Origin of the sequence: Quadrisphaera sp. RL12-1S (assembly GCF_014270065.1) — a bacterium.
Taxonomy (GTDB): domain Bacteria; phylum Actinomycetota; class Actinomycetes; order Actinomycetales; family Quadrisphaeraceae; genus Quadrisphaera.
This window is the reverse complement of sequence record NZ_JACNME010000004.1, coordinates 284,663-340,553: the sequence shown is the minus strand read 5'-3', so window position 1 is coordinate 340,553 and position 55,891 is coordinate 284,663. Positions and strand designations below refer to the sequence as shown.

The following is a 55,891-nucleotide window of genomic DNA, read 5'->3' as shown; positions in this document are numbered from 1 at the left end:
GCGCGCCGTCGATCGCCGGGGTGTGGCGCACCGAGCAGGTGTGGATCGGCGGTGACACCTACGGGCCGCACGGCGCGGAGTTCGTCCCGCCGCACCACGAGGACGTGCCGGCGCTCATCGACGACCTGGTGGCGTTCAGCGCCCGCAGCGACGTGCAGGTGCTCGTGCACGCGGCGCTGGCGCACGCGCAGTTCGAGACCGTCCACCCCTTCGCGGACGGCAACGGCCGCACCGGACGGGCGCTGGTGCACGCGCTGCTGCGGCGGCGGGGGCTGGCGCGGCGGGTCACGGTGCCGGTGTCGGCGGGCCTGCTCACCGACGTGGGCGGGTACTTCGACGCGCTGACCGCCTACCGCAGCGGCGACGTCGACCCGATCGTCGAGGTGCTCGCGCACGGGGCGCTGGCGGCGGTGGTCAACGGGCGGCAGCTGGCAGTGGAGCTGCGCGCGGCGCGGGCGCGGTGGGACGAGGTGGTGGTGGCCCGCCGCGACTCCGCCGCGTGGCGCCTGGCGGACCTGCTGCTGCGCCAGCCGGTGGTCGACAGCGCCACCATCGCGCGCGAGCTGGGGCTCTCCCCCGCCAACGCCGCCCGCCCGCTGGCCCCGCTGGTGGAGGCGGGCGTGGTGCGGGAGACGACGGGCCGCGACCGCGGCCGGCTGTGGCAGGCCGACGAGGTGCTGGCCGCGCTGGACGCGTTCGCGGCGCGGGCCGGGCGGCGCTCGGCCCGCTGAGCGGCGGTGCGTCCCGCCCAGCAGGCAGAACTCGCCGATCCAGGCTCCAGGCCCCTCCCGGCGGACTCCTGCACGTCCGGCGGGACGCCGCAGTACCGGGTCAGCCGGCGACGGGCACCTGCACGCCGCTCCACACCTGCGAGCCGTCGCTGCCGCTGGGGCCGTCGTCGACGCGGCCGTTGACGTCCACCAGCGTCCGCTCACCCAGCGGCTGCCCCAGCTCCACCACCAGCGGCGCCAGCGGGTGGCCAGGGCAGCCCTGCGCCCCCTTGCGGATGTACGTCGACACCGCGATGCGGACCTCGGTGCTGGTCACCTCGACCACCGGCGGCGCCGTGTTGCCCGCCGCCCCCTGCCCGCCGGTGCAGCTCGGCTCGTCGACCAGCACCTCGACGCTGGTGGCCGCCGGGTCCGACGTGAAGCCCTCGGGCAGGAACCAGGTGGCGGGGTTCGTCGTCGTCGGGTCGCGGTCGTCGGCCTGGAGGTCGACCGACAGCGGCGCCGCCCACCCGAGCGCCCCCTGCGCCGCGGCGACGACGGCCTCCTCCGTGCGCGCGTCGGGGCGGCGCGACAGCAGGTCGGTGGAGTACTCGATGGTCACCACCCCGGTGGTCGCGTCGAAGCTCCCGCCGAGCACCACGCCGTGCTCGGGCGCCTGCAGGTCGGCGAGGAAGGCGTTCCAGGCCGCGTCGGTGACGAGGCCGTTGCGGTGGCTGGACACGAGCGCCCCGCCGCGCAGCTCGACGGGGAAGGGCAGCCGCTCGGCCATCGTGACGGCCTCCGGAGGGACCGTCCCGGTGAAGGCGACCCAGGGGCGCCCCTGCGACGACTCCTCCCCCGCGTGCGACGTGGCGAACGCGTCGCGGAACCGCTCGGCGACGTCGTAGGTGTAGACCCCCATGAGCTCCTGGTCCTGGACGATGCGCGCGCCCTCCTCCAGCGAGACGCCCCGCTCCTGCGCGATCTGGTCCTGCAGCGAGCCGGGGGTGGCCCACGTGAGGTCCAGCGGCGGGCGCTCGCCGCGCGGCGTCGTGACCACCGTCAGCGCGGGGTCGGGCCAGGTGAACGTCGCGCGCGGGCTGGGTGAGGAGGACGACGACGGCGACGCTCCCCCGCCGGCTGGTCCCGGCTGCGCCGCGCCCCCGCACCCGGCGAGCGCCGCTGCCAGCGCCGCAGCGCCCACGACCGCCAGCCCGACCGCCGCCGTCCTGCAGCGCTGCACGTCGCCTCCCCCACCGAGCCTGCGCCGCCGACAGCGACGATCACCAGCCAGACGCTCGCACCGCCCCGACCGTTGCAGGGCGCCGGCGCGCCGTCGTCGTCCTCATCCGGCAGACGGGACGACCACGCCGCCGCCGGGCGGCGCGTAGGTGTCGTCGACAGCGCCGTTGACGTCCACCAGCGTCCGGTCACCGAGCGGCTGGCCCAGCTCGACGGTCAGCGGCGCCATCGGGTGGCCGGGGCAGGTCTGCGGGCCCTTGACGATGTAGGTGGCCACGGCGATCCGCACCTGCGTCGAGGTGACCTCCACCTGCGGTGGCGCCATCCGGTCCGCCGCGCCCTTCCCGCTCGTGCAGCCCTGCGCCTCGACGAGCACCTGGACGCTCGTGGCGCCCGGGTCCGGGACGTACCCGGCGGGCAGGAACCACGTGGCCGGCTCGGTGGTCGTCGGGTCGCGGTCGTCGGGTTCGAGGACCACGCGGAACGGCGCGTCGCGTCCCAGCGCCTTCGTGGCTGCGGCGACGACGGCCGCGCGCACGTCGTCGCCGGGCTGCCACGCCTCGGCGGCGAAGCCGCCGTAGGTGAAGGTCGCGGTGGGAACGTCCAGGCCGCCGCCCCAGCCGACGCCCTCGGGCGTCAGGGCGCCGAACGCGTCGGTCCCGGCGCTGCGCACCCGGTCGGCCTCGGCCTCGGTGAGCAGTGCGCCGCCGCGGAGCTCCACCGGCAGGTAGAAGGCCTCCGCCGCCGCGACGAGCTCGGGCGGCACGTCGCCGGTGAAGCCGATCCACGCCGGCTGGCCCTCCATCTCGGGACGGGCCTCGGAGAAGCGGTCGCCGAGGATCGGCTTGACGGTCGCAGCGACCCAGTCGTGGAAGGCGGTGACGTCCTCCTGCTGCCGGACCACCGCCTCGACCGTCATCCCCTCCTGCTCTGCGAAGGTGGTGAGGTCCTCCAGCTCGGCCCCGTCCGGGGGCGGCGTGGAGGGACGCTGCCCCCGCGGCGTGATGACGACGGTGCGGGCCGGGTCGGGCCAGTGCTGGCCGGGATCGGTGTACGCCGCTGCAGACGACGACGGCGTGTCGCTCGCGTCCGTCCCCGGTGCCAGCGGCGTGCCGCCGCAGCCGGTGAGCAGCACCGCCGCCAGCGCCGCGCTCGCCGCCAGCCCGACCGTCCCCGCCCTGGAACGCCGCACCCGGACCCCCACCCTCCGCCGGTCGTCGCCCGCGGCGACGATCACCGGTCAGACGCTGCCGCAGGCGCGGGCGTTGCAGGGCGGCGGCGCGCCGTCGTCGTTGTCCTCACGGGGAAAGTGCGCGGGAGGTCCATGATCACGGGGGAAAGTGCACGGTAGGTCCATGATCACGGACGGGAGGGGTGGGGGTCAGCGGCGCTTCTCGGGGACGGTGGGGAGCACCGAGGTGGTGAGCGCCGGGTCGGGATCCTCGCGGAACCGGCGCTTGACGGCCTCGCGCTCCTCGGCCTCGAGCCGCTCGCGCTCCTCGCGGAGCATCCGCTCGACCCTGTCCGCCTGCTCGGACTCGCTGGGCCCGGCGAAGGCCCTCGACCGCTCGACGGCCGCCATCGACCCCGTGAACAGGGAGTCGTCGCGGCGGTCGGGCGCGGCCACGGGCGGCAGCACCGTGGTGGCCGGCGTCGGGACGCCCGCCACGCGGCGGGGCGCCGTCGGGTCGTGCTGGCCCTTGGCGGGCACGCGCTCCTCGGTGCCGGCGGCCAGCGCCGCCTGGGCGGCCTCCTCGACGCCGGCGCCCGCGACCCGCAGGCGCGGCAGGCCGTCGGGGTTGGACGCCACCAGCCAGCGGACCATCGCCTCGCGCACGTGGCAGCGCAGGTCGAAGATCGTCGGCCCGTCAGCCGCGGAGACGAGGATGCGCACCTGCACGAAGGTGTTGACGGCGTCGGTGACCTGCAGCACGGCCACGCGGCGGTCCCACAGCTCGTCGGCCTCGACCACGCGGTGCAGCTCCTCGCGCATGCCGTCGAGGTCGGTGCGCCAGTCGACCTCGAGCATCACCACGCCGAGCAGCTGGGAGTCCTTGCGGGTCCAGTGCTCGAAGGGGGTGGAGGTGAAGTAGGTGGACGGCAGCACGTAGCGGCGGTCGTCCCAGACGTGCACCACCACGTAGGTGAGGGTGATCTCCTCGATGCGGCCCCACAGGCCCTCGACCACGACGACGTCGTCCACGCGCAGCGCGTCGGTGAAGGCCAGCTGCAGCCCGGCGAAGACGTTGCTCAGCGAGCTCTGGGCGGCCAGGCCGGCGACCACGGACAGCAGGCCCGCGGAGGCGAAGATGCCGGTGCCGACCACACGGGCCTCGGGGAAGGTCCACAGCATCGCCCCGACGGTGAGCAGCGCGATGACCAGCAGCGCGATGCGCCGCAGGAAGATGATCTGGGTGCGGATGCGGCGCGCGTGGCGGTTGTCGGCCACGTCCACCCGGAACTTCTCGAGCAGCAGGTCCTCGACCACCAGCACGACCTTGGCCACCAGCCAGCCGACGCAGGCGATGACGGCCAGCAGCAGCACGGTGCGCACCGCTGCGAGCCAGCCGTCGGTGCCGCTGGAGGCGACGAACACCTGCTGCGCGGCCAGCGTCACGAGGATCCAGCGGAACGGTCCCTTGAGCCGCGCCGCGAGGGTGCGCGCGACCACGGACCTCCGCCCGATGCGCAGGACGACGGCGTGCACCACCATCCCCAGCAGCAGCGCGCCGAGCGCCGCGCCCACCGCGACCGCGACGAGCTGCAGCGCCTGCAGCCCGGTCAGGGGCGTGGTCGCAGCGGCGGCGTCGCCGGTGAAGAGGTCGACGAACGCGTTGAGGGCGTCGCGCATGGCGGGGAGAGGCCTCCGGGTGAGCGGCGTGGTGGAGCTGGCGGTGCTTCCACTGTCGCAGAAGATCCCGGGGTCGTGCACGCTCGCTGGGTGGCACCTCGGCGCCGGCTGGCGATCGCTCTGATGGCGCTCGTCGTCGTCCTCGTCGTGGCGGCCGGGGCGGTGCTGCTGCGCGGTCCGGGGTCGCCCGGCGGGCTCGGCGACGACGACGCGGGCGGGTCCGGCACGGCTGGCGCGCCGGCGGACCAGTACGCCCCCGGGACGGTGCTGCTGGTGCCCGGGTACGGCGGTGGCACGGGCGGCCTGCAGGTGCTGGCCGGGGCGCTGCAGCGCGCGGGCCGCCAGGTGGTGGTGGTGCCTGCGGCCGGGGACGGCACCGGCGACCTCGCGGAACAGGCAGTGGCGCTGCAGACCGCGGCCCGCGCCGCGCTGGAGGCCGGGGCGCCCTCGGTGGACGTGGTCGGCTACTCGGCGGGCGGGGTGGTGGCACGGCTGTGGCTGGCCGGGGACGGGGCCGGTGAGCCGGTGCGCCGGGTGGTGACGCTGGGCTCGCCCCACCAGGGCACGGACCTGGCGCGGTTCGCCGCGGTGAACGCCCCGCAGGACTGCCCCACCGCCTGCCAGCAGCTGGAGCCGGGCGGCAGCCTGCTGCGCACGCTGCCGGAGACCCCCGGGAACGGGGTGCGGTGGACCAGCGCGTGGTCGAGCACCGACCAGGTGGTGGTGCCGCCCGCGGACGCCTCGTCGCTGCGGGGCGCGGTGGACGTGGAGCTGCAGCAGGTCTGCTCGAGCGCGCAGGTCGACCACGGGGGCCTGGTCACGGACCCTCTGCCGGTGGGAGTGGTGGACGCCGCCCTGGACGGGCCCGTGCTGGCCTCGGCGCCCCCGGCCTCGCAGTGCGACGCCCTCACGCAGCGCGGCCGCGCCCTCCTCGCGGGGTAGCGCCACGTCGCGGACGTCAGCTGGTGACGTCGCGGGTGGTGAAGGACGCCCACGCCGCCGCGAGCAGCACGCCCGCCCACCCGAGCTGCACGAGCACGCCGCGGCGCACGTCCGTCCACAGGACCGGGTCGCGGAAGAGGTCCACCCACGCCAGCCAGTACCGGGTGGGCAGCAGGTCGTGGACGGCGGACGCGGCGTCCAGCCCCACCAGCACGGTGCTCGCCACGAGCAGCGCGAGCCCCCCGAGCGCGGCGACCAGCGGAGAGTCGACCAGCGTGGACAGCAGCAGCGCCAGGGCCGCCACCCCGAGCATCGACACCGACACGTAGGCCATCACCAGCAGCGTGCGGACCAGCAGCTCCTGCGGCGAGAGCGACGTCCCCGACAGCGAGGCGGTGGTGGTCCCGAGGGCGTCGGGCCGGGTGCCCAGCAGCTGCGTGCCCGCCACGAACGACACCAGCGCGACGGCGATGACCGAGCCGAACGTGAAGGCCAGCACCGCGAACAGCTTGGCCACGAGCAGCCGGGTCCGTCCCACGGGCCGCACGAGCAGGTAGCGCAGCGTGCCCGCCTGCGCCTCCCCCGCCACGGCGTCTCCCGCGACCACGCACACCGCCACCGGCAGGAAGATCGGGACGACGATGCCCAGCGCGGCCGCGGGGTAGAGCTGGCCGTTGCCGAGCACGGCCGAGAGGAACGCCGGGCCCTGCCCCGGCCGCGGCGCCAGCTCGCTGGTGGCGAGGAAGGCCGCGACGACGACGGGCAGCGCGCACAGCAGCCCCACAGACACCCACGTCCGGGGCCGCAGCGCCAGCTTGCGCAGCTCCACACCCGTCAGCGCCAGCAGCTTCACGCGCGCACCCCCGCGCTCGCCAGGCCCTCGCCGACGGCGGTGGTGCGGGACAGGACGACGTCGGTGAGCGTGCGCCGCTCCACCACGGCCTCGCGCACCGCGAGACCGCCGCGGACCAGGTCACCGACCACGTCTCCGGCGTCAGCGACCACGAGCCGCCGGCCGGCGGGCGGTTCGAGCAGCCGCCGCCCGAGCAGCGCAGCCGCCACTGGGCCGCAGCGCCCATCGTCGTCGTCCTCAGCACCACCGGCGAGCGTCACGAGCAGCCTGCCGGTGGGGGCTCGGAGGGCGTCCACGTGGTCCTGCACCACCAGGTGGCCCCGGTCCATGACGCCCACGCGCGTGCAGAGGTGCTCGACCTCGGAGAGCAGGTGGCTGGAGACGAGCAGCGTGGTGCCCTGCGCCGACAGGTCCAGCAGCAGGTCGGTGACCAGGGCGATGCCCTGCGGGTCCAGGCCGTTGGTCGGCTCGTCGAGGACGAGCAGGCGCGGGCGGCGCACCAGCGCGGACGCGATGCCGAGCCGCTGGCGCATGCCGAGGGAGTACGCGCGGACCGGCCGTCGCCCCACCTGCGCCAGCCCCAGGGCCTCCAGGGCCTCCTCCACGCGGCGGCGCCGGGTGCGCCGGCCGCCGGGGGTGGGCACGGCCGCGTCCAGCAGGCGCAGGTTGGCCCGCCCCGACAGGTGCCCGATGGCCGCCGGCCCCTCGACCATGGCGCCGACCTGCGGCAGCACGCGGGCGGCGTCCTGCGGCACCCGCCCGCCGAGCACCCGGACCCGACCGGCCGTGGGCAGGACCAGCCCGAGCAGCATGCGCACGGTGGTGGTCTTGCCCGAGCCGTTGGGCCCGAGGAAGCCGTAGCGGTCTCCCTCGGCGACGTGCAGGTCGACGTCGTCCACCGCGGTGACGCGGCCGAACCGCTTGGTGAGGCCCTCGGTGTGGACGGCCAGCTCGCTCATCGGTCGCTCATGGGCGGCGCTCCGGGGGGTCGGTGACCAACTGGGCGGCGGCGCGGGTCAGCAGCTCGGGCTGCACGGCGCCGGAGACGAGGTAGGCCCGGCCCTGCCGCTGCCCGGCGCCGCCGGGGACGACGACGACCGCGGCGCTCAGCGCCCCGGCGCGCACCAGCGCCGTGCGCCCGCTGCCGGTGCGGGCCTGGTCGAGGGGCTGCGCGCCGGCGGCCTCGGCGGCGAAGAGCGCCTGCCGGCCCTGGTCCGCGGGCAGCGACACCACCGCCAGGCGCAGCAGGCCGGTGCCGTAGGCGACCGCACCGGCGGTGCCCGGGTCCTGCAGGGCGGGCAGGCCGGCCAGCTGGCCGGGCAGCTCCCACGGGGCGGCGGTGGCGGCGCCGGCGGCCACGTCGACCTCAGCGCTGCGCACGGTGGCGCCGGGCGGGTCCGGGACGGCGAGGGCCGCTGGGTCGGGCGCGCCCAGGGTGACGGCGTCGAAGGCGGCGGACACGACGGGCCCCCCGACCACGTCCACGAGGTCGACGGCGAGCGGCAGGCCGCTGGCCCTGTCGACCCACAGGTCGGCGTGGTCGACGGTCGACAGGGCCGCCTCGGAGGTGGCCGGGCGCAGCCGGACGCCGTCGGCCAGGCGCCCGGCGACCACGCGCTCGCCCAGACCGGTGGTGCGCTGCTACTGCGCGGTCGCCTCCGCCGTGGCACCGGCCAGCAGCGAGCGGGCCAGGGCCGGTGGCAGCAGGTCGGAGGCGCGCGGCAGCCGGGCCCCGGACAGCGGGGCGCCGACGGTGAGGGCGTCCCGCTCGTAGTCCCAGCCGGTCAGCTGCCCGCCGGTGGCGTACTCGCCGCGCTCACCGGTGGCGGTGAGCACGTCGGTGCGCCAGGTCTGCTCGCCGGCCCACCACGTGCGGGTGCGGGTGCTCTCCCCCACCAGGGCGGCGACGTCGCCCAGGCGCGGCAGGTCCGGCAGGCCGAGGGCGCCGCTGCTCGTGGCGGTGCCGCTGAAGGAGACCGACGCCGAGGAGGCGGCGCGGGCTAGCACCTCGGTGACGGCCTCCTGCTCGCCGCTGCCGGCGGCGCTCCACGCGGGCCGTCCGACGAGGGCGGCGGTGACCAGCAGCGCCGTGCCCAGCACCACCGCGAGCCACCGCAGGCCGGCGGCCCGTCGGTGCGGGACGGCGGGCACCTCGTCACGGTACGTGCCGTGGCTGGGAGCCACCCCTCCACGGCGCCCCCACGCGGCGGCCCGCTGGGCCCCCGCCCGCCCCCGCCCGCCCTCGCCGTCGTCCGGTCCGGGGTCAGCGCTGCGCGACGCGCCGCCAGGAGTCGAGCGGCAGCACGCCCACGCCCGTCACGGCGTCCCACCCGCGCGTGGTCCGCAGGGAGGAGTCGCGGTCGAGGGTGACCAGCACGTTCGCCTGCCTGCCCGGCGAGTACGCCGCCAGCGCGAGGGTGCCGGCGGGGGCCTGCACGTCCCTGAACGCCGACGGCGCGATCCGGGCCAGCAGGTACAGGGCGGGGCTGGCGAAGCCCAGGCGCTGGCCGATGCGCCCCTGCACCACGGCGACCTGTGCCGCGACCACGGGCGAGGCCAGCGAGGTCCCCCCGGTGGCATCGGCCTCGTACGCGCCGGTGGCGGTGGACCCGTCGGCCAGGATCGGGCTGTAGCCCACCAGGAACCCCGTGTACGGGTCGGCGATGTTGGCGATGTCGGGCACGGCGCGGTGGCCGTTCGCGATCGCGTCGGGGACGACGCCGCGCTGCCAGTCGGGCTCGGGGTAGATGGTGCCGGTACCGCCGCCGGCTCCGGCGTAGAAGTCGCCGGGGGGCGCCGGGGTGAACGTCGAGCCGGCGATCACCGAGCGGGCGTCTCCCCAGCCGGTCTCGACGACGATCCGCCCCGAGGCGTCCACCCCCACCGACGTGCCGCCCACCGACGTCCAGAACGGGTTGCCGGAGGGGAAGTCCACCTGCTTCGGCAGCCCGTTGACGGTCTCGTCGCCGTCGTCGCCGCTGGAGGTGTACAGGCCGATCCCCTGGGCTGCGGCCTGCCAGCCGAGGGCGTCGTAGATGGCCAGGTCCGCCGGCAGGAGGTACTGCTCCTGCACCCCCCAGCTGTTGGAGACCAGGCTGGCGGCCTGGGTGTCGAGCACCCGGGAGACCGCGAGGTAGAGACCGGCGCCGCAGTTGCTGCCGGCGGAGTACAGGATGCGGGCCTTCGGGGCGACGGCGTGGACGGCCTGCACGTCGAGCGACTGCTCGCCCTGCCAGCCCTCCTCCCCGCCGCAGGCCTCCTGGTCGGTGAACGTCTTCCTGTCGACGCCGACCTGGGAGTACAGGCCGCTGACGCCGGGCTCGCCCTGGGCCGCGGAGAGGCGGTCGGAGTCGGCGACGATCGTCGGTGAGGCGTACGCGTCGACGATCGCCACGGTCTGCCCGGCGCCGTCGCCGGCAGCGGTGCCGGTCACCGCCCGCAGCTGCCGGGCGGTGTAGCCGCAGGTGTTGGTGGGGAAGGACGTCCGCCCGTAGGCCGGGGGCGTGGTGGAGGTGCGCTGGCCCCACGAGTCGGAGCAGGGCACCCGCTGCGCGGTCGGCGGAGCCGCGGTCCGGGCGGCCACGGACGGCCGCTCCCGCCCCGGTGCCAGGGCGCCCGGGCGGGCGGCCAGGGCGCCGCTGGACAGGCTCACCGCGCTGACGAGCGCGCCCGCGTCCGCGGGCAGCGACGGCGTGGTGGCCGGTGCGGTCACGGTGCCCCCGCCCACCTGGTACTGGCGCAGCGAGGTCGCGAACACCGCCCCGACCTGCTCCGGCGTGCCGCGGAAGACCACGTAGGTGCGGCTGGCCGGGACACCGGTGATGGTGAGGCCACCGGCGCGCAGGGTCTTGGTGACGACGTCGAGGGCCTTCGCCGTCGGAGCGTAGGTGGAGATCCACTGCCGCGCGGAGACGTACTGCCCGTAGCGGCCGGAGGTGGGCGTGGACACCGCCGTCGCCAGGGCCTTCGCGCCGGCGGGGTCGCGCAGCGGCAGGGCGACGTAGCCCTCCACCGTCTCCGTGGACGGCGGCGCGCCGGCGTCGGCGGCCGGCGTGGCCCACGACGGCCTCGCCGCGGGGAAGGGCGTCCGGTCGGGGGCCGGGGCGGCGCCCGCGGGGAGGCCGGCCAGGGCGCCGGTGGCGAGGGCGAGGGCGGCAGCGGCCGCCGCGCGGGCCGCCCACCTCCTCGAGGGCAGCCGCGTGGGCAGAACCGACGGTGCCACAGCACTCCTTCGGACGGTCCGGCGCAGCGGGAGGCAGCCGGACCGTCCGCACCCGCCACGAGAGATCGTCACCCTAGGCCACCAAGCGGTCCCTCCGCGCAGTCCCCTCCGGGGGACGCCGCGCCCGCGCGGTCAGCCGGTGTCAGCGGGTGTGCAGGGCCACGAGGGTGGCCAGGCGGTCGGCCTCGGCCACCCCGCGCTCGCCGTCGGCGCGCTGGACGCCCATGACCGCCAGGGTGTCGCCGTCGGAGAGGTCCAGCTGCACCCACGGGCGGCCGCCGCCGAAGGAGACGCCCACCACCTCGGCCCACTCCAGGCGCCGGCGGTGCACGAGGTTGCGAACGAACAGGCCGTGCTCGTCAGGCACGGCCACCACGCGCGCCTGCATCTCGGCGAACGCCATGACGGCCAGGCCCACCACCACGAAGCCGACCCGGTCCCACGCGGTCTGCCCGACCACGGTGGCGGCCAGCACCGAGAAGAGCACCACCGCTGCCACCCCGAGCACCCGGGCCACCCGCGGCCCGCGCAGCGGCCGGAACGGCGCGTGCAGGCGCGCGGCGTCGTCGTCGCGGGGTGACGAGGACGACGACCCCGACGACGACGGCGGCGGCGGCGTCACAGGCGACAGGCGTGGATGGTGGTGACGAGGATGGCGCGCGCGCCGAGGTCGTAGAGCTCGTCCATGACCTTGTTGGTGGTGGCGCGGGGCACCATGGCGCGCACCGCCGCCCAGGCCGGGTCAGCCAGGGGCGCCACGGTCGGGGACTCCAGGCCGGGGGTCAGCGCGCAGGCGTCGTCGAGGTGCTCGCGCGGGACGTCGTAGTCGACCATGACGTACTGGCGGGCCACGAGCACGCCCTGGATGCGCCGCAGCAGCACGTCCAGCCCGGCGGGGCGCACGGGCCCGTCCGCGCCGCGGCGGGTGATGACCACGGCCTCCGAGCGCAGGATCGGCTCGCCGAACACGGCCAGGCCGGCCGAGCGCAGCGTGGAGCCGGTCTCGACGACGTCGGCGATGGCGTCGGCCACGCCCAGCTGCACCGCGGTCTCCACCGCGCCGTCCAGCCGGACCACCTCGGCGCTGACGCCGGCGGCGGCGAGGTGGTCGGCCACGAGCCCCGCGTAGCTGGTCGCCACGCGCTGCCCGTCCAGACCGGCCACGTCCAGCCCGCAGCTGACCTGCGCGGCCGGCCCCGCGAAGCGGAACGTGGACGCGCCGAACCCCAGCTGCATGACCTCGTCGGCCTCCGCGCGGGAGTCCAGCAGCAGGTCTCGGCCGGTGATGCCGACGTCGAGGGTGCCCGAGCCGACGTACACGGCGATGTCGCGCGGGCGCAGGAAGAAGAACTCCGCGCCGTTCTCGGGGTCGGCGAGCACCAGCTCGCGGCCCTCGCGGCGGGTGGCGTACCCGGCCTCGCGCAGCAGCTGCGCCGCCGGCTCGGACAGCGACCCCTTGTTGGGGACGGCGATGCGCAGCGGCTGGGAGGTGTCAGCGGAGGCGGACGTGCTGGTCATCGGGCTGCTCACAGGTGGGTGTAGACGTCGTCGAGGGACAGGCCGCTGGCGATCATGAGCACCTGCGCGTGGTACAGCAGCTGGGAGATCTCCTCGGCGGCCCGCTCGGGCCCCTCGTGCTCGGCGGCCATCCACGACTCCGCGGCCTCCTCCACCAGCTTCTTGCCGATGGCGTGGACGCCGGCGTCGAGCTCGGCGACGGTCCGGGAGCCGGCGGGGCGCTCGGCGGCCTTGGCGGACAGCTCGGCGAAGAGCTGCTCGAACGACTTCACGAGCGTCCAGCCTAGGGGCGCTCGCCCGGGCGCCGTGCGCCCGGGCGGTCCGGACGGGTGGGCCAGACGGCGACGACGACCGCGAAGGGGTGACGACGAGGGCGGGGAGGGGCTCGTCCGAACGCCCGTGGTCGCCGTCGACGACGCTCGAGGGGACCCCGCGCGAGGCGAGTCCGCCCCGGGACGCAGACCGGGTGCGACGTTCGGGTGGCCTCGTGCCCACTGGGTGGGCTGGTGCCCGGGTGAGGGCCAGGAAGCCGGGCACGAGGCCACCCAGTGGGCAGCAGACCACCCACCGGCGCGGCGAGCGGGGCGCTGCGGGACCGGCCGTGCGCGGACGGCGCGACGGGTCAGGCCACCGAGGCGACGACGACGCCCGCCACGGCCAGCTGGAACGCCGCCGTCACCCACGCCGCCGGGTGCATCGCACCCGAGGGCTGGCGGGCGCAGACGAGGTCGCCCAGGCGGCCCGGTGTCAGCAGGTCCAGCAGCACCAGCGCCGCCGCCTGCAGGACGATGCCCACCAGCCCGAACACCACCGTCCACAGCAGCGCCGGGCCGAAGCCGGCGTCGGCGTTGCGCCAGATGGTGGTGAAGGTGATCAGGCCCACGCCCACGGCGCCGGCGGCGGTGACCAGCGCGGCGCCGGGCTCGGCGTCCCGGAAGACCCGCTGCGCGAGGCGCCCGGGGACGATGAGGTCGAGGGCGTAGAAGCCCACGAGCAGCAGTCCCAGGCCCACCGCCGTGTACACCGCGGCAGCACCGACCGCCGTGCCCAACCCGTCCACTGGCCCCTCCGTCCCTCGTCCCTCAGGTCGCCGGCTCGTGGAGCCACGCGGCCCGCTGCTGCGGGCTCGGCGCCGGCCCGTCGATGTGGTGCGGCACGAAGCGCGCGTAGTAGTCGGTGACGGGCGAGTCGCTCTCGCGGATGCCGCACCCGGCGGCCTTCCCGTCCACCACCCAGGAGCCGACCACGGCCTTGTTGCCGTCGAAGTCGGGCATGCGCACGTACTGCTGGTAGACGGAGCCCTCCTCGCCGTACTCGCCGGGCTGGACCAGCGACAGGTCGCGGGAGGAGACCTCGATGTTGTCGCCCTCCCGGCCGTGGAGGGGCTTCTTGACCCACTCGGCCATCCCGTCGGGCTCGAACGCGGCCGGCAGGAGGTTCTCGTGGCCGGGGAAGCACCGCCACAGCGCCACGAGCAGCGCCTTGTTGGACAGCACCACCTTCCACAGCGGCTCCAGCCACACCGTGGAGCCCTGCTCGAGGGTGGTCAGCGCGTGGGCGCCGAAGTCCTCCCAGAGCACGTCCTCCCAGGGGTAGAGCTTGAAGAGGACGTCGATGACGTCGTCGTCCAGCCCGATGAACCGCTGCACGTCGGGGTTCCAGCCCAGCTGCTCCACCTGCAGCTGCCGCGTGGACCAGCCGGCCTGGTCGGCGCAGTCGCGCAGGTACCCGACCGTCATCTCCTCCTCGCCGCTCTTCTCGGCGCCGAGGTGGGCCAGGTGCAGCACGCCGAGGCCCGTCCGCTCGCGGACGCCGCGCCAGGCCTCCACGAGCCGCTCGTGCAGGGAGTTCCACTGGTCGAGCTCGGGCGCGACGTCCTGCAGCCAGTACCACTGGGCGACGCTCGCCTCCACGAGCCCGGTGGGGGTGTCGGCGTTGTACTCGAGCACCTTGGCGGGCTGGCCGTCGCGGCCGTCGAAGCGGAGGTCGAACCTGCCGTAGAGCGACGGCGGGGCGGCGTCGAGACTGGCGCGGGCGGCCTCCAGCGAGCCGGGCGGCAGGCCGAGGTCACCGCACTCCCCGCTGCAGAGGTAGCGGGCGGCCTCCACGCACATCGCGTGGACGCGCTCGGTGACGCCCTCGAGGTGGTCGACCTCGTCGGAGGTGAGCACGTAGCAGGCCCGCTCGAACCAGTAGTCGTCCTCGCCCAGGCCCGAGCGCGAGGGCGTGGTCGGGTAGACGAGGCCCTGGGAGACCACCGTCTCGCGCCAGCCGGGACGCGGGGTGGTGCGGACGCGCCTCACCGCTCGGCTCCGGCGCTCACGTCAGCTGCCCGCCTTCGAGCCGCCGCCGAGCCCGCCCCGGACGGTGCTGCCGGACTCCCCCGAGCTCAGCACCCGGCCGCCGGAGGACGACGACGCCGAGCGCAGGGACTCGTCGCTGACGGTGCCTCCGGCCGCGGGCGCCCCTCCCGAGACGTACGTGGAACCGTCCGGCACGCTGCGGTCGAAGCCCGCGTACTGCCCGTTCTGCGTGCCCGACCCGCCGCCGGAGCCACCGCCGGCGGGCATGGGCGAGCCGATGGACGGGATGCGCGCGCCACGACCGCCGTAGTACCAGTAGTGGCCGCCCCCGGAGCCTCCGGTGCCGCCGTGGCCGTCGTCGTCACCGCAGTCGGAGTCCGGGGCGCGCTGGTTGGTCGCCTGGTCCACGCAGACGCCCTGGTACTCGGACTCCGAACCGTCGCTGCCGCTCGACCCGCTGCTGGTGCTCGACCCGGAGCACCCGGACAGGGCCAGCGCCAGCGACGACGTGATGACGAGCGGCACCGCTGCCGACTTCCTCACCCGTTCCCCCCGCACGATCGGAAGCGCCGAGGCTACGGCCATTCGTGACCGCCGTAGGAGCCGGGGATGCGGAGCAGGTCCCGCGCCGCGACGTTCTTGCGGTCGCTGCCCATGCCGATGCCGAGCTCCTCCAGAGCGCCGCAGGCCTTCAACGGCAGCAGGTCCTCGGGCTGCAGGTGGCTGAAGTCGACCATCCAGAGCTGCCGCAGGGCGGGAGCGGTGGCGAGGGAGGCGAGGTCGACCAGCCCCTTCATCGTCTCGAGGTGCACCCGCTCGAGAGCGGTGCACGCCGACAGGTCCGGGAGGGCGTGCACGTTGCGGAGCGCCTGGAGGAACAGGTGTTGCAGGTGGCACATGTCGGCGAGGAACTCCAGGTCGGTGAGACCGCGGACCAGCCACAGCTCGAGGTAGGTGATCTCGCCGATGTCGGGGACCGCGCTGAGGTCGGTGGTCCCTCCGAGGCGGATCTCCAGCGCGCGCAGCTGGGTCAGCGCCATCAGCGGAGACAGGTCGGCCGTGACGGACCGGAGCTTCAGGTGCTCGAGCTGGGTCAGACCAGCCAGCGGTTCGAGGTCCTTCACGGGACCCTCCAGGTGGAGCTCCCGTAGCGAGGCCAGCTGCGACAGCACCGGCGGCAGGCGGCGGTGGTGGGCCAGGCTCAGCCGTTGCAGGTGAGGGAGGTCCGCGAGCCTGTGCAGCGCGTTGCCACTGGTCCTGACCTCGAGGTGGAGCTCACGCAGGGTCAGCGGCAGGTGCTCGAGGTTCCGGGCGTCGAGCACCGGCGGCTCGTAGAAGCAGTTGAGGCTCAGGCCGGTGAGCCCGGGGTAGTGCCGCAAGAACGACAGGTCGTCCGAGGTCCCGAGTCCCTCCGCGTAGGCGCGCAGCGTGACACCCGGGTGCTTCTGGAACCACCGGCCGAGTCTGCGGTGGTCGCGATCGGTCAGCGGTTCGTCGAACTGGACCACGGTGACGTCGCGCGGCACGAGCGAGAGGACCCCGGGCACGATCGGGCTTGCGACATCGGCCAGGTCGTCCTCCCACAGCAGGGGGAGCCTCATGCGCGCACCTCGGCGCTGGTCCTCAGGCCTCGGTGTCGGCGGTGCTGCGGGTGGAGGTGGCGGCGTCGCCGCCGGCGCTGCGGCGCAGGAGGGCGCCGACGTCTACGCCGGTGGTGCGGCGCACCAGCTCGAGGGTCTCGGTGAGGTTGGTGGCCACGCCCTTGGAGAGGGCGCTCGCGCCGTCGGTGGAGATGACCGTGAGGTCGCTGATGGCGGCCATGGGAGCCGCGAGCTCGCGGGCCACCTTGGGCAGCGCCTCCACCACCATCTGCGTGGTGGCGGCCTGGCCGTAGCGCTCGAAGGCCTCCGCGCGCAGGCGCTGGGTCTCGGCCTCGGCCTCGCCCTTGGCGCGGATGGCGGCGGCCTCGGCCTCGCCCTCGGCGCGCACGGCGTTGGCGATGGCGGTGCGGCGGGCGAGCTCGGCCTCGCCCTCCAGGCGCACCTTCTCGGCGGCAGCCGCGGCGGCCACGCGGGCGGCGTCGGCGTCGGCCTTGGCGAAGGTGGTGGCGCGCTCGGCGTTGGCGGCGGTGGCCAGGCGGGTGCGCTCGGCCTCGGCCTGCGCCTCGGCGATGGCGGTGGCCTTGGCGCCCTCGGCCTGGAAGATCTCGGCGTTGCGGCGGCCCTGGGCCTCCTGCTCGGCCTGGTAGCGGGCGGCGTCGGCGGGCTTGCGGACCTGGGTGTCGAGCTGGCGCTCGGTCAGCGCCGCCTGCCGCTCGGCCACGCGCTCCTGGCTGGTGAGCACCTCCTGGTCGCGCTGGGCCTTGGCCAGGGACCCGGCCGCTTCGGCGTCGGCGGCGGCGCGGTCGGTGTCGGCCTTGAACGCGGAGCGGCGCAGGTCGAGGTCGCGCTGGCTCTCCGAGATGGCCTCGTCGGCCTTGGCCTGGGCCTGGCTGGCCTCGCGACGGGCGGCGGCCTCGGCGATGGCGGCGTTGCGGGCTGCGGCGGCGGCCTCCGGGCGGCCGAGGTCGCGCAGGTAGTTGGTGTCGTCGGAGACGTCCTGGATCTGGAAGGTGTCCAGCACCAGGCCCTGGTTGCTCAGCGAGGAGATGGACTCCTCGGCCACCTGCGCGGCGAACGCGGCGCGGTCGCGGATGATCTCGTCCACCGTCAGCGTGCCCACGATGGAGCGCAGCGAGCCCGCGAGGACCTCCTGCGTGAACGACTCGATCTCGTCCTGCTGGTGCAGGAAGCGCTGCGCGGCGGCGCGCACGTTGTCCTCGGTGCCGCCCACCTTGACGATGGCGACCGCGTCCAGGTTGAGGCGGATGCCCTGCTTGGACACCGCCCCGCCGATCTTCACCGAGATCCGGCGGCTGCTCAGGGACAGCACGTGCACGCGCTCGACGAGCGGCTTCACGAAGACGCCGCCGCCCATGACCACGCGCTGCCCGGACAGGTCGGTGGAGACCTGGCCCGTCTCGGGGTTGGTCACCGCCTTGCCCTTGCGGCCGGTGACGATGAACGCCTCCGACGGGCTCGCGATCTTGTAGCGCCGCGCGATGGAGAAGACCACCACCAGCACGACGACGACGATGACGCCGATCACGACGACGGGAACGAGCACCGGTGTCAGGTCCACGCGCTCGACCCTAGGGGCGGGCGTCGAGCGTCGTCGTCCTCCTCAGGGAGGGTTCACCCGCCGGCCAGCCCAGCGCTCACCCGCCGGCGAGCTGGCGCAGCTGCGCGATCGCGGCGGCCGGGTCGTCCGCGCCGTAGACGGCCGAGCCGGCCACGAAGACGTCGGCGCCGGCCTCGGCGCAGCGCTCGACGGTCTCGGCGGAGACGCCGCCGTCCACCTGCAGGCGCACCTCCAGGCCGTGCTCGTCGACGGCGCGGCGCAGGCGGCGCAGCTTGGGCAGGCACCCGTCGAGGAAGCTCTGGCCGCCGAACCCGGGCTCCACGGTCATGACGAGGACCATGTCGACCTCGCCCAGCCAGTCGAGGAACGGCTCGACGGGGGTGGCGGGGCTCAGCGCGAGCCCGGCGCGGGCGCCGCGCTCGCGCAGCTCGCGGGCCAGGCGGACGGGCGCCGAGGCGGCCTCGGCGTGGAAGGTCACCGAGTGCGCGCCGGCCTCGGCGTAGGAGGGGGCCCACCGGTCGGGGTCGGCGATCATGAGGTGGCAGTCCAGCGGCACCGGGCTGACCTGCGCGAGGCGCTGCACCACCGGCAGGCCGAGGGTGAGGTTGGGCACGAAGTGGGCGTCCATGACGTCCACGTGGGCCCAGTCGGCGGTGGCGATGCGCCCCAGCTCCGCCTCGAGGTTGGCGAAGTCCGCGGACAGGATGCTCGGGGCGATGGTCACGGCCACGCCCGAGAACCTACCGACGAGCGCTCAGCGGCGCCCCTCCCCCGACCGGTAGGCCAAGAACACGGCCACGACCACAGCCACGAAGAACACCGGGCTGCCCCACGAGGCGAGCCCGCGGGCGACATCGCCCTGCACCAGGCCCACCACCACACCGACGACGATGGCGAGCACCACGCCCAGCCCGATCGTCACGAGCGCGCTGCGGAACGCCCGCCCCGTCCCGCTGCCGCCCGTCCCCCTGCTCGCTGCCACGCCCCCGACCGTAGGACGGACGCCCCGGCGACGCTCCCCCTCCCCCGGCCCGCGCGATGTGGCGCAGGCCCGCATGATCGTCCCCGGGGGAGGGCGAGGCGGCCACCCCTCCCACGACGATCATGCGCCTGAGCGCCACCTCCGGCGCGAGTGCCGGAGGTCAGAGGGGTCGGCGGAGCAGGCTGACGCTCATCGCGTCGGTGCCGTGCAGGTGCGGCCACAGCTGCGCGCGGCGGCCGCCGTCGCCCGTGCCCGCCTCCACGCCGGCCAGGTCCCGCAGCACGGCCGGGGCGTCGAGCACCTCGAGCGGCTCGCCGTCCTTGGCCCAGCTGCGCACGACGTCGTCCACCACGGCCTGCGTCTCCGCCGGGTGCGGGCTGCACGTCACGTAGGCGACCACGCCACCGGGGCGCACCGCCTCCAGCGCGGACCCGAGCAGCTCGCGCTGCAGCGGCGCGAGGGCCGCGAGGTCGGCGGGGGTGCGGCGCCAGCGGGCCTCCGGACGGCGGCGCAGCGCGCCGAGGCCGGTGCAGGGGGCGTCGACGAGCACCCTGTCGAACTCCCCCGGCCGCTCGGACCCGACGGCGCGGCCGTCGCCGGCCACCACCTCGACGACGCCGTTGTGGGCACCGGTCACGCCGGCCAGCGCCTGCTCCACGAGCTTCGCGCGGTGCGGCGCCACCTCCACGGCCAGCAGCCGCGCTCCCCGCTGGGCGGCGCTCGCCGCGAGGAGCGCGGCCTTGCCGCCGGGGCCGGCGCACAGGTCGGCCCAGCGCCCGTCGCCGTCGCCCTGCAGCGGTGCCGCCAGCAGCGCGAGCGCCGCGAGCTGGCTGCCCTCGTCCTGCACCCGGGCGCGGGCCTCGCGCACGGCGGGCAGGTCACCGGGGTCGCCGTCGGGCATCACCGCGGCGAGAGGAGACCAGCGGCCGGGCTCCGCCCCGGCGGCGAGCAGCTCGGACGGCTCAGCGAGGCCGGGGAGCGCGGCGAGCGCCACGTGGGGGCGGGCGTTGTCGGCGGCCAGGAGGTCGGGCAGCTCCGCGACGGGGCGGCCCGCCAGCACGAGCGCCTCGCGCAGCGCGCGGACCACCCACGCGGGGTGGCTCTCCCGCACCGCCAGCGCGGCGACCACGTCGGCGCCCGGGCCCTCCAGCGGCGGGGCGACCCGGTCGAGCCAGGTCGGCAGGTCGTGCTCGGCGACGCGTCGCAGCACCGCGTTGACGAAGCCGGCGGGCCCGGCGCCGATGGCGCCGCGCACCAGCGCCACGGTCTCGCTGACCGCGGCGTGCGGGGCCACGCGGGTGGCCAGCAGCTGGTGGGCGCCCAGGCGGAGGGCGTCGAGCACGGGCGGGTCGAGCTGGGCGAGCGGCCGGTCCACGCAGGCGGCGAGGACGGCGTCGTAGGTGCCCCGGCCGCGCAGCGCGCCGTAGGCGAGCTCGGTGGCGAAGGCGGCGTCGCGCCCGTCGAGCCGGGCGGCGCGCAGCAGGCGCGGCAGCACGAGGTTGGCGTAGGCGTCCTGCTCGTCGACGGCACGCAGCACGTCGAAGGCCGCCCGCCGGGCGGGGTCGCCGCTGCGCGGACGGGCCGAGGGCGCCGTCGTCGTCCAGGGGCGCGGCTCACCACCCGGACCACCCGGACCACCCGGACCGGCCTGGCCGCGGCGCGGTCCGCCGCGCTGCGGACCCCGTGGGCCGCGCCGCTCGGGCGGGGTCACACCAGCACCTCGCCCTCACCGAGGCGCGCGCCGCGCGCCCACGCCGCCGCGGGCATGGCGCGCTTGCCGGCCGGCTGCACCTCGCCGAGGCGCACCGGCACGGTGGCGGTGCCGACCAGCACGTCCTGGCCCTGCACGAGCAGCTCACCCGGCGCCAGCCGCGGGGCTGAGGCCGTGGCCAGCGCCACCGGCGCCAGCGGCTCGACCGGTCCCACCTTGAGGCGCTCGGCGTGCACCGTGGTCCACGCGCCGGGCGCTGGCGTCACGCCGCGCACCCGCCGGTCCACGGCGAAGGCCGGCTCGTCCCAGCGCACGCGGGCGTCCTCCACGGTGACCTTGGGCGCCAGGCTGACGCCCTCGGACGGCTGCGGGACGGGCACCAGCGCGCCGGCCTCCAGGCCGTCGAGCGTGGCGACCAGCAGCTTCGCGCCGTCGGCGGCGAGCCGGCCGAGCAGCTCGCCGGAGGTCTCGCGGGGCCCGACGGTCGTCGTCGTCGTCCCCAGCACCGGGCCGGTGTCCATGCCCTCCTCGAGGAGGAAGGTGGTGGTGCCGGTGACGTCGTCCCCGGCCATGACCGCGCGCTGCACCGGGGCGGCGCCGCGCCAGGCCGGCAGCAGCGAGAAGTGCAGGTTCACCCAGCCCAGGCGCGGCACGTCGAGCACCGGGCGCGGCAGCAGCGCGCCGTAGGCGACCACGGGGCAGCAGTCGGGCTCGAGCGCGGCGAGGCCGGCGAGGAACTCGGGGTCAGACGCCCGGGTGGGCTGCAGCACCGGCAGGCCCGCGGCGAGGGCGCGGACCACCACGGGGCTCTGCAGGGCGCGGCGGCCGCGGCCGGCGACGGTGTCGGGCCGCGAGACCACGCCGACCACCTCGTGGTCGGAGGAGAGCAGCGCCTCCAGCGCCGTCTCGGCGACGGCGGGGGTGCCGGCGAAGACGATGCGCACCAGGTCACGGTACCGACAGGCTCGTTCGCCGTCCCCCGGCCGGGGGCGAGCAGCCCGAGGACGGTCAGGCGTGCGCGACGTCGTCCATGACCAGCACCCCGCTCGTGTCGGCGTGGCAGTACCGGCCGGAACCGTTGAAGTAGCTGCCGGGCGAGGCGCCGTTCGGGAGCGCAGCCAGGTCCACGAGGCGGCCCGTTCCCGTGACGGCGTCACCGTCGACGTAGGTCTCGCCGTCCACCGCCGCTCCGTAGCCGTCAGCGGCGAGGTCACCGCCGGTCGGCCAGACGGCCCACCGGTCAGCGGTGGAGCCGGCGGGTTCGTCGACCCGCACCCGCTGGCAGCCATCGGCCCCGACGCGGAGCACCCCGCGGAAGGCGACGGGGGCGGCGTCGACGCTCTCGCCGGCGTGCAGCTGCGGCAGCCCGCCTCCCACCGAAGCCCCGTCGGTGGAGCACGACGACAGCGCCGCGCCCACCACCGCACCGAGGACGACGACGAGCGCTGCACCGCCCGCCCTGCCCCGCGCGGGGGCCGCCCCTGATCCAGGGCCTACGGCGGCTCGACGTCGATCCACGATCACGGACCCATGACGCGTCGGCCCGCCGGACTGTTGCAGCCCACCCGGACCACCCGCCACCGCCGGCGCCGGGCGTCAGCGGCCGCGCAGGCGCCGAAGGCGCTCCAGCCACCCCGCGGTCGCGATGGCGTCGGTCGCACCGCCCCCGGAGACGAGCGAGGCCGCCGTGCCCTGGAACCGGGTCCAGCAGCCGTTGCAGAGGCGGCGTCCGGTGACCGTCTCGTGCGCGTCGCCGTCCACGGACTGGCCGCACTCGTCGCAGGCGATCACCGGGTGAGGCTACGACGTCGACGGCACCACCCGACAGCGTCGGGTGGTCGTCGGGCGGTCATCGCCTCGCAGGCGGAGAACAGGGGCAGGACGGGCCCGATCCTGACCCTGTTCTCCGCCGCCGCGGCGGCGGCTGCCGGGCCGCCCCCCGACCCCCGGGTCCTCAGGCGGTGACGGGCTCCCCGGCCAGCGCGCGGCGGGCCACGAGCCGGTTGAGGCGCTCGGACATGACCAGCCCCAGGGCGGCGAGCACCGCGAGGAACAGCGGGAGCACCCACAGGCCCGTCCACGCCGACAACGCCCCGAACGCCGGCGGGGCCAGCGTCGAGCCGGTGTAGGCCGCCGCCATCTGGATGCCGATGATCGCCTGGGAGCTGCTGCGCCCGAAGTTCACCGGGGTGGAGTGGATGATCGCCGGGTAGACCGGCGCGCAGCCCAGGCCCGCGACCACCAGGCCCGCGAGCGCCAGCACGTCGCTCTCGAGCGGCACGAGCAGCATCACCACGGCCGCTCCGACGGTGGCGAAGCCGCCGCGGATGAGCCAGCGGTCACCGATCCGGTCGGCGACGAACCCGGTGAGGAAGCGCCCGGCGGTGATGCCCAGCAGGAACAGCGAGGCGAAGGCGGCCGCGGTGGCGGGGGCGACGTCGCGGGCGGTGACCAGGAACGTCGAGGCCCACAGGATCGAGGTGCTCTCCAGGGCGCAGTAGGCGAAGAACGCCACGAGGACGAGCCGCACCCCGGGGATGCGCAGGGCCCGGACGAGCGGGACGTGGCCGGGCTGCTCGCGGGCGCGCTCGTCGTCGTCGTCGGTGGTGGTGGTGTGACGGGCGCCGACGGGGTTGACCCGTCCCCACAGCGGCAGGCTGACCAGCAGGACGGCGGTGAGGACCACCTGCGCCAGGCCGATGGTCAGGTACGCGCTGGGCCAGCCCGCGCCGGAGGTGATGGCGTGGCTCATGACGAAGGGGCTGATGGAGGCGCCCAGGCCCCAGCAGCCGTGCAGCCAGCTCATGTGCCGGGCGGCGTAGTGCAGCGCCACGTAGTTGTTGAGGGCGGCGTCCACGGCTCCCGCGCCGAGGCCGTAGGGCACGGCCCACAGGCACAGCACCCAGAACGAGCCCGACAGCGAGAACCCGATGAGCGCCGCGGCCGTCAGCCCGACGCTGAGGGCGGTCACCACCCCGGCGCCCAGCCGTCGGGTGAGGCGCTCTGAGGCCAGGCTGGACACGATGGTCCCTGCGGCGATGATCATCGTGATGATGCCCGCGTAGGCCACGGGGACGCCGAGGTCGCGCTGCATGACGGGCCAGCCCGCGCCGACGAGGGAGTCCGGCAGCCCCAGGCTGACGAAGGCGACGTAGATGATCGCCAGGAGGAGCGAGTACACGGTGGGGACGGCCTTCCGGGTCGCAGCGCGGGGTGCGGGAGCGCCCTCATCCTCCCGGTCAGACCACGTGCTCGGGGTCCATCTGGACGCGCACGGACCCGGCCTCCTTGCGGGCGCTGCGGACGGCGACGGCGCCCTGCAGCGCCCTGGCCAGTGCTGCGCGCTCGGCCAGCGGCACCCTGACCAGCGCGAACGACCGCGGCGCGGCGGGCCCCCCGGCGTCGTCACCGATGGCGCTGGGACGGCGGTCGGGCTCCAGCGGCGTGGGCCCGAGCACCTCAGCGTGCGGCGGCAGGGCGGCGCGGTCGTCGTCGGTGCGCTGCAGCGCGGCCAGCAGCGCGTCAACGGCGACGGCCGGTCCGTCGAGCCGCGCGAACGCGGCCCCGGGCGGCAGGCCCAGCTCGCGGCGCTCGGAGAGCTCGCGGGAGGCGTGCCAGGCCGGGTCCCACCGCACGAGCGCCTCGACGGGCGGCACGCCGGCGGCGGCGAGCAGCACCACCGCCCCGCCCGCCGACTGGGGTCGCACGAGGGCGGCGGCAGCGGCCCAGCGGCGCAGGGCCTCCTCCGCGGCGCGCAGCTCCTCGCGCTCGAGCACGGCCCACCCGTCGAGCAGCAGCGCCGCGGCGTACCCGCCCTCGGCCACGGGCTCGGCGCCGGGCGTGCTGATGACGAGCGCGGGCTCGCCGTCCACGGCCTCCAGCACGCCCGCTCCCCCGCCGGAGGTCTTCACGGGCACGCCGGGGAAGGCCCGTCCCAGCTCCTCGGCGGTGCGGCGGGCGCCGACCACGGCCGAGCGCAGCTGGTCACCGCGGCACTGCGGGCAGGTCCACGTCGGGTCGTCCGTGCCGCACCAGCGGCACACGGGGTGGGAGTCGGCGCCGGTGAGCTGCAGCGGGCCGGAGCACCGGCGGCAGCGGGCGCGGGCGCGGCAGTGGTCGCAGCGCAGCGTCAGCAGGTAGCCGCGGCGCGGCACCTGCACGAGCACCGGGCCGGGACGGGTCTGCCCCTGCAGGCGCCCCGCGAGCGCTGCCTGCGCCGTCCTGAAGGCCAGGGACGGCAGCCGCGCGGAGCGGGCGGACGGGTCGCGCTCGGCCTCGACGTCGTCGCCGGGGACCAGCACCCGCGGGGAGGCGCTGCGCACCACCTCGCGCGGGGCCTCCACAGCCCGCGCCCAGCCCGACTCCACCCACCGCTGCGCCTCGGCGGTGCGGCTGTGGCCGCCCACCAGCAGCGCGGCGCCGGTGCGCTCGGCGCGCAGCGCCAGCACCTCGCGCACGTGCGGGTAGGGGGCGTGGGGCTCGGCGTGCAGGTCGTCGCCGTCGTCCCAGACCGCGAGCAGGCCCGGGTCGGCGACGGGCGCGAGGGCGGCGGCGCGGGTGCCGACGGCCACCCGCACGTGCCCGCGGCGCAGCGCGAGCCACGCGGCGTAGCGGGCGGCGGGGCCCTGGTCGGCGGTGAGCCTCACGTGTCGCGGGGCGGACCGGGTGCCGCCGAGGGCGGCGGTCAGGGCGGCGTCGACCCGGGCGACGTCCCGGTGGTCGGGGACGACGATGAGCGCGCCCCTGCCGGCCGAGAGCGCCGCCTGCGCGGCGGCGGCCAGGGCGGCGGGCCAGTCCTGCGCGGGCTCGCGCGAGGGCAGCGCGGTCCACACCGCCCGGACGCCCGCCGTGGCGGTGGGCGCCGCGAGGCGCTCGAGCAGCGCCGGGCCCGCGGGGTAGGCCGCCCAGGGTCCGGCCGGGTCGCGGGGGTCGGGCGCGGCCGGACGCTCCGGTCGCGGGCGTGCGCCCGCGCCGTCGTCGTCCAGCGCGCGGGCGGCCGCCCGCTCGGCCGTCGTCTTCTCGGTGGTGGCGTGGCGGCGCGGGACCGCCAGGCGCAGCACGTCGGCGAGGGTGCCGCCCCAGCGGTCGGCGACGGCGCGGCACGTGCCGAGCAGCTCGGGGTCGAGCACGGGCTCCGGGGAGACCACCGCGCGCAGCGGCGCCAGCCGCCCCGTGTGCTCCGCCACGGACTCCCGGCTGAGGAGGAACCCCTCGACGTCCTGCCCGGCGAACCGCACCCGCACCCGCACCCCGGCGCGGGCGGTCTCGGCCATCGAGGCGGGCACGGCGTACTCGAAGGCCCGGTCCAGGTGGGGCAGGGGGACGTCGACGACGACGCGCGCCACCGGCTCGACCTCGGCCACGGGCTCGGGCGGCTTCGGGGGGCGCTTGCGGCCCTTCGCGGCGGCGGCCCTGGCGCGGACCTGAGCGGGGACGGCGACGTCGAGCGCGAGCTCCCCCGCCGCGCCCTCGCCCGCCTCCGCTGCCACGCCTCCCACTGTCTCAGCCGCCGCCGACAGGGCCGCCGCCGCTCGTCGTCGTCCCCCCGCCCGCCCCACCCTCTCCCCGACGATCAAGCACCTGAGCGCCACCTCCCCGCCACGATCACGCACCTGCGCGCCAGAACCCGACGGGGAGGTCAGCGCCGCGAACGCCATCAGGTGCGCACCTGGCCCCGAAGCACCCACAGCCCGCGCAGCACAGCGACGGTCCCGCCGGCGGCCACCAGGACCCCGAGCCAGAGCACCGCCAGGTAGCCGTCGCCGACGTCACCCACCTCGACGTCGCTCGGGTCCTCCGGGTCGTACACGACGGGCACCCGCACGCCGACGGCCAGCGTCCCGCTCACGTCGAGGTCTCGGACCTGGGCCTGCGCGCCCGCCGTCGTGCGCCAGGCGAGGTCCGCCGTCAGGTCGCGCCCGTGGTGGTGGACGGCGGTGATGACGGCGTCGGTGGCGACTCCGCGCTCCAGCAGCGTGCGGCGCTGGGCGGCGGCCTGCGGGACACCGGCCAGGAAGAGGGCCGCTAGGGCGAGCAGCACGAGCCCGAGCGTGAAGGGGATCCACCAGGCGTCCGGACGGCCGCCGGCTCCGGCCATCAGAGGACCGATGGCGCGTGCCGGTCCAGGAACCGCTGCGCCCGACGGCGCTCGACGAGGAGCTGTCCGACGACGACCAGGAAGGCCAGCGCTGCAGCGGCGCTCACCAGCGCCAGCGGCCACGGCCGGTCGCCGACCAGCGACAGCTGGAGCACCGCGTTGCCGGCGAAGATGAAGACCGCCCCCTCGGTGGCCGCCAGCCGCCGGGCGAGGTCGAGGACCACCGGCAGGTGCTCCGGCACCACCGGCGCCTTCCCGCGCACCTGCCTCAGCGCCTCGCGCCGCTGGCGGCGGGTGAGGGCCATGGTGGGGGCCTTCCAGGCGTTCCCCCACTGCCTGGCGCGGGTGGCCAGGACGATCCCGACGACGACGAGCAGGACCGCCGCGCCGAAGACCGTCCGGTGCAGCCACCCGGGGCTCGCGTCGCCTGCCGGCGCTGCGCGTCCGCTGCCCGCCGCGGTCCACCACCCCACCAGGCCGCCGACGACGGCGCACACCGCGAGGACCGACCCGACGGTGAGGAGGTACCTGCGCGCTCCCCGGCGCCGCCGGTCGAGGGCCGCGGGTGATGGCGAGCGGAGGGCGAGGCTCACCGCCTGCCTCCAGCGCTCCTCGTCCGAGAGTGCGCTCGTCCGCCCGTCGACGCGCAGTGCCATGAGCCGTCTCCTCGACCGACGCACCGGCGGCGCTGCTCCCCGCCCCCGTCGACGGATCTTGCCACCGGCAACCGTCGTCGGCACCCGCACCTAGCCTGCGGTGATGACGAGCAGCGCTCCTGTCCCGTACCTGCTCCTGCCCGGCACCGCTCGCGACGCGCTCACGCGCTACCGGGAGGTCTTCGGCGGGGAGCTGACCATCCACAGCTACGCCGACTTCGGCCGCACCGACGGTCCCGCGGACCGCGTCGCGCACGGAGAGCTGCGCGGCCCGGTGTCACTGTTCGCCGCTGACGCCAGCGGCGAGGAGGAGCCGTTCCGGTGCGCCGGGCTGCTGCTGTCCGTGCTGGGCGCCGCCGCACCGGACGTCCTCCACCGGTGGTTCGACGCCCTGGCGGAGGGCGGCGCGGTGGTGGACCCGCTGCAGCAGCGCCCGTGGGGCGCCACCGACGGGCAGGTCCGGGACGCCCACGGCGTCACCTGGCTCGTCGGGTACGAGCCGGGTGACGCCGCCTGACGCCGCCGGACCTCGCGTGACGCCGGACGGGCAGAACCCTCCGGGACGGGCCTGAAACCGGCCGTCCGAGGACTTCTGCCCGTCCGACGTCACACCGGCGGTCAGGGGGACGGGCGGGTCAGTGCCCGGGCACCACCAGGGAGGGACCCACCAGACCGCAGCCCGCCGTCCGCTCGAACGTGATCTTGTCGATCTCGCTGACGCGCTTCCCGGAGCCCGGCAGCGCGTCCGCGAGGGTGCGGATGGTGAACGTGGTCCGCTTGCCGCGGTGGGCCGGCGCGACGTCCACGGCGATGAACGCGTAGTCGTCGTAGCGGACCTGGGACCAGTCGGCCACCTCCGGCACCTTGGTGCCCGAGGGGTAGCCGGAGCTGTTCACGGCCGTGCCGGCGTCGGACCAGACGTAGCTGTTGACCACCTGCGTGGAGCCGTTCTCCTTGCCGGTGGCGTCGTACCCGCGGTAGCGCTGCCCCTCCGGCAGCGCCTGCTCGCCGGTGACCGTGACGCCCTCGGGGGCGGGGGCGTCCTGCGAGGGGGCGGGCCGGAACGGGTAGCGCGGGCGACCGCCCGAGCCGATGCACAGGTACGTGGTGCCGTCGGTGGCCGGGCAGATGGTGGCGCCGTCGGGGGCGTCCTTGGTCTTCTTGCCGTTCCGGATCGGGTCCGTGCGCTCCATGAGGTGGTTGTGGCCCTGGATCACCACGTCCACCTGGTACTTCGAGCACAGCGGCTCCAGCACGCCGCGCACGCCGCCGTCGGAGGCGTGGTTGTTGGCGGTGGAGAACGCGCAGTGGTGGAGGAACACCACCACGAAGTCCACGTGCGGGGAGACCTGCGGGTCGGTCCGCCAGGTCCGCAGCGTCTCCTCGAGCCACCGCTGCTGGGCGCCGCTGGAGTAGCCGAGGTTGGTCTGGATCTCGTGGCTGAGGTCGTTGGCGTCCACGGAGATGACGCCGACGTTGCCGTACACGAACCGGTACACCGACGGGCAGGACGACGGGCCGCTGCGCGGCAGGTCCAGCCGCGCGGCGTGGCTGGCGTAGCCGTGGCTGGGGCTGCCTCCGAGGTAGGAGGTGTTGCCGTACAGCGGCTCCATGTCGTGGTTGCCGGTGGCGAACATCCACGGGGTGAAGGCCGCCTGCGCCTCGATCTGCGTGAGGAAGACGTCCCACACGTACGGGTTGAACTCGTTCTTGCCCACCGGCGCCTTGTTGCTCAGCGCCGTGGTGTTGTCGGCGGGCAGCCCCGACCCGCTCGGGTCAGCGTAGCAGATGTCCCCGGCGAGGAGCGTGAAGCGCGGCTTCTGCGTGCTCATGAGGTTGGTCATCGACGTGGCCGGCTGGCGGTCGGTGCCGGTGGGGCCGGCCACCGGGTCGTCGTCCTTGTAGTACTGGTTGTCGAAGACGCCCTTCGGCCAGGTGCCGCCGGCGGCCTTCACGGACGCCGGGTCCTGCCCCCAGGCCCACTTCGGGTCGGTCGGGGCGGTGTCGGTGCCGACGTCGGCGAAGGCCGTGAAGGTGAACGGCTGCGGCACGGGCCCCTCGCCGTGGTGCCCGTGGCCCTTCCCGTGCCCGCCGTCCAGCGCGGTGGCGGGGGCGGTGGTGAAGTAGGCGTCGCCCGTCGTCGTCCCGTCGGACAGCTGCACGCGGTAGTGGTAGACGGTGTCGGGCTTGAGCCCGGTGATGCGCGCCTTGACGTAGTACTGGCTGGCCACCGGTCCCCCGGCGATGGCGTACTGGCCGAGCAGGTGGACGACGTCGGCGTTCACGCGGGTGCCGTACCCGCCGTGCCGGCTGCCGAGGTCCACCCAGGCCCGCAGGCCGTTCGGCAGGTTCCCGTCCTGCGTGACCAGCTGCGCGGTCAGCGCCATGGCGGTGGCGGGCGTCCCGCCGTCGTCCATGACGAAGGACAGGTGCCGGCCCGCGACGGCCACCCCGAGCTTGCCCTTGGTGCCCCCGCCCGCGGCCATGGCGGCGTCGGCCAGTGCGTACTGCGCGGCGACGAGGCCGCCGGACACGCCCAGGAACGCCTTGATGGCGCCGCGGCGCGAGACCGGGGCCTTCGCCAGCTGTCGGGCGTTCCACTCGACGTACTCGTCGACGGTGCGCGGACCGGTGTGCTGGTGGCGGTCCCCCGTGAGTGCTCCCATGCGCCGGACGGTGCTCCCGCTGGGGGTCCTCAGCCCTGCCACCCGGTGCACGCACCGTGAACATCAGGTCTGGTGGAGGTCAAGGACCTTCAAGCGCAGGTCATGTCCGCAGGTCACAGGGCCCCGAGGCTTCCGCCGGTGCGCTACCGCCTGGACCAGGTCGACGACGACGACGCCCTCCGCACAGCAGCGACCCCGAGGGCCACGTCTTCTGCTCCGTCTGCGACTGGACGGCGCTGCGTGCGAGACAACGGTGATCGTCGGCGTCTAGCGTGAGCGCCCACCGGCGCTGGCCGCCGCCGTCCGAGGAGGAGCTGTGCACGCACTGCTGACGAGCTTCGGGAACGACCCCTCCACCGTCGTCGACGGCGTGGCGGGCCCGGGCTTCCCCGATCCGGCAGGCGGCGGGACGGGCGCGGTCTTCGCACTGGTCGCGCTCGTCGCCATCGGTGGTGCGGTCTTCGCGGTCGTCAGCGCGGTGCGGAACTACAGCACCATGAAGCGCGGCGGGCTCGACCCGATGACCGCGCAGTCGCAGCTCGCCGTGGACCTGCACCGCGTGGCCAACGACCGCGCGGCGTCAGCGCCGGCCCCGTCAGCGACGCTCGAGGAGCGGCTGGCGGAGCTCGACGACCTCGCCGCCCGCGGTGTCATCAGCGGCGTCGAGCGCGCCGAGGCCCGCGCGAAGCTGCTGTCCGCTCCGCCGAGCTGACGGGTCTGGGGCCGGTCCGCGTGCCGGCTGGTGTCGACGGGTCGAGGAGGGCTGCTGTGCACGTGTTGGTGAGCGGTGACGACTTCTGGGGCAGCGCCTACCCGGATGCGCAGCCGGACGGGTGGGCCGCGGCGTCCGTGGTGCTGTGGGTGGTGCTGGTCCTCGCCGTCGTCGTCCTCGCGGTGGTGTGGGGGGTGCGCAACGCCGCCGTCCTGCGCCGCGGTGGCCTCGCGCCCCTGACGGCGCGCTCCCAGCTCGCGGTGGACCTCCACCAGCGGCTGAGGACGGGGGTCTCGACCGGCCTGCTGGCACCGCCGTCCCTCGAGCAGCGCCTGGCAGAGCTCGACGACCTCGCCGCCCGTGGCGTGATCACCGAGGCCGAGCGCGCCGAGGCCCGCCTGCGGCTGCTGTCGGCCCCGGCCGGCTGACCCCGGCGCGGTCGGCCCGAGTCCCCCGGGACCAGCCCGCGGTCAGCTGGCCGAGCGGTGCTCGAGCGCGGTGTCGACGTCGGGGTGGATGTGGAACGCCGTCGTCAGGCCCGTGGCCCGCAGCACCCGGGTGGTGAGCTCGTTCGGGCCGGCGAGCCGGAGGTCACCGCCGCCCGAGCGGGCACGTCGGAGCCCTCCCACGAGCACGCCCAGCCCGAGGGAGTCGATGAAGGGGACGTGCGCGAGGTCCACGACCACGTCGTGGCGGTCCTCACCGATGACGTCGAGCAGGCGCTGGCGCAGGGCGGGGGCCGAGTACAGGTCGACGTCGCCGTGGACGGTGAGCACGTCCACGCCGTCGCGGACGTCGTGGTCGATGCGCAGGGTCATGCCGCTCCCCTCTCCCCCGCGCGCCGCAACGTCGCGGCGCGCGTGGTGGGCACCTCACCACACCTGGCGACCCGCGTCATGTCATGGGCAGCCGCGAGCACGCCACTCGTGCTCCAGCACCGCCAGCAGCACGTGGTCGTGCCAGGCGCCGGCGTGGAAGCCGACCTCGCGCAGGCGCCCCTCCTCGGTGAACCCCGCGCGGCGGTAGGCGGCCAGCGCCCGGTCGTTGAACGCCCACGCCTTGATCGAGACGCGGTGCAGCCCCAGCTCGTCGAAGGCGTAGCGCAGCAGCACCGCCAGCGCGTCCGGCCCGAGGCCCCGTCCCTGGTGGTCCGGACCGAGGATGACCGCCGCCTCGGCGCTGCGGTCCCACCAGGTGGCCCCCCACAGCGTGACGTGACCCGCCAGCTGGCCCGTGGCCCGCTCGACCACGCTGAGTCCGACGTCGGCGGTCTTGGCGTCGTTGATGCTCCAGGAGCGGAACTGCTCGACGGCGGAGCCGGTGGAGCGGGGGACGACGACGCCGCGCTGCAGCGGGGCGCTCGCCACGTCGTGCCACCACGCGTCCAGGAGCGGCAGGTCCTCCTCGGCGAGCGGCCTCAGGTGCACCAGGTCTCCTCGCAGGAGACCCGCGGCGTAGGACCGGGCGCTGTCGGTGCTGGTCACGGCGGCCACCGGTCGATGATCACAGGTGCGGCGGCGCCGGGACGCCGGTGCGGGCCAGGATGACCCGCGTGGACCTCCCGCCCTGGCTCGCCTCCGCAGCCCGACCGGTGACCGCCGCAGGAGCGCTCGTGCGCGGACCGGACGGTGCGGTGCTCCTCGTGGAGCCGACCTACAAGCCGACGTGGGAGGTCCCGGGCGGTGTCGTGGAGGCCGGCGAGCCACCGCGGGCGGCGTGCCAGCGCGAGATCTCCGAGGAGCTGGGGCTGGGCCCCGGGGAGCACGGCGTGAGCGTGGGCCGGCTGCTGTGCTTCGACTGGACCGACCGCTCCCACGGGGCGCCTGCGCTGCGGCTGCTGTACGACGGCGGCGTCCTCGACGACCTCGGGGCGGTGCGGCTCCCTCCCGCGGAGCTGGCGTCTGCCCGACTCGCCTCACCGGAGGAGGTGGAACGGCTGTGCGGGGAGAGGCTGGCGCGCCGGATCCGCGCGGCTGTCGCCGCACTCGCCTCGGGTGACCTCGCCGAGATCGACGACGGCGACGACGACGGCGACTGGCCCGCAGCGTGACGGCGCCGGTCCCGTACCGCCCGCTGCCCCTCGACCTGAGCGACGTCCGCTACGAGCACGGTCCCGCCTCGGTCCGGCAGCCGGGTGTGCCGGTCGGGCGGACGGAGCAGCTGGTCTGGGACAGCAGCCGCGTCTACCCCGGCACGACGCGCCGCATCTGGGTGCACGTCCCCGCGGCCATGCCGCCCGACGAGCCCGCCGGGCTGGTGGTCTTCAACGACGGCTGGTGGACGCTCGACCCCGACGCGGAGGTCCGCGGCGCCGTGGTGCTGGACGACCTCGTCCACCGCAGCGAGGTCCCGCCGACGGTCGGTGTCTTCGTGGACCCCGGGGTGTTCCCGGGGGCGGTGCAGCCGAAGAACCGCAACGCCGAGTACGACGCGTTCGACGACCGGTACGCCACCTTCCTGCTCACCGAGGTGGTCCCGCTGGTGCGGGAGCGCCGCGCGCTCACCGACGACCCGGCCCGCTGGGTGGTGGTCGGAGGGAGCAGCGGCGGGGTCGCCGCGTTCACCTCGGCGTGGCTGCGACCCGACCGGTTCGGGTCAGCGCTGTGCTTCCTGTCCAGCTTCGCGCAGGTGCCGGGCGGCAACCCCTACCCGGAGCTGGTCGCCAGCAGCCCGCGCAGGCCGGTGCGCTTCTTCCTCCAGGCGGCGGCCCGGGACCTCGGGTGGGACCGCCCGTCGATGAACTGGCTGGCGGAGAACCTCCGGACCGCGGCCGCGCTCGCCGAGGCCGGGTACGACCTGCGGCTGGTGGTCGGGGACGGTGGCCACAACCCCAACCACGAGGGCGTGCTCCTGCCCGACGCCCTCCGCTGGGCGCTGGCGGGGCCGCCGACCCGCGCTCGCGACGGGGACTGAGTCCTGCGGGCCCGCGAGGGGCACGTGCGTGCCCGCAGCCGTCCCGAGGTGCCGGAACCCCGGCTGGAGCTGTCGGAACGGGGACGGGGTTCCGACACGTCGGGGCAGGGTTCCGACACGTCGGGGCAGGGTTCCGACACGTCGGGGCAGGGTTCCGACACGTCGGGGCAGGGTTCCGACAGGTCGGGGCATGATCACGTCACCTCAGGCGCCCCGCGCCGCCGGAGGGCGACACCACCGGAGCGTCACCCACCGTCGCCTTACGGATGAAGGGGGCGTTTCGAGTGGTCTGCGTCACGCACAGCGAGCATCCTCGACGTGGGACAGCTGCAGCAGCGGGGGCGGTCAGCGATGGGTTCACAGTGCGTGAGGTCGTTCCTCAACCTCCCCCACGACGACGGCGCCGCCCGCACCGTGCGCGCCCACCTCTCCGCCGTCGGCACCTCGTGGAGCCCGCAGGTGCTGCACGCAGCGCTCCTGCTCGCCACCGAGGCCGTGACCAACGCGGTGCGCCACGCACCCAGCGCCCCGGTCCTGGTGCGCATCGCCGACGACGACGAGCTGCTCGGCATCGAGGTGGTCGACGCCGGCACCTCGCCCCTGCCGCCGTCGCGCTGCGAGAGCTCTCCCATGCCGGCCACACGTCACCTCGGAGGGCGCGGCCTGCCGCTGTTCGGGCTCCTGTCCGACCGGTGGGGCAGCCAGCTGGAGCAGGTCGACGACGACGACCGCGGCAACGCGGCTCCCGGCGAGCGCCACGTCGTCTGGTTCACCCTCGCCCACAGCGCCCAGCCGCTGACGCGGGCCGCCGGCCGCGAGCGCCGCACGCGTGCGCAGCCGAGCGGCCCGACGGGCCAGCGGCAGACCGGTGCTCCGAGCTTCGCCGCCGTCCACGCGGTGCCCAGGGCCGCCGCGGGCTAGTCCCCAGGGTGCGTCAGCGCAGGTCCCACAGGCCGATCCGGTCTCGGAAGGCGTCGGCGACGCGCTGCACGGCGCCGTGGACACCGAGCACCCTGCGGACCTCTGCACCGGTCGCTGACGAGGCGCCTTCCGCCCACGCGAGGAGCTCGCGCAGGTCGTCCCCGACAGCAGGGTCGACCTCAGCCCAGCGGTGCGCGCCCGTCGTGCGGTCCGTGGTCCAGGTGGCGTCGTGGACGCTCACGAGTCCGGCCGCGGCCAGGAGGGTCTTGCGCGCCACCCTCCTCCCCAGGGCCGCCGCTTGCGGCCGGTCGAGGCGCGACTCGCCACCGCCCTCGCGGCGCCAGCGGACCAGGCAGGTGGCGATGTCGCCGTTGAAGCCGCGGGCGTCGGCGGGGAACGGCGACCAGCCCGCGGTGACGTCATCACCTGCCACCAGCACGCAGTAGTGGCGCAGGAAGACCCTGTTGCCGTGCGCCTCGTCGTCGTCGCCCTCGAGGTCCGCGAGCTGAGCGGCCCCGAGGGCGACCTCGCGGGCCACGCCCCTGAAGCGCTCCGACAGGTCCTCGCCCACCGAGGTGGCAGCAGCTCGCGGAACGCCGACCACCACGACGTCGACGTCTGAGCCAGGCGGTCGCGCCTGCCCGGTGGCCACCGATCCGTAGAGCAGCAGGGATGCCGGCGCTGTCGGCGGTCGCACCCCCTCGAAGGCGGCGACCAGCTCCTTGACGACCGGCTCGTAGGTCGCCGGGACCCGGGTCCTTGCAGCCCCGGTGCGGATGCAGCCGCCGTCGTCGACGCCTTCGAGCGGATCTCTCACGGGACTAGCGTGGCCCAGCCCGAGGTGAGGAGTCAGCCCTGTGGACCTGCAGGACGCGGTCGAGCTGGCATCGACGGCGATCGGTCGGCCGGTGCGAGTGGCGCCCACCAGCAGCGGCGGCGACCACCGGTCCTGGTGGGTCGAGCGGACGCACGTGCTGCGCTGTGCATCGAACGCAGAGGGCAGCGATCGTCTGCACAGGGAGGTCCAGCTGCGCCAGTTCCTGCGGGACCGCACGGCGGTTCTCGCCCCGCGCAGCGCCGGTTCGGGCACCTGGCGCGGGCTGGCCTGGACCCTGGACGAGCGGCTGGCCGGGGAACCTGTGGACGAAGCAGCTCCCGGTCCGGCGGGCGCCGTCGACAGCGACCTGGTCGGAGTCATGGCGGCGCTGCGCGGCGCGGCTGAGGAGGAAGGGATCGTCCGGGGACTCCCGTCGCTGGCGCTTCCCGACCTTCCCACGCTGGTGGGGAACGCCGAGCGGGCATGCCGAGCCCTGGGTCTCGACAGTGCGGCGAGCTGGCTGGTGGGTCCCGGCGCGAGGGCGTCCACGGAAGGCCCGCGCATCGACCGACAGGTGCTCGTCCACGGCGACCTCAAGGGCGAGCACCTGCTCGTGGCCGGTGGGCGCCTCAGTGGGGTCCTGGACTGGGCCGACGCTGGCCGCGGCCCAGCCAGCCTTGACGTCGAGGGCCTGGCGGTCTCCCTGGGAGGCCCGCGCGCGATGACCGTCGCGTCTGCGGCTGGGACGCCCGACGCGGAGATCGACCGGGGCCTGCTGCTCGCGCGGTGCCGCACGAGCCTGCGCCTGTCGGCACTGGTGCGCGGGGAGCCGTCCGGTCCCGAGCCGCTCTTGCGCCGGCAGTGGACGCTCGCGTGGATGGCTACCTGACGACCTGGTGTGGGCTGGAGGGCTCACGAGCTGCTCACCACCGCGACCGGCGGCCGGGCCGGCTTGAGCCTCGCGGCGAGCGTCGCGCGCGCTGCGGCGTAGCGGCTGCGGGCGGTGGAGGGCGTGACGTCGGTCATCTGCGCCGCCTCGGCGATCGAGAAGCCCTCCCAGTGCACCAGGCGCACGAGCTCGCGTTGGGCGGCGGCAAGGCGTCGAGCGCCTCCTCGACGCTGACCGATGACAGGGAGGACGACGACGGCGGTCGCGTCCGGAGCTGCTCCGCCAGCTGGGTGCGCAGGGCGGCGGCGAGGTCATCCGCGCGTCGCGCGCCGCGCACGTGGTTGGCCAGCACGTTGCGGGCGGTGACGAAGAGCCACATGCGCAGCGGCTCGTCGGCGGCCGGGAGGTGGTCGACCCTGCGCCAGGCGATGACGAAGACCTCCGAGAGCAGGTCGGCGGCGTCCTCGGTGGGGCGGACGCGGCGCTGCAGGTAGGCCAGCACGTCCGAGCCGTGCGCCTGCACCGCGGCGGTGAGCCGGATAGCGGGACCGGTGTCCGGGCGGCTCATCGCGAGCCCCCGCCGTCGCTCACCGGTGCCTGGCAGAGTCGCGCCACGCTGCCTGAGGCCCACTGGCCCGTCTCCATCCCCTGAGCGGCGAGGTGGGCGCCGATCATGTTCCAGATCGTGTCGCCGTAGGCGTCGCCCAGGACGTCCTCGTCGCCGAACATCTCCGCGCGTGTGACGGTGCGGATCTCCTTCCCGTCCGCTCCAACCTCGGTCACCATCTCCTGGCGTCCCTCCGAGAACTCCGCTGTGGGGTCGATGTCCTCGACGGACAGGGACGCCACGTAGGCGAGGGCCGACTGGAAGGCGGGGTCCTCGGCGGAGCCGCGGTCGGCGTCGAGGTCGAAGCCCACTGCCGCGCACCGTCCCGGCGTCATGTGGTCGGTGGTCGACGACAGGGTCCAGCCGGCCGTCTCGTCCTTGAAGCTCTGCGGGCTGTCATCGTCCGCAGCGGCCATCGACGCTCCGGACGCGGCGAGCACCACAGCACCGGCACCGAGCGCGAGGCGTCGCCGGAGACTGCGGCGGCGTCCGCCCGAGATCGGCGTGACAGCGCCGGGCCGGGTCGCCTGCAGCAGCGCCTGGACGTGGGCGTCGACGTCGTCCCCGCTGGCCGCGGACGGGGCAGTCTGCGCGAGCAGCTCGTCGAGGCCGTCGTCATCATGGTCTCGGGGCGGGGGAAGGAGGTGGGTCGCCATCGGACGGCTCCTGGGGTGGCTGGGTGGTCGGGACGTGCGCGCACCTCTACATGTCCGGCGCAGCGCGGAACGTCCACCGAGACGCGATCTTCTTCAGACGACCTCGGGCGCCACCGGCCGCGGGCCCCGCGCCGCGTAGAGCAGCACACCCACGGCCAGCACCGCGAGCGCGGAGGCCAGCGCCGGGCCGGAGTCGGCAGGGACACCGGACACCGTCGGCCACGCCCACCACCCCGCGGCGTCGACGGTCGGCTTGGGTGCGGCGAGGTAGACGACCGTCCCGTACCCGAACACCGGCGCCCACGCCGCCCGTGCCGGCAGCAGCGCCGCCGACGCCAGCGCGATGCCCGCGAAGCCCGAGGCGTTGCGCGCCATGGCCACCGCGCCGAACTGCCACGGGTCGGGCAGCACGGCGAGCACCAGCACCCCCGCGGCCAGCCCCACGGCGAGCACCGCGTGCGCGCCGCGCCACCACGCCGTGGTCCGCGCCGCGCTGCGCTCCAGGGCGGTGTCCGAGCCCGCGAGGGTCGCCAGCACCAGCAGCGCCCCCGCGAGCGCCGCCCCGACCACCACCGGCGGTCGGGCGCGGGGTCCGTCGAAGCGCGGGCTGTGGCTCAGCGCGTCCGCGCACCACGCCGCCACGAGGACGACGACGACGAGCGCCACCAGCGCCTCGGGCACGTGCCGCGCGCGGGCGTGCAGCCAGGCGCCCCTCAGACCGCCCAGCCCCCTCACCAGGCGGCCAGCCGCTCGAGCTCGGCCTCGTCGCAGCTGCGCGACGCCGGCACGAAGGCGGTCATCCACGCGCGGGCCTGTTCCGGGTCCGCTTCGAGCCGGGTGGCGAGGGCTGCGCCGCGCTCGTCCTCGGCGAACGCCGGCTGCCCCAGCAACCTCTGGGCGGTGTCGCTCACGGTGATGGCCCAGGCCGGGAAGCGCTGCTCCATCCCAGGGCAGAAGAAGTTGGTCAACGAGCTGAGGTTGGTGTCGGCCCACTGCTGGGCGTTCTGCTCGTCCCAGCCGGCGCGGTACGGACGGCCCAGTCCCGACAGGTTGATCAGCGGCAGCACACCGCTCGCCGGGGTCACACCCCAGTCGAGCTCCTCGGCGCGGTCGACCGGCAGGTAGCGCCCGACCACCTGCAGCTGCTGCCTCGCGACGGTCGTCACCTCGGGAAGGAGGCTGGCGTGGACGCGCTGCACGCAGACCACGGGCGCGTCGTCGGTGCACACGAGGGCCGTGGCACCGGGGTCTGGCACGACCCACGAGTACTGGACGCTCCCCGCCTGCGAGCGCAGGTCCGCGGTGTGGTGGGGCAGCACCTGCAACGCCACCCCGCACGCCAGCGCCACCGCCGTGACCGCGGCGGCCACCCTCCAGTGACGCCGGCCGCCGATCGCGACGACACCCACCAGCACGACGAGGCACACGGCCCAGGCAGCAGCCAGCGGGACCACTGCGGCCGCCAGCTGCTGGCCGTCGAAGACGCCGAGCGGCGCGAACGGGACCATCTGCGCCCAGCGCGAGCCGGAGTAGAGCGGGAAGGCGCTGGCGACGTAGAGCGCGATGCCGAGGGCCGGCGGTGCGAGGCGGCCGGGCACCCAGCGCCCGACGGCGGAGCCGATGGCGGCGCAGAGCACCGTGCCGAGCGCCAGGAGCAGCAGCGTCGCCCACCACCGTCCGCCCCAGTACGAGACCGACGGGTAGACGCCTCCCACGACGGCCGCGGTCTGCGCCAGCCAGCCTGCCAGAAGCGCCGCGGTCACCGCGCCCGAGGTGGCCAGCCTGCGCTGCCAGGACGGCCGGGCGGTGCTGGCCAGGAGGTCGCCCATCCGGCGGCGCCGCTCGCGCCCGGCCACCCAGGCGGCGGCCGTCGCGACGACAGGCCCGAGCACGATGCCGTGGCTCGAGACGACCTCGAGGGCGCTGGCGACCGTCGAGGACCAGCTCGACCAGGTGCTGAAGGGTCGCTGCCTGCTGGCGAAGAGCACCGTGCCGGTGAGTGCCAGGGCGACCAGGAGCAGGGGGCCGCCGGTGCGCCGCCACTCCAGGGCGGTCACCCGCTGCCAGGTCACGAGTCCGCTCCCGGCGCAGGCCCGCTCGTGATCGGCGTGGCGGGCTCGGGCAGCACGACCGGTGCTCCGTCGCCGCGCACGCGGGCCGCGCGCAGCACGCCGGTGTAGCCGCGCTCGATGGCGGAGGCCAGGCCGTCGTCGGCGACCGCACCCCTCTCGTCGTCGTTCTCAGCGCCACCGCGGCGGCCGGCGTCGGCGAGGCCCGCCGGCGTGCCGGTGGCGACCACCTTCCCGGCCTCCATGAGGACGACGTGCGTGCAGGCGCCGGCGACGTCCTCCACGAGGTGCGTGGAGACGACGACGGCGGCGTCGAGCGCCAGCTCGCGCAGCAGCGCCCGGAACGCGACGCGCTGCTCGGGGTCGAGGCCGGCGGTCGGCTCGTCGAGCAGGAGCACCCGCGGGTCGTTGACGAGCGCCTGCGCCACGCCGGCGCGGCGCAGCATGCCGCCGGACAGCGACTTCATGCGGTCACCGGCGCGGTCGGCCAGACCGACGCGCTCGAGAGCGGTGTCGACGGCGACGCCGGCGCGCGCGGCGGGCACCTCCTTGAGCCAGGCGAAGTACTCGACGAACTCGCGCACGGTGAACCGCGGGTAGTAGCCGAAGGCCTGCGGCAGGTAGCCGATCTGCCGGCGCAGCTGACGACGGCGGTGGACATCGCGGACGTCCACGCCCAGCGTGCTGACCCCACCGCCGGACGGCGGCAACACGGTGGCCAGCACGCGGACCAGCGAGGTCTTGCCCGCCCCGTTGGGGCCGAGCAGGCCGTGCACGCCCGCGCTGAGGCGCAGGTCGAGCCCGTCCACGGCCCGCCGCTGCTTCTTCCCCCGGCCCAGCACCACCACCAGGTCGGACACCTCCACCAGCACGTCGTCCCCATGTCCGGTCACGCCGCTCCACCTCCCTCTCGCCACCGCGACCTCCCCGACGGGGTCCCGAGCGCGTCTCGCCGGACCAGCACCACGGCCAGCGCCGCGGCGAGGACCAGCAGCCACAGCGGCTGCGCCCACCCGCTGAGCAGGTGCACGGACCACGCCGCGTCAACGGGTCCAGGTGCACCGAGCTGACCGGGCACCACCCCGTCGGCCACGCGCAGCGCCCCGCCCGCTGGCTCGCCGGGCTGCAGCACCGGCACCCCGACCACCGCGAAGACCCACGCGAGGCCGACCAGCACCGCCGACCGCGCCAGCGGCAGCCACGTGCCCACCGCCAGCGCCGTGGCGGTGAGCGCCAGCGCGGGCAGCAGCCACAGCACAGGCAGCCACGCCCCGGACACCCCAGGGGTGCCGGCGAGGACCTCCGCGGGCCCCGGCCCGGTGACCGCCGTGATCAGCAGCCCCCCGACCAGCGCCATCGGCACCGCAGCGGCCAGCACGGCCAGGGTCCGCCACAGCACCAGACGCCACCCCGCCGACGGCGTCGACAGCTCCACCTCGTGCTCCGCCCCCGCGGCGACCGAGCTCAGCGCCACGCCCGCCACCGGCACCGCGGGGGCCAGGGCCCACAGCAGCCACGCGGTGCCGCTCTCCGGGCTCACCACCCGGTGCGTCACACCCGCGAAGGCGACAGCCGCCGCCACCGCGAGGGCGACAGCACCCAGTGACGTCGGGCGCAGCGCCCAGCGCAGGTGCCAGGGTGCACCCGAGCGGGCGAGCACCTGGCGGGCGCCGGCGCGCAGGCGCCCGGGCACCGCTGTGACCCCCACGTCCGCGGGCTGCGGAGGGGTCACGAGCACCCGCTCGCGCGCCAGCGCCAGCACGCGGCGGTCGTCGTCGTCCTGAGCGACCACCCGCGCGAGCTCGGCCCGGCACGGGCCGCACGAGGCGAGGTGGGCCTCAACGCTCCAGGCGTCGGCGAGACGGGCACGACCCAGCGAGAAGGCGACCAGCAGCGCGGGGCTCGCGTGCCACGGCTGCTGCTCTGCACCGCTGCTGCTCATGCCATCGCCGCCCTCAGCTGCGTGCGGGCACGCATGGCCCGCGTCTTCACCGTGCCCTCCGGCACACCCAGGAGCACCGCCGCCTCGCGGGTGCTCAGCCCGTCCAGCACCGTCGCCTGCAGGACCGCCCGCAGCTCCGGTGACAGGCCCTCCACCGCTGCGGCCAGCGGGCCGGTCAAGGTGGTGTCCACCACGTCCTCCTCCGCCGAGGAGACCCACGCCCGGGCCCCCGATGTCGCGTGCAGGTGCTCCAGCTCGTCGTGGCCGTGGTGGGCCACCGACGCCGCACGCTCCCGCACGGCGCGCCGCCGGAACGCGTCGACGAGCCGGCGGGCGGCGATGGTCCACACCCACGCGGCCACCTCACCCCGCCCGTCCCACGTCCCCGCTGCGCGCCAGGTGGCGCTGAAGGCCTCCTGCAGAACGTCGACGACGACGTCCTCGTCAGCGCACCGCCGCCGCAAGCGCACGAGCACCATCGGGGCCAGCCGGTCGTAGAGCTCAGCGAACGCCGCCGCGTCGCCGCGAGCGCTGGCGCGCAGCAGCGCCGCGTCGTCGGCGGTCGCCGGGTCCACGCTCCTCACACCTCCTCTGACGCACGCCGCGCCTCGGTGGTTCACGGTCGCGATGATCTCTGCGCCGCGGTGTGAGCATCACGCGGGACCGCCGAGGGCCAGGTGACCCGCGAGCAGGTGCTCGCCCTGACGGCCGGTCCGGAGGTCGAACCCGCGGACGAGGGATGATCGACCTTCGGCGCTACCGGGCCACCGGGTCGCCTTCCTGGCGTCGAGGACGTGAGCATGAACGCCGCCGCCCTGACCGCCCCTCCCGTGCCGCGCGCCCAGCCCGCACGCCCGCGCCGCGCGTGGCGCGCCGTGGGCGAGGTCGTCGTCGTCCTGGTCCGCCTGCTGCTGGGGCTGCTCGCCCTGGCGGCGCTCCCCCTGCGGAACCGCTGGCCGCTGTCGGCGGCCGTCAGGAAGCGGGCTCAGGCGCTGCCGGCGACGAAGGCACGGATGTGAGCGTGGCCGTGGACGGCGCTGACGACGAGCGGGTCGTCGTCCTCCTCCAATGCCGCGACCGCGTCGGGCGGCAACGCGCGCTGACCGGCCAGGTACCAGCGCTCGACCGCCGTCCCCTCCCGCGCGAGGCGGCGAGCGCGCTCCGGGTCGTGCTCGTCCGCCTCGCCGGCGCCCCCCTCGCGCAGCACCTGCACCTGCAGCCACGCCTCCGGCGCGGTGTCGTCGCCGTTGCGCACCAAGGCCGACGCCGCGGGGTGGAGCGTCGCGGACACGTGCAGGCCCGGGACCTCCTCCGGGGCCCAGAACGCCGAGAACTGGTCAGGCTCGTGGCTGGCGTCCCGCTGCGGCGGGACACCGAGGACCTCCTCGAGTCGGACGAGCATGTCGGCCAGCGCCGCGCGGGCGGCGTCGTCGTCCGCTGAGCCGAGGTGCACCGAAAGGGTCGGCGGGGTCAGCGACGTCCAGGTGGTCAGGTCGGAAGGGTGGTCGAGCACCCACACGCCGCCGCGCCGGTGGCGCCGCCAGCCGCGGACGGTCAGCCCGTCGGCGAGCGAGCCGACGTCGTCGAGCAGCCCGTCATCGGCGGCCGCCCGCACCAGGTCCAGGACGACGGCGGACGCTGCTGAGGTCACGCGGTTCCCCTGCACAGCGGGGAGTGTCGCCCCGCGGCGGTCGCCTGGTCCACTGCCGCTGTGGAGCAGACCGGCACTCCCCACCACGCGGTGAGGGGGCGGTACCTGAGCTTCGCCCGGCTCGAGGCCGCTGGATCCTCCCGCGTCTACGAGCGACTCGCGCTGGCCGTGCAGGCCGACGACGCAGCGGTCGCGCTCCTCTGCGCGCTGCCTGCTGGGAAGGCCCAGCCGAACCTGCTGTTCGGCGCGCTGCGCTGGCACGGCGTGCCCGTCGACGCCCCGGGTGCAGCGCTCGCGTGGCTGCTCGACCACGAGGACGCCGTGCGCGACACGCTGCTGGAGCGCTCGACGCAGACCAACGAGGCCGCCCGGTGCGCGGTGCTGCTGCCGGGCCTCGCCGAGCTGGCGGCGCGCACCGACGGTCCGCTCGCCGTGGTCGAGGTGGGCGCGAGCGCCGGCCTCTGCCTCCTCTACGACGCCTGGCGGTACCGGTACGCGCTGCCGGACGGGCGCGAGCACGTCGTCGACGGGTCGGCGGGCAGCGCGGTCGGGCTGCCGTGCGCGGTGGACGGGCCGCGGGCGGAGCGGCGGCTGCCGGACGCCGTCCCCGCCGTCGCGTGGCGCGTGGGGCTGGACCTCTCCCCCCTCGACCCGTCCGACGTCGACACCCGCCGCTGGCTGCAGTGCCTCGTCTGGCCCGAGCACGTCGACCGGGAGGAGCGGCTGCGCCGAGCCCTGGACGTCGCGGCCGAGCTCCGTCCGTCCGTGGTGGCCGGTGACATGACCACGGACCTCGCGCCGCTGCTGGCGCAGGCTCGCCGCCACCTCGACGACGTGGCCGGTCTCGGACGCGGGGCCGTCGTGGTGACTCACAGCGCCGCGCTGGCCTACCTCAGCCCGGGCGAGCGCGGCGCCGTGCGGACGGTCATCGCCGAGGCCGGGGCGCACCGCCTGGGGATGGAGGGCCGAGCCGTCCTCCCCGACCTCGTCGACGCCCTGCCGGAGCAGGTCCCGGGTGACGGCCGCTTCGTCGTCTCGCTCGACGACGTGCCGCTCGCCCTGGCCGCGCCGCACGGGTCGACGCTCGCGCTCCTCTGAGCATCCGCCGAGGGCTGCGGCACGACCTACGCCGTGGGCGCCGGTCCGTGGACCGTGATGGCGTAGCCGTCCGGATCGGCGAGCACGAAGGTGCGCCCGAAGGGGCTGTCGAACGGGGCCTGCAGCACCGGCACGCCGGCGGCGACGAGGTCGTCGTGGAGGGCCTGCGCGTCGTCCGCGGCGAGCCACAGCGCCACGCCGGCGCCGGGCCGCGGGCTGATGGCGCCGAGGTCGAGGCCGGGCAGCGGCTCTCTCACGGCGAAGGGGGTCGGCGAGGTGGCGAACACCACGGCGCCGGGCGGGCTGGCGGGTGCGCGACGGAGCCCGAGTCGCGTCTCGTAGAAGGACGCCGAGGCGGCGACGTCGCGCACCTGCAGGGCGATGAAGTCGGGACCGGAGACGACAGCCACGGGAACGCTCCTCACTGTGTCAATTAGACTGACACGGGCGACTCTATGTCAGACTCCTGACATGGGGCAAGTGAGGGTCGATGTCGACAGTTCTGCCGGGCTGGCGCTCAAGCGCGCCGCAGCAGCGCTGCGCTCCGCCATGGACGAGGCCCTCCGCCCGCTCGACGTCTCCGTCACCCAGTACGCCTGCCTGGAGCAGCTCCAGCACCGGCCGGGCATGTCGGCGTCCGACCTGGCCCGCGTCACCTTCGTCACCCGGCAGTCGGCGCACACCACGCTGCAGGGGCTCGAGCAGCGCGGGCTGCTCACCCGTCCGGAGCAGGCGCCCTCCGGGCGGGCCCTGCCCACCCGCCTGACGGCGGCCGGCGAGGAGCTGCTCGCTCGCGCGAGCGGTGTCGTGGCGCGCGTGGAGTCCGCGATGCTGGCCCCGCTGGGTGACGGCGGCGCGCAGCGCTTCCACGCCGACCTCCTGGCCTGCACCGCTGCGCTGCAGGCCGGAAAACCCCTCGACGCGCCGCCAGCCGCTCCCCCAGGGTGACCGCATGGCGCACCAGCCCGGACCGCCTGGCGCCGTCGAGGACGACGACGTCGACGTGCTCCTCGCCGACGCCCTCGCGGCGCCTCTGTCCGGCTGGGACTTCTCGTGGGCAGCCGGCCGCGTGCACACCGCGCCGCTGAGCTGGTCCTACGAGGACCTGGCCGTCGCCCGGCTCACCACCGCCGGTCGGGTGCTCGACGTCGACACCGGCGGCGGCGAGCTCCTCTCATCACTCCTGTGCCGAGCCGTCCTCCCAGCCGCGGACGGTCGCAGGGTGACGGCCACCGAGGGCTGGCCGCCCAACATCCCCGTCGCGGTGTCTCGGCTGGGCCCGCTGGGCGTCGTCGTCGTCGAGGCGCCCGCCGACCACCTGCCCCTGGCGGACGCCTCGGTGGACCTCGTGCTCGACCGCCACGGCCGGCTGGTCGCCGGTGAGGTGGCCCGCGTCCTCGCCCCCGGGGGCTCGCTCATCACGCAGCAGGTGGGCAGCGAGGACTGCACGGACCTCAACGAGGCGCTCGGGGCCGCTGCGCCCCGAGCGCCGGGCTCGTGGACGGCGCGTGTGGCCGCCGACTCACTGACCCGCGCCGGGCTGGTGGTCGAGGACGTGCGCGAGGAGCGCCCCGCGATGGTGTTCGACGACGTCGGCGCCGTGGTCCTGCACCTGCGGTCCGTCCCGTGGCAGCTGCCGGGGACGTCGGTGACCGACCACCTCGACACGCTCCGCCGCCTCGGGGCGCGAGGGCCGCTGGAGGTGCGGACCCACCGCTTCCTCGTCACCGCCCGTCGCCCGGCCACGCCGTGACCAGCGATCTCGACGGCGCGGACGACGACGGCGACGCCGCCGAGGAGGTCCTCCACGGGGGCTTCTCCACCCGCGTGGTGCGCAAGGGCTCGACGGTGCGCCGCACCGCGTCGCCGTGGACGCCGACGGTCCACGCGCTGCTGCGGCACCTGCGCGCCTCCGGGGTGACGCGCGTGCCGCGCCCGCTGGGCTTCGACGAGCAGGGCCGCGAGGTGCTCGAGCACGTCGAGGGCAGCACCGCGTGGTGGCCCTGGCCGGAGCCGCTGCGCTCGGACGCCGGGCTGGTGGCCGTGGCGCAGCTGGTGCACGAGCTCGGCGAGGCGCTGGCGACCTTCGTGGAGCCACCCGACGCCGTCTGGCACAGCGGCCCCGCACAGGGCTCGACGCACCAGCGCGGCCTCGTGGTGCGCCACGGCGACCTGGCCCCGTGGAACACGGTCTGGCGCGGTGGGCGGCTCGTGGCGCTCATCGACTGGGACACCGCCGAGCCGGCACCGCAGGGCTGGGACGCGGCGCAGGCAGCGGCGACGTTCGTGCCGCTCGGGCCGATGACCCGCTACCGCGCGGAGCACCCGGTGCCGCCGCGACAGGTGGAGCACCGGTTCGCGCTGTGGTGCGCGGAGGTGGACGTGGCGCCGGAGCGGCTGCTCGACCTCGTCGAGGAGGTGCAGCGGTACGAGCGGGACCGCATCGCCGAGCGCGGGGCGCGGGGCGTCGAGCCGTACGCCACCTTCCTCGCGCGCGGCGACGTGGAGGTGGTCGACGCCGAGCGCGCCTGGCTCGCCGAGCACCGCGAGCGCCTCGTCGCCGCGGCGCGGGCCTGGAAGCGGACCTGAGCCCGAGCCGCCATCCGGACGGGGACGTCTCCGGCCCGCGCCGCGCGCGCCGAACCGTGGGAGGCTGACGATCTCGCTTCCCCCGAGCGCACCGCCGAGTGACCTGGAGCCGCACATGCCCCTCGCCGTCGTCACCGGAGCGCGCTCGGACCGCGGGACCGTCAGGCCCCACAACGAGGACTCCGGCTACGCCGGCAGGCGGCTCGCGCTGGTGGCCGACGGCGTCGGCGGCAGCGCGGCGGGTGACGTGGCCTCGGCGATCGTCATCGGTGAGCTGCTGCCCCTCGACGACCGCGACGACGAGCTGCACCCCGGCGAGGACCCCGCCTCCGCCCTCGGCGCTGCCATCACCCGCGCCCAGGACGCGCTGCTGGAGCACGTGGTCCACCACCCCGAGACCGCGGGCATGGGCACCACGCTGACGGCTCTCATGGCCACCGACGACGACGTGGTGCTCGCGCACATCGGCGACTCGCGCGCCTACCGCCGCCCGCTCGGCGGGGCGCTGCAGCAGGTCACCCGCGACGACACCTACGTCCAGCAGCTCGTCGACCAGGGGGTGCTGACGCCCGAGCAGGCCGACTCCCACCCGATGGGCAACATCATCACCGCCTGCCTGGGCACCGCCGGCTCCCACAGCACTCCGGTGCTGAGCCGCCACGCCGCCCACGCCGGGGACCGGTGGCTGCTGTGCTCCGACGGGCTGTCCGGGGTGCTGTCGGTGGAGACGATGCAGCAGGTCATGGACGAGGAGCCGTCGGCGTGGGTGTGCTCCCTGCGCCTGGTGGAGCTGGCGCTGCGGGCAGGGGCCACCGACAACGTCACGTGCGTGGTGGTCGCCGTCGTCCAGGACGACCAGGTGCTCCCGTTCCCGCCCCGCCTCGTGGGGGCCGCCGCGGACGGTGCCGACGCCGACGGGTACGGCCAGCACCTCTGAGCGCTCCCCCGACCGTCCCCCGGTCACCGCCGGCGGGCAGTGCGCACAACGCCCATGATCACGGACGGCGTGGCGGGTGCGCTCAGGTGAGGCAGAGCGCCACCACGGCCACGTCGTCGGTGGCGACCTCCGGCAGCATCTCGGCGAGCACGAGGTCGAGCAGCTGGTGGTGGTCGACGGCCTGCGGGGCCACCCGCGCCACGACCTCCTGCAGCCGTGCGATGCCCTGCTGCAGCGGCATGTCGCGGCGCTCCACCAGCCCGTCGGTGTAGAGCAGCAGCGTCGCGCCCACCCGCAGCGGGTGCTGCGTCTGCCGCCTCGCGGTGCCCGGGTCGACGCCCAGCAGGAGGTCCGTGGCGGGCGCCGTGAGCAGGCGCACGCCGCCGTCGTCGTCGAGGACCAGCGGCGGCGGGTGGCCGGCGTTCGACCACTCCACGAGCACGGGCGCCTGCTCGGCGCCGGGAGCGTCCGGCTCGGGCAGCCGCACCACGGCGGCGGTGGCGGTGGTGTCCATCCCGGAGGCGCGCATCAGCGCGTCAGCGCGGCGCAGCACCTCGGCGGGGCCGTCGTCGGTGAGCATCCCCAGCGTGCGCACGGTGGAGCGCAGCTGCGCCATCGAGGCGGCGGCGTCGGTGTCGTGGCCCATGACGTCGCCGATGACCGCGACGGCCGCCCCCGACGGCTGGGTGAAGACGTCGTAGAAGTCGCCGCCCACGCGCGCGGCCTCGGCGGCCGCCACGTAGCGGACGGCCACGTTCACGTGGCCGGGCACGGCCCCCGGCGACAGCGTCAGCAGCGAGCGCTGCAGGCCCTCCGCGAGGTCGCGCTGCTGGCGGAAGAGCCGGGACCGGTCCAGCGCCAGGCCGGCGCGGGCGGCGATGTCGGCCCCCAGGTCGACGTCGCGCGCCGTCAGGGGTGCGCGCTCGGCGTCCGTGCCCACCGTGAGCAGGCCCAGCGTGCGCCCGGCGCTGCGCAGCGACCAGGTCGCCATGGACGAGGGCGCCAGCTCCAGCAGCGCGTCGCGCGAGGGGCCGGGCCGCAGCAGCCCCGCCAGACGATCCAGCACCGGGCGACCGTCCTCGGTGGTGCCGGGCGCCGCCACGGTCAACGCCCCCGGTCCCAGCAGCGACTGCAGCACGCGCTGCCCCTCGCCGCTGAGCTCGTCCAGCCGGCGCTGCGCCACCACGCGCACGAGGTCGAGGCGGGTGCCGTCGTGGTGCCACCAGGCGACGTCGCGCAGGCCGTGGCGGCGCCGTGAGGCCGGGGTCGCGCCCGCTCCGCCGTCGTCGTCCGGGGGCTGGGCGGCCACGGAGGTGTCGTCCCCCACCACGGCGACCATCGCGAAGTCCCCGAGCCCCGGCACCACGAGGTGCGCGAGCCGGTCCACCGCGGCCTGCGCGTCGGTCACCTCCGACAGCTGCCGCGTCACCTCCGCGAGCAGCTGCAGGCGGGAGTTGGCCAGCTCGGCGTCGGCGCGGGCGGCCTGCTCAGCGGCCAGGGCGCGGTCGCGCTCGGCGTCGGCGGCGATCCGCCCGGACACGTCGGTCTGGATGCCCACGTAGTGCGTGACCTGGCCGTCGGCGTCGACGACGGGGCTCATCGCCACCTGGTTCCAGAAGGCGGTGCCGTCGGCGCGGTAGTTGAGCAGCACCTGGGTGATGGAGCGCCCGGTCTCCAGAGCCTCCCTCATCCGCAGCGTGGCGGTGCGGTCCGTGCCGGGCCCCTGGAGGAAGCGGCAGTTGCGCCCGACGGCCTGCTCGAAGGTGTACCCGGTGACCGCCGTGAAGGCGGGGTTCACCCACACCAGCGGCAGGTCCGGCTCCCGCGCGTCCGCCACCGTGAAGGACAGGCCGGTGGCCAGCACGGCGGCCTCCCTCACGGAGACCGCGGACGTGCGGCCGGTGGAGGTCGACGACGACGCACGCCCGTGCGCCTCGGCGGCTCGCTGCTGCATCTCCTCCCGGTCGCGCACGGGCAGGAACACCACCAGTGCGCGTCCCTGCAGGTCAGGGGCGTCGTCGAGGGGAAGGGCCACCACCCACAGCGGCTCGCGGCTGCGCCCGAGGTCCGACCGGCGGGCGGCGGAGACGCCCTGCCCGGCGACCGGCTCGAAGCGGGCGATGCGCGACAGCGGGTGCGCGGTCTCGTCCAGCTGGTCGCCGTCGAGGTCGCGCAGGTCGGCGGCGGCCGCCCACTCCTCCACGGGGACGGGCAGGTGCAGCCCGGGGGCCAGCTGGCCGGCCACCTCGTTGGCGTAGAGCACCCGCCGGCCGGCGAGGTCCACCACCAACACCGCGGCCGGGGCGTCGGGGCGCACCTGCGCCACGCCCCGCGGCAGGACCAGGCGGTCGCCGCCGGTCAGGTCGAGGGCCAGGACGGCCTCGTCGAAGGGGTCACCGGTCGAGGTGGCCTCCGGCACAGGGCCGTCGGCGCTCACTCCGAGGCGCCCTGCTGGCGGACCTGCTCCAGGGCCTGCTCGCGCGTCTCGAAGACCTCGAGCACGGCCGGCAGCCCCAGCGAGGCGAGCAGGTGGCGCAGCTCGTGGTTGGGCCCGGCGAGCACGAGGTCTCCCCCGCGGCCGCGCACGTCGCGCAGCACCGACAGCAGGGCGCCCACACCGGTGGAGTCGACGAACGGCACCGCGGTGAGGTCGACGACCACGGCCGTGGCCCGAGCCGATCCGTCCTCCGGCTCGGCCAGCAGCCGCGCGGACCACGCCCGCAGCTCCGGTGCCGCCTGGAGGTCGAGGTCACCGTCGAGGTGGAGGACCTCCACGTCCCGGTCACGGGTCAGTTCGGCGTCGAGCGGGCGGCGCACGGGGCCTCGTTCTCTGGAGGTCGCAGGAACGGCCGGGCACGGGCCCGGCCGCGGCCGGCGGGCGCCGGCGCTCCCGCAGAGCCTCCCCCACGGCTGCCGATCTCGCGCGTCGAGCCGATCGTCACCACGGTCGTGCCGCACCAGGGAGTGACGGCTGCCGGACAGTGCCCTTCGACGGCCCGACCGCCGCGCAAGATCCGCGGAACGCGCGGAACCGCACCGGCGGGTGCGGACACTCCTGCGTGTGGAGGGCCTCGACGACACCCCCCTGTGGGAGCGCAGCCTCACCGGAGACGGTGAGGCCTTCGCGCTGCTCTTCGACCGCCACCAAGCACGGGTCCACCGCCACGCCCACCGGCTGACCGCGGACGCCCACGACGCGGAGGACCTCACGGCGGGGGCGTTCCTGGAGCTGTGGCGCCGCCGCCGGGACGCCCGCGTCGTCTCGGGGTCGCTGCTGCCGTGGCTGCTCGTCACCACCACCAACCTGGCGCGCAACCACGCCCGCGGGCTGCGACGCCACCGCGCCTTCCTGGCACGCCTGCCGCGCACCGAGGCCGTGGTGGACGACCACGCCAGCTCCCGCGTGGACGAGCGGTGGTCGAACGCCCTGGCGCGCCTGTCCGCCGCAGACCTGCGGTTGGTGGCGCTGGTGGTGCTGGAGGACCAGCCGCTGGCCGACGCGGCGTCGGTGCTGGGCCTGACGCCCCAGGCCGCGAAGTCCCGGATGCACCGGGCGCGGCTGCGGCTGCGCGCAGCGATGAGCGAGCCGGACGAGGGACCACCCGGCGCCGGCCCTGCCGCGCGGGAGAGCGACCCGTCCCGGACGACAGGAGGACGACGTTGAGCGGACCCACCCTCGACCCGCGGTTCGCCCGCGCCCTGCGCGGTGCTCTCGTCGAGCGCGTGCGCGCTGGCGCCCGACCTGGCCGCCACCGCTGGCGCCGACCGGCGGTGACGGGGCTCGGCGTGCTGGTGGTGGCAGCGGCCGGTGCCGGGGTGGCCGGTGCGAGCGGGTGGTCACCCCTGCAGTCGTCCTGGCTGCCGGGGGCTCCTCGCGACGCCGCCCTCGGCCCGGTGCTCCAGAGCACGCGCACCGGCTCCGCCAGCATCCCCACCGACGACGCGCCCACCGGTGCGACCAGCGTCGAGGTGACCGTCTCCTGCCTCGACGCGGGCACCCTCCAGTGGCCCGACGGGTCGTCGAGCACCTGCGACGGAGCCCTCGGCGGTCCCAGCCCGATCGGCGTCCTGGACCTCCCGCCGGACGGGGCACCGCTGGTGTTCACCGCCCCCGCCGGCATGCGGTGGGGGCTGTCCATGACCTACGTCCACCGCGAGCAGACCGACTGGGCGGTCAACGCCCGCGGGGAGACGTACGGCACGCAGAAGGAGGACGGCGCTCGACCCGACCTGCTGGCCGCGGTCGCCACCAACGGCGTCCAGGGCTACTTCCGCACGAGCGAGTTCGATGCGGCGCACGGGACGGGCCCCACCTCGCCCGAGGACGCCGCCGCTTGGTACGCGCGCCCCGTCGTCGTCGTGGAGATCCCCGTCTACGCCTCCGACGGGACCACGGTCCTGGGCCAGTTCGACGTCCCGACCAACGCACCGGGGGCCGTCGGGGTGGCCCGGGCCGACCGCGGCCCGCGGGCGGTGAGCACAGTGGTCCCGTGACCAGCAGCCCGCACGACGAGGACCGGCCGGACGAGGGGGACGTCGACCTCGATGACGAGAGCGCCTGAGCGGCCGGCGGAGCGCTCGGCGTCAGCCGAGGGACTCGTCCCACCACGCCGAGTACGGCCACGGCCGGGGCGTCACCGCGGGACTCCCCGGGCGCAGGTCTGCCAGGCGGTCGCGCCGGCGCTCACGCGCGCGCACCAGCACCGGGAGCAGGCGCTCGGCCAGCCACTCGGCCACCGTCGTGGCGCGCGGCCGTCCCCCGGCGAGGGCGCACACCGGGCACGCCGGCACGGCGCACGGGCCCACCGCGGGTAGCACCGAGGCCTCCAGACGACCGTGCTCAGGCATGTGACCGCTCCTTCCGTGCGCTCGGTCCGGCAGGCGGACCACCCGGTCGCGCCGGCATCCGCCCCGCACCAGCCTGCAGCCTGGAGATCACGTCCCTCCACCCCTTTTCTGCGCCCTGTCCGTCGACGGGCCCGGTCCCCTACGGTCGGCTCGTGCTGCTGGCCCACCTCAGCGACCCCCACCTGCCCTCCGGTGCGCTGGCCGCCGGCCCCGCCCGCGCGCTGCACACGGCGCTGGGGAGGACGGCGGCGCTCGACGTCGACGCGGTGGTCGTCACCGGGGACCTCGTCGATCGCGGCACGCCGCAGGAGTACGCGGTGCTGCGGGAGGTCCTCGACGACGCCGCCCGCTCGATGCGCGCCCCCGTGCTGCTGGCGGCGGGCAACCACGACGACGCCGACGCGCTCGTGGCGGCGTTCGGGGGTACACCGCACCTCGGCGGAGGTGCGTCGACGCGCTACGCCGTGGACCTGCCCGGTGCGCGGCTGCTGGTGCTCGACTCCGCCGTGCGCGGGCAGGGCGCGGGCCGGCTGGGAGCGGAGCAGCTGACCTGGCTGCGGGCCGAGCTCGCCGCCCACCCGGACACCCCGGCGCTGCTCGCGCTGCACCACCCGCCCACCCCGGTGGGCGTCCCGTTCCTCGACGGGATGGGGCTGGAGGACGCCGGCGCGCTCGCCGTCGTGGTCGCCGAGCACCGGCAGGTGGTGCGCGTCCTGGCCGGCCACGTGCACCGGTCGACCACCGCCGCCTTCGCCGGTACGGTCGCGGTGACCGCGCCCAGCACGTGGCGCCAGAGCGCCCTCGACCTCACGGTCCCGGGGCGCATGGGGTACCTCGACGAGCCGTCGGGGCTGCTGCTGCACCAGCTCGACGAACGCACCGGCGGCCTGTGCGTGACGCACGCGGTGCCCGTCGAGGCCGCAGCTCCGCTGTTCCCGGTACCGCGCTGACCGGGCAGCGTCACAGCTGCGGGGCTCAGCCTCGGTCAGCGAGCTCCTCCTGCCACATCACCGGACCGTCCTGCCGTCCGCGGCCGGTGATGTGTCGCGCACGGGCTTGATCGTCGCGGGGCCGGGGCGGCCGGGGGTGGAGGGTCACGGCCGCCCCGCGAGCGCCAGGGCCTCGTCGCACCAGCGCACCAGGTGCGCCAGGGCCAGACCGCGCTGCTGGTAGAGGTGGTGGGCGTCCGCGGGCCGGTGGTAGGCGGCGTGCTCCGCCGCCCCGGCGCTGCCGAGCAGCAGGGGCAGCAGCCACGCGTACTTCACGCACGAGGCGAGCACCCCCAGCCGCACCTCGTCGGCGCTCCCGCGCCACCCGGCCTCCCGCAGCCCCGCCAGGTACGCGGCCACGCACGCCTGCTCCAGCTCCTCGAACCCCTCGGCCGGCCAGAAGAGGTCGAAGACGGCGTCGGGCACGTGGTTGCCGACGTCCTCCCCCACCGCCCCGTCACCGGCGAACGCCCAGTCGAGCAGCACCACCTCGCCGCTGGGCCTGCGGATCTCGTTGGCCACCCACACGTCCAGGTGGCACCGCGTGCGGGGCAGCTGCTCCGCCACGCGGAGCAGCTGCTCGCGCGCGGCCAGCAGCCGGCGCCACCCCGCCCGCAGGGACGGCGGCCAGGTGTCGCGGACCAGCGGCTGGCGCCAGGCGTCGTCGTCGTCGACCAGGTCCCAGGGCACGCGCTTGCTCTCGGAGTACTCCCGCAGGAAGCCCCGCGACGCCCAGGGCGCCTCCAGCGGGCCCTGCGCCTGCCAGCGGCCGAGCCCTGCGGCGAGCGCGGCGTGGTCGGCCAGGTCGAAGCGCTCCCCGGGGGTGCCCTCGACGTCCTCCATCCACAGCACCGCGCCCCCGTCGAGCTCCTCCACGGAGCACGAGGGCAGGTCGAGCCCGGTGCCGCGCAGGCTGGCGCGCAGCGCGGGGTCCCGGTGGACGTCGGCCTCGCGCCGCCAGGAGTTCCAGTGCCGGGGGTCGTCCGAGGCGGCCCACAGCCCCGGTGACCGCGACGACGACGAGGTCGCCGGAGCACGCAGCTGCTTGCGCACGAGCGTGCGCCCGTCGGCCAGGACGACGCGCTCCACCGAGGCGGTCACCTCGTTGAGGGGGTTGTGCCGGAGCTCCTCGCGCTGGACGGTGTCCGCGCCGTGGTCCACGGGACCATCGTGGACCAGGGCGCACGGCCGCCGGCGTCTACCCTTTTCGGGGGACGCCTGCGGCCTGGTGATCAAGGCAGGGTCGTCCGACGCCGAAGCGAGGGCGTGTCCAGAACCTCCCTGCGGGCCCTCGCCGAGCGGCCCCGGCGCCACACCGCGGTGGTCGCGTGGTGCTACGTGCTGGGGAGCCTCGTCACCGGTCTGTCCACCGTCCCCGCCCTCACCGGGTGGACCAGCGAGCCGGAGCTGGCGATCGGCACCTGGGTGCTCTCCGTGGCCGGCCTCGTGACCGGGCTCGTGGCGCTGGGCCGCCGACGGCTGCGCCCGCGGGTGCTGGACGCGATGGTGGTCCTCGCCGCGGTCGTGGTGGCGGTCGCCGTGCTGCTCGCACCGGACCGGGAGACCGCCCTCGTGCTGGCCGGCGCCTGCACCCTGACCTCCATCGACTGCGCCTTCACCTCGGGCCGCCGCGTCGGCGTGAGCCGGGCGGCGGTGCTGCTGGTGCCGGTCGTCGCCGCCCTCACCTGGCAGGGCGTGGCGGTCACCGCTGCGGCGGCGCTGGTGTGCTTGCAGCTCGGCGTCGTCCTGCTGGTCAGCCACATGGTCCGCCAGGCTCCGCAGCGCGCGGTCGACCTGCTGACGGGGATGCCGGACCGGCGCGCCTTCGACGCGGCCCTGGAGGTCGCGGTGCTTCGGGCCGTGCGCCACCAGACACCGCTGTCGGTGGTGCTCCTCGACGTCGACGGCTTCGGCGCCCTCAACGAGGCCGACGGCCACGAGAACGGGGACCGGGTGCTGGTGCGCCTCGCCGCCGACCTCGACGCGGCACTGCGGGCGGAGCCGCGGCACGGCCGAGGTGCGCTGCTGGCGCGGCTGGGCGGTGATGACTTCGCCGTCGTCGTGCCGGACTGCGACGGGGCCGCGGCGCAGGAGCTGGCACGGCGGCTGGTGGCGGCGGCCGCACCGCTCAGCATCTGCGCGGGCACGGCCCTGCGAGAGCCCGGTGAGGAGGCCGCCCCCCTCCAGCGGCGCGCCGCAGCCGCTCTCAGCCGCGCCAAGTCGATGGGCAGGGGCCTCGTGGAGCACTCCCCGGCCACGGACCGGGAGCTGGTGCGCGACCTGGTCGACGCCATCGCCTCCGACCGCCTGCAGGTGGTGC

The 55,891-nt window shown here is 76.0% G+C and carries 63 protein-coding genes (2 of these 63 cut by a window edge); 19 read left to right on the top strand and 44 right to left on the bottom strand.

Annotation, left to right across the window (positions count from 1 at the left end):
- Positions 1–731, top strand: partial view of a Fic family protein gene (locus H7K62_RS10210; protein ID WP_222437352.1) — the 3' portion only. It extends 511 nt beyond the left edge of the window; only the last 731 of its 1,242 coding nucleotides appear in the window; its start codon lies beyond the left edge, outside the window; its stop codon occupies positions 729–731.
- A 100-nt stretch (positions 732–831) separates the two neighbouring features.
- Here the strand turns inward: H7K62_RS10210 and H7K62_RS10205 are convergent, their stop codons facing one another.
- The 3 genes from H7K62_RS10205 to H7K62_RS10195 all read right to left on the bottom strand — a co-directional run bounded on the left by H7K62_RS10205 (position 832) and on the right by H7K62_RS10195 (position 4,803).
- Positions 832–1,953, bottom strand: coding sequence for a hypothetical protein (locus H7K62_RS10205; protein ID WP_186717812.1), 1,122 nt, complete (start codon positions 1,951–1,953; stop codon positions 832–834).
- Between the two features lie 102 nt (positions 1,954–2,055).
- Positions 2,056–3,189, bottom strand: coding sequence for a hypothetical protein (locus H7K62_RS10200; RefSeq protein WP_186717811.1), 1,134 nt, complete (start codon positions 3,187–3,189; stop codon positions 2,056–2,058).
- A gap of 144 nt (positions 3,190–3,333) precedes the next feature.
- On the bottom strand, positions 3,334–4,803 hold the full coding sequence (locus H7K62_RS10195; RefSeq protein ID WP_186717810.1) for a mechanosensitive ion channel family protein: 1,470 nt from the start codon (positions 4,801–4,803) through the stop codon (positions 3,334–3,336).
- Between the two features lie 90 nt (positions 4,804–4,893).
- On the opposite strand from H7K62_RS10195, the gene H7K62_RS10190 reads away from it, so the two are divergent.
- Entirely contained in the window at positions 4,894–5,745 is an 852-nt protein-coding gene (locus tag H7K62_RS10190) for an esterase/lipase family protein (RefSeq protein WP_186717809.1), read from the top strand.
- 16 nt (positions 5,746–5,761) lie between these two features.
- Here the strand turns inward: H7K62_RS10190 and H7K62_RS10185 are convergent, their stop codons facing one another.
- The 23 genes from H7K62_RS10185 to H7K62_RS10075 form a co-directional block, all read right to left on the bottom strand.
- Positions 5,762–6,583 carry an ABC transporter permease gene (locus tag H7K62_RS10185; RefSeq protein ID WP_186718005.1) on the bottom strand — a complete coding sequence of 274 codons (822 nt, stop codon included), beginning with the start codon at positions 6,581–6,583 and terminating at the stop codon, positions 5,762–5,764.
- Between the two features lie 11 nt (positions 6,584–6,594).
- Entirely contained in the window at positions 6,595–7,557 is a 963-nt protein-coding gene (locus tag H7K62_RS10180; protein WP_186717808.1) for an ABC transporter ATP-binding protein, read from the bottom strand.
- 7 nt (positions 7,558–7,564) lie between these two features.
- The gene (locus H7K62_RS10175) at positions 7,565–8,212 is read right to left on the bottom strand and encodes a LolA-like protein (protein ID WP_186717807.1); all 648 of its coding nucleotides are present in this window, start codon (positions 8,210–8,212) and stop codon (positions 7,565–7,567) included.
- Positions 8,213–8,239: 27 nt separating this feature from the next.
- Positions 8,240–8,749 (bottom strand): hypothetical protein, encoded by a 510-nt coding sequence (locus tag H7K62_RS10170; RefSeq protein WP_186717806.1) that lies wholly within the window; start codon positions 8,747–8,749, stop codon positions 8,240–8,242.
- A 112-nt stretch (positions 8,750–8,861) separates the two neighbouring features.
- On the bottom strand, positions 8,862–10,820 hold the full coding sequence (locus tag H7K62_RS10165) for a S53 family peptidase (protein ID WP_222437350.1): 1,959 nt from the start codon (positions 10,818–10,820) through the stop codon (positions 8,862–8,864).
- Positions 10,821–10,962: 142 nt separating this feature from the next.
- Positions 10,963–11,442, bottom strand: coding sequence for a PH domain-containing protein (locus tag H7K62_RS23790; protein ID WP_222437349.1), 480 nt, complete (start codon positions 11,440–11,442; stop codon positions 10,963–10,965).
- Positions 11,439–12,338, bottom strand: coding sequence for an ATP phosphoribosyltransferase (hisG, locus tag H7K62_RS10155; protein WP_186717805.1), 900 nt, complete (start codon positions 12,336–12,338; stop codon positions 11,439–11,441). Before hisG ends, H7K62_RS23790 begins: the two co-directional genes overlap by 4 nt.
- Before the next feature lie 8 nt (positions 12,339–12,346).
- On the bottom strand, positions 12,347–12,610 hold the full coding sequence (locus tag H7K62_RS10150) for a phosphoribosyl-ATP diphosphatase (protein ID WP_186717804.1): 264 nt from the start codon (positions 12,608–12,610) through the stop codon (positions 12,347–12,349).
- A gap of 350 nt (positions 12,611–12,960) precedes the next feature.
- On the bottom strand, positions 12,961–13,398 hold the full coding sequence (locus H7K62_RS10145) for a DUF350 domain-containing protein (protein WP_222437348.1): 438 nt from the start codon (positions 13,396–13,398) through the stop codon (positions 12,961–12,963).
- A gap of 22 nt (positions 13,399–13,420) precedes the next feature.
- Positions 13,421–14,641: a glutathionylspermidine synthase family protein gene (locus H7K62_RS10140; protein ID WP_186717803.1), complete on the bottom strand. Its 1,221-nt coding sequence runs from the start codon at positions 14,639–14,641 to the stop codon at positions 13,421–13,423.
- 21 nt (positions 14,642–14,662) lie between these two features.
- Positions 14,663–15,184 carry a hypothetical protein gene (locus H7K62_RS10135; protein WP_186717802.1) on the bottom strand — a complete coding sequence of 174 codons (522 nt, stop codon included), beginning with the start codon at positions 15,182–15,184 and terminating at the stop codon, positions 14,663–14,665.
- Positions 15,185–15,216: 32 nt separating this feature from the next.
- Complete coding sequence (locus H7K62_RS10130; protein WP_186717801.1) at positions 15,217–16,242, bottom strand: leucine-rich repeat domain-containing protein; 1,026 nt, start codon at positions 16,240–16,242, stop codon at positions 15,217–15,219.
- 22 nt (positions 16,243–16,264) lie between these two features.
- On the bottom strand, positions 16,265–17,821 hold the full coding sequence (locus H7K62_RS23280) for a flotillin family protein (protein ID WP_186717800.1): 1,557 nt from the start codon (positions 17,819–17,821) through the stop codon (positions 16,265–16,267).
- 76 nt (positions 17,822–17,897) lie between these two features.
- On the bottom strand, positions 17,898–18,551 hold the full coding sequence (gene rpe, locus H7K62_RS10120; RefSeq protein WP_186717799.1) for a ribulose-phosphate 3-epimerase: 654 nt from the start codon (positions 18,549–18,551) through the stop codon (positions 17,898–17,900).
- A gap of 24 nt (positions 18,552–18,575) precedes the next feature.
- Complete coding sequence (locus H7K62_RS10115; RefSeq protein WP_186717798.1) at positions 18,576–18,803, bottom strand: hypothetical protein; 228 nt, start codon at positions 18,801–18,803, stop codon at positions 18,576–18,578.
- A gap of 160 nt (positions 18,804–18,963) precedes the next feature.
- Positions 18,964–20,514: an RsmB/NOP family class I SAM-dependent RNA methyltransferase gene (locus tag H7K62_RS23785; RefSeq protein ID WP_186717797.1), complete on the bottom strand. Its 1,551-nt coding sequence runs from the start codon at positions 20,512–20,514 to the stop codon at positions 18,964–18,966.
- Entirely contained in the window at positions 20,511–21,458 is a 948-nt protein-coding gene (fmt, locus tag H7K62_RS10105) for a methionyl-tRNA formyltransferase (protein ID WP_186717796.1), read from the bottom strand. Before fmt ends, H7K62_RS23785 begins: the two co-directional genes overlap by 4 nt.
- Before the next feature lie 64 nt (positions 21,459–21,522).
- Entirely contained in the window at positions 21,523–21,891 is a 369-nt protein-coding gene (locus tag H7K62_RS23780) for a hypothetical protein (protein WP_186717795.1), read from the bottom strand.
- A gap of 219 nt (positions 21,892–22,110) precedes the next feature.
- Positions 22,111–22,305: a hypothetical protein gene (locus H7K62_RS10095; protein WP_186717794.1), complete on the bottom strand. Its 195-nt coding sequence runs from the start codon at positions 22,303–22,305 to the stop codon at positions 22,111–22,113.
- 163 nt (positions 22,306–22,468) lie between these two features.
- Positions 22,469–23,695 (bottom strand): MFS transporter, encoded by a 1,227-nt coding sequence (locus H7K62_RS10090; protein WP_186717793.1) that lies wholly within the window; start codon positions 23,693–23,695, stop codon positions 22,469–22,471.
- 58 nt (positions 23,696–23,753) lie between these two features.
- A complete protein-coding gene (locus H7K62_RS10085) occupies positions 23,754–26,003 on the bottom strand; it encodes a primosomal protein N' family DNA-binding protein (RefSeq protein WP_186717792.1) in 2,250 nt (749 codons plus the stop codon).
- Positions 26,004–26,170: 167 nt separating this feature from the next.
- Positions 26,171–26,611: a DUF3592 domain-containing protein gene (locus H7K62_RS10080; protein ID WP_186717791.1), complete on the bottom strand. Its 441-nt coding sequence runs from the start codon at positions 26,609–26,611 to the stop codon at positions 26,171–26,173.
- Positions 26,611–27,267 carry a hypothetical protein gene (locus H7K62_RS10075; protein ID WP_186717790.1) on the bottom strand — a complete coding sequence of 219 codons (657 nt, stop codon included), beginning with the start codon at positions 27,265–27,267 and terminating at the stop codon, positions 26,611–26,613. The genes H7K62_RS10080 and H7K62_RS10075 overlap by 1 nt, the downstream gene beginning before the upstream one ends.
- Before the next feature lie 103 nt (positions 27,268–27,370).
- Between H7K62_RS10075 and H7K62_RS10070 the strand changes: the two genes are divergently transcribed.
- On the top strand, positions 27,371–27,784 hold the full coding sequence (locus H7K62_RS10070) for a VOC family protein (RefSeq protein WP_186717789.1): 414 nt from the start codon (positions 27,371–27,373) through the stop codon (positions 27,782–27,784).
- A gap of 118 nt (positions 27,785–27,902) precedes the next feature.
- Here the strand turns inward: H7K62_RS10070 and H7K62_RS10065 are convergent, their stop codons facing one another.
- The gene (locus tag H7K62_RS10065) at positions 27,903–29,933 is read right to left on the bottom strand and encodes a purple acid phosphatase family protein (protein WP_186717788.1); all 2,031 of its coding nucleotides are present in this window, start codon (positions 29,931–29,933) and stop codon (positions 27,903–27,905) included.
- Between the two features lie 316 nt (positions 29,934–30,249).
- Between H7K62_RS10065 and H7K62_RS10060 the strand changes: the two genes are divergently transcribed.
- Together H7K62_RS10060 and H7K62_RS10055 are read left to right on the top strand one after the other, a co-directional pair.
- A complete protein-coding gene (locus H7K62_RS10060) occupies positions 30,250–30,645 on the top strand; it encodes an SHOCT domain-containing protein (RefSeq protein ID WP_186717787.1) in 396 nt (131 codons plus the stop codon).
- Positions 30,646–30,701: 56 nt separating this feature from the next.
- Positions 30,702–31,073 (top strand): hypothetical protein, encoded by a 372-nt coding sequence (locus H7K62_RS10055; RefSeq protein WP_186717786.1) that lies wholly within the window; start codon positions 30,702–30,704, stop codon positions 31,071–31,073.
- 42 nt (positions 31,074–31,115) lie between these two features.
- On the opposite strand, the gene H7K62_RS10050 is transcribed toward H7K62_RS10055, so the two are convergent.
- The gene (locus tag H7K62_RS10050; RefSeq protein WP_186717785.1) at positions 31,116–31,463 is read right to left on the bottom strand and encodes an STAS domain-containing protein; all 348 of its coding nucleotides are present in this window, start codon (positions 31,461–31,463) and stop codon (positions 31,116–31,118) included.
- Positions 31,464–31,544: 81 nt separating this feature from the next.
- Entirely contained in the window at positions 31,545–32,138 is a 594-nt protein-coding gene (locus H7K62_RS10045) for a GNAT family N-acetyltransferase (protein ID WP_222437345.1), read from the bottom strand.
- Positions 32,139–32,197: 59 nt separating this feature from the next.
- Here H7K62_RS10045 and H7K62_RS10040 point away from each other — a divergent pair, with 59 nt between their 5' ends.
- From H7K62_RS10040 to H7K62_RS10030, 3 genes are all read left to right on the top strand, one after another.
- The gene (locus H7K62_RS10040) at positions 32,198–32,695 is read left to right on the top strand and encodes an NUDIX domain-containing protein (RefSeq protein WP_222437344.1); all 498 of its coding nucleotides are present in this window, start codon (positions 32,198–32,200) and stop codon (positions 32,693–32,695) included.
- The gene (locus H7K62_RS10035; RefSeq protein ID WP_186717783.1) at positions 32,692–33,558 is read left to right on the top strand and encodes an alpha/beta hydrolase; all 867 of its coding nucleotides are present in this window, start codon (positions 32,692–32,694) and stop codon (positions 33,556–33,558) included. The genes H7K62_RS10040 and H7K62_RS10035 overlap by 4 nt, the downstream gene beginning before the upstream one ends.
- Before the next feature lie 366 nt (positions 33,559–33,924).
- Positions 33,925–34,479: an ATP-binding protein gene (locus H7K62_RS10030; protein ID WP_186717782.1), complete on the top strand. Its 555-nt coding sequence runs from the start codon at positions 33,925–33,927 to the stop codon at positions 34,477–34,479.
- A gap of 13 nt (positions 34,480–34,492) precedes the next feature.
- Here H7K62_RS10030 and H7K62_RS10025 read toward each other — a convergent pair whose 3' ends face one another.
- Positions 34,493–35,296, bottom strand: coding sequence for a nucleotidyltransferase domain-containing protein (locus H7K62_RS10025; RefSeq protein ID WP_186717781.1), 804 nt, complete (start codon positions 35,294–35,296; stop codon positions 34,493–34,495).
- Between the two features lie 40 nt (positions 35,297–35,336).
- On the opposite strand from H7K62_RS10025, the gene H7K62_RS10020 reads away from it, so the two are divergent.
- The gene (locus H7K62_RS10020) at positions 35,337–36,185 is read left to right on the top strand and encodes an aminoglycoside phosphotransferase family protein (protein WP_186717780.1); all 849 of its coding nucleotides are present in this window, start codon (positions 35,337–35,339) and stop codon (positions 36,183–36,185) included.
- 23 nt (positions 36,186–36,208) lie between these two features.
- Here the strand turns inward: H7K62_RS10020 and H7K62_RS23775 are convergent, their stop codons facing one another.
- The 8 genes from H7K62_RS23775 to H7K62_RS09985 all read right to left on the bottom strand — a co-directional run bounded on the left by H7K62_RS23775 (position 36,209) and on the right by H7K62_RS09985 (position 42,043).
- A complete protein-coding gene (locus tag H7K62_RS23775; RefSeq protein ID WP_370591720.1) occupies positions 36,209–36,361 on the bottom strand; it encodes a sigma factor-like helix-turn-helix DNA-binding protein in 153 nt (50 codons plus the stop codon).
- The gene (locus H7K62_RS10015) at positions 36,319–36,753 is read right to left on the bottom strand and encodes an RNA polymerase sigma factor (RefSeq protein WP_222437342.1); all 435 of its coding nucleotides are present in this window, start codon (positions 36,751–36,753) and stop codon (positions 36,319–36,321) included. The genes H7K62_RS23775 and H7K62_RS10015 overlap by 43 nt, the downstream gene beginning before the upstream one ends.
- Positions 36,750–37,448 carry a hypothetical protein gene (locus H7K62_RS10010; RefSeq protein ID WP_186717779.1) on the bottom strand — a complete coding sequence of 233 codons (699 nt, stop codon included), beginning with the start codon at positions 37,446–37,448 and terminating at the stop codon, positions 36,750–36,752. Before H7K62_RS10010 ends, H7K62_RS10015 begins: the two co-directional genes overlap by 4 nt.
- A gap of 93 nt (positions 37,449–37,541) precedes the next feature.
- Positions 37,542–38,183: a hypothetical protein gene (locus tag H7K62_RS10005; protein WP_186717778.1), complete on the bottom strand. Its 642-nt coding sequence runs from the start codon at positions 38,181–38,183 to the stop codon at positions 37,542–37,544.
- Positions 38,180–39,520 (bottom strand): hypothetical protein, encoded by a 1,341-nt coding sequence (locus H7K62_RS10000; protein ID WP_186717777.1) that lies wholly within the window; start codon positions 39,518–39,520, stop codon positions 38,180–38,182. The genes H7K62_RS10005 and H7K62_RS10000 overlap by 4 nt, the downstream gene beginning before the upstream one ends.
- Positions 39,517–40,389, bottom strand: a complete 873-nt coding sequence (locus H7K62_RS09995) for an ATP-binding cassette domain-containing protein (RefSeq protein WP_370591719.1) — start codon at positions 40,387–40,389, stop codon at positions 39,517–39,519. Before H7K62_RS09995 ends, H7K62_RS10000 begins: the two co-directional genes overlap by 4 nt.
- Before the next feature lie 17 nt (positions 40,390–40,406).
- Positions 40,407–41,459: a hypothetical protein gene (locus H7K62_RS09990; protein WP_186717776.1), complete on the bottom strand. Its 1,053-nt coding sequence runs from the start codon at positions 41,457–41,459 to the stop codon at positions 40,407–40,409.
- Positions 41,456–42,043 (bottom strand): RNA polymerase sigma factor, encoded by a 588-nt coding sequence (locus H7K62_RS09985; RefSeq protein WP_186717775.1) that lies wholly within the window; start codon positions 42,041–42,043, stop codon positions 41,456–41,458. Before H7K62_RS09985 ends, H7K62_RS09990 begins: the two co-directional genes overlap by 4 nt.
- A 216-nt stretch (positions 42,044–42,259) precedes the next feature.
- On the opposite strand from H7K62_RS09985, the gene H7K62_RS09980 reads away from it, so the two are divergent.
- Positions 42,260–42,478, top strand: coding sequence for a hypothetical protein (locus H7K62_RS09980; RefSeq protein WP_186717774.1), 219 nt, complete (start codon positions 42,260–42,262; stop codon positions 42,476–42,478).
- On the opposite strand, the gene H7K62_RS09975 is transcribed toward H7K62_RS09980, so the two are convergent.
- Positions 42,445–43,110, bottom strand: a complete 666-nt coding sequence (locus H7K62_RS09975) for a hypothetical protein (protein WP_186717773.1) — start codon at positions 43,108–43,110, stop codon at positions 42,445–42,447. The two genes, H7K62_RS09980 and H7K62_RS09975, sit on opposite strands and share 34 nt — an antisense overlap.
- Before the next feature lie 60 nt (positions 43,111–43,170).
- Between H7K62_RS09975 and H7K62_RS09970 the strand changes: the two genes are divergently transcribed.
- Complete coding sequence (locus H7K62_RS09970) at positions 43,171–44,208, top strand: DUF2332 domain-containing protein (RefSeq protein WP_222437339.1); 1,038 nt, start codon at positions 43,171–43,173, stop codon at positions 44,206–44,208.
- Between the two features lie 26 nt (positions 44,209–44,234).
- On the opposite strand, the gene H7K62_RS09965 is transcribed toward H7K62_RS09970, so the two are convergent.
- Positions 44,235–44,618 carry a VOC family protein gene (locus H7K62_RS09965; protein WP_186717772.1) on the bottom strand — a complete coding sequence of 128 codons (384 nt, stop codon included), beginning with the start codon at positions 44,616–44,618 and terminating at the stop codon, positions 44,235–44,237.
- Positions 44,619–44,679: 61 nt separating this feature from the next.
- Here H7K62_RS09965 and H7K62_RS09960 point away from each other — a divergent pair, with 61 nt between their 5' ends.
- The 4 genes from H7K62_RS09960 (at position 44,680) to H7K62_RS09945 (ending at position 47,734) form a co-directional block, all read left to right on the top strand.
- Complete coding sequence (locus H7K62_RS09960; protein ID WP_186717771.1) at positions 44,680–45,156, top strand: MarR family winged helix-turn-helix transcriptional regulator; 477 nt, start codon at positions 44,680–44,682, stop codon at positions 45,154–45,156.
- A 4-nt stretch (positions 45,157–45,160) separates the two neighbouring features.
- A complete protein-coding gene (locus H7K62_RS09955) occupies positions 45,161–45,961 on the top strand; it encodes a class I SAM-dependent methyltransferase (protein ID WP_186717770.1) in 801 nt (266 codons plus the stop codon).
- A complete protein-coding gene (locus H7K62_RS09950; protein WP_186717769.1) occupies positions 45,958–46,797 on the top strand; it encodes a phosphotransferase in 840 nt (279 codons plus the stop codon). The genes H7K62_RS09955 and H7K62_RS09950 overlap by 4 nt, the downstream gene beginning before the upstream one ends.
- 115 nt (positions 46,798–46,912) lie before the next feature.
- Entirely contained in the window at positions 46,913–47,734 is an 822-nt protein-coding gene (locus H7K62_RS09945; protein ID WP_186717768.1) for a PP2C family protein-serine/threonine phosphatase, read from the top strand.
- An 82-nt stretch (positions 47,735–47,816) separates the two neighbouring features.
- Here H7K62_RS09945 and H7K62_RS09940 read toward each other — a convergent pair whose 3' ends face one another.
- Together H7K62_RS09940 and H7K62_RS09935 are read right to left on the bottom strand one after the other, a co-directional pair.
- Positions 47,817–50,171: a SpoIIE family protein phosphatase gene (locus tag H7K62_RS09940; RefSeq protein WP_186717767.1), complete on the bottom strand. Its 2,355-nt coding sequence runs from the start codon at positions 50,169–50,171 to the stop codon at positions 47,817–47,819.
- On the bottom strand, positions 50,168–50,551 hold the full coding sequence (locus tag H7K62_RS09935) for an STAS domain-containing protein (RefSeq protein ID WP_186717766.1): 384 nt from the start codon (positions 50,549–50,551) through the stop codon (positions 50,168–50,170). The genes H7K62_RS09940 and H7K62_RS09935 overlap by 4 nt, the downstream gene beginning before the upstream one ends.
- 244 nt (positions 50,552–50,795) lie before the next feature.
- Between H7K62_RS09935 and H7K62_RS09930 the strand changes: the two genes are divergently transcribed.
- Positions 50,796–51,398 carry an RNA polymerase sigma factor gene (locus H7K62_RS09930; RefSeq protein ID WP_186717765.1) on the top strand — a complete coding sequence of 201 codons (603 nt, stop codon included), beginning with the start codon at positions 50,796–50,798 and terminating at the stop codon, positions 51,396–51,398.
- On the top strand, positions 51,395–52,228 hold the full coding sequence (locus H7K62_RS09925; protein ID WP_186717764.1) for a hypothetical protein: 834 nt from the start codon (positions 51,395–51,397) through the stop codon (positions 52,226–52,228). Before H7K62_RS09930 ends, H7K62_RS09925 begins: the two co-directional genes overlap by 4 nt.
- A gap of 90 nt (positions 52,229–52,318) precedes the next feature.
- Here the strand turns inward: H7K62_RS09925 and H7K62_RS09920 are convergent, their stop codons facing one another.
- Positions 52,319–52,582 (bottom strand): hypothetical protein, encoded by a 264-nt coding sequence (locus H7K62_RS09920; protein WP_186717763.1) that lies wholly within the window; start codon positions 52,580–52,582, stop codon positions 52,319–52,321.
- A gap of 152 nt (positions 52,583–52,734) precedes the next feature.
- Here H7K62_RS09920 and H7K62_RS09915 point away from each other — a divergent pair, with 152 nt between their 5' ends.
- A complete protein-coding gene (locus H7K62_RS09915) occupies positions 52,735–53,532 on the top strand; it encodes a phosphodiesterase (protein ID WP_186717762.1) in 798 nt (265 codons plus the stop codon).
- 144 nt (positions 53,533–53,676) lie between these two features.
- Here H7K62_RS09915 and H7K62_RS09910 read toward each other — a convergent pair whose 3' ends face one another.
- The gene (locus tag H7K62_RS09910; RefSeq protein WP_186717761.1) at positions 53,677–54,732 is read right to left on the bottom strand and encodes an aminoglycoside phosphotransferase family protein; all 1,056 of its coding nucleotides are present in this window, start codon (positions 54,730–54,732) and stop codon (positions 53,677–53,679) included.
- A 105-nt stretch (positions 54,733–54,837) separates the two neighbouring features.
- On the opposite strand from H7K62_RS09910, the gene H7K62_RS09905 reads away from it, so the two are divergent.
- On the top strand, positions 54,838–55,891 hold the 5' portion of the coding sequence (locus tag H7K62_RS09905) for a bifunctional diguanylate cyclase/phosphodiesterase (protein WP_186717760.1). The gene runs 764 nt beyond the window's last position; the window shows 1,054 of its 1,818 coding nt (coding positions 1–1,054); its start codon is at positions 54,838–54,840; the stop codon falls past the right edge of the window.

Coding starts and splice junctions, on each gene's coding strand:
- H7K62_RS09920 (WP_186717763.1), bottom strand. CDS start 52,582: ATGCCTGAGCACGGTCGTCTGGAGGCCTCGGTGCTACCCGCGGTGGGC.
- H7K62_RS10015 (WP_222437342.1), bottom strand. CDS start 36,753: ATGAGCCGCCCGGACACCGGTCCCGCTATCCGGCTCACCGCCGCGGTG.
- H7K62_RS09990 (WP_186717776.1), bottom strand. CDS start 41,459: ATGAGCAGCAGCGGTGCAGAGCAGCAGCCGTGGCACGCGAGCCCCGCG.
- H7K62_RS10080 (WP_186717791.1), bottom strand. CDS start 26,611: ATGGCCGGAGCCGGCGGCCGTCCGGACGCCTGGTGGATCCCCTTCACG.
- H7K62_RS10195 (WP_186717810.1), bottom strand. CDS start 4,803: ATGCGCGACGCCCTCAACGCGTTCGTCGACCTCTTCACCGGCGACGCC.
- H7K62_RS10075 (WP_186717790.1), bottom strand. CDS start 27,267: ATGGCACTGCGCGTCGACGGGCGGACGAGCGCACTCTCGGACGAGGAG.
- H7K62_RS10010 (WP_186717779.1), bottom strand. CDS start 37,448: ATGGCGACCCACCTCCTTCCCCCGCCCCGAGACCATGATGACGACGGC.
- H7K62_RS09945 (WP_186717768.1), top strand. CDS start 46,913: ATGCCCCTCGCCGTCGTCACCGGAGCGCGCTCGGACCGCGGGACCGTC.
- H7K62_RS10050 (WP_186717785.1), bottom strand. CDS start 31,463: ATGACCCTGCGCATCGACCACGACGTCCGCGACGGCGTGGACGTGCTC.
- H7K62_RS10070 (WP_186717789.1), top strand. CDS start 27,371: ATGACGAGCAGCGCTCCTGTCCCGTACCTGCTCCTGCCCGGCACCGCT.
- hisG (WP_186717805.1), bottom strand. CDS start 12,338: ATGACCAGCACGTCCGCCTCCGCTGACACCTCCCAGCCGCTGCGCATC.
- H7K62_RS10065 (WP_186717788.1), bottom strand. CDS start 29,933: ATGGGAGCACTCACGGGGGACCGCCACCAGCACACCGGTCCGCGCACC.
- H7K62_RS10180 (WP_186717808.1), bottom strand. CDS start 7,557: ATGAGCGAGCTGGCCGTCCACACCGAGGGCCTCACCAAGCGGTTCGGC.
- H7K62_RS09980 (WP_186717774.1), top strand. CDS start 42,260: ATGAACGCCGCCGCCCTGACCGCCCCTCCCGTGCCGCGCGCCCAGCCC.
- H7K62_RS09955 (WP_186717770.1), top strand. CDS start 45,161: ATGGCGCACCAGCCCGGACCGCCTGGCGCCGTCGAGGACGACGACGTC.
- H7K62_RS09960 (WP_186717771.1), top strand. CDS start 44,680: ATGGGGCAAGTGAGGGTCGATGTCGACAGTTCTGCCGGGCTGGCGCTC.
- H7K62_RS10130 (WP_186717801.1), bottom strand. CDS start 16,242: ATGAGGCTCCCCCTGCTGTGGGAGGACGACCTGGCCGATGTCGCAAGC.